The following is a 57671-nucleotide window of genomic DNA, read 5'->3' on the forward strand; positions in this document are numbered from 1 at the left end:
AGCACCACATAACACTGCCAAGACCGATAAAATGATTACTTCCAGTAAATTATGCTTCTTATTATTGCCCGTGCGTGGATCGGGTATCCATCTGAAATGATCGTGAAGGGATGTGGGCATATTCTTTTTTACAAAGAAAAAAACTTGAAAGCCTTTTTGACAACCGCAACCCTTAAACTTATCACCTCTTTATCAACATTTTGTTGGCAACACCTCCCGTTTTTAACGTTTCTTATGCGTCAGCCCTGCCTGAAAAGGTCATTGTTTTTGTCTTGTATGGTCATTGTCCTTTGCGCCGGGCTGTGCACATTACGACTCCAGGATATATTAATGCTTCTTATTAATAATGTTCCTCAACTTAAAGGGCTAAGCCTTTTCATAAAAACGGTGGAGAAGTTTCAGGCGTTTCTGAACGAATGCTGATTTCATCGGCTCAAATACCTGTACTTTTCCGGGTCGTTTTATGATAATGCGAAATGGTTGTTTATAAATCTCAGTAAGATGGTATATAGTCAGAAGTTCCGCCAGGTCTTCATGCCAGCTTGCTGTACTGTACAACGATACAAAAGGAGTTCTGACAAGTCCTGCATAAACCGGTGAAGCTTCTGTGTAGAGATAGCGGCGTCCGCCCGGCCGAAACCGGCTTTTAAAAACTAAGGAATCTTTGACAGGCCACTGAAGTATATTAATGTCGCTCCATATTCCTTTTGAAAACTCCCTGGTAAAATCATTCATATGTGGTTTACCGGCTACCGAGTCTAATGAAATCAGATGCATTGAACCGTCTACTACGTGTGTTCCTTCGTGAAGCAAAACATAGGTCAATGCTTTTAACAGGCCTGCCCGGATCGAAACTGAAATTGTGGAGTCGCCTCCTGAAAAACAGGTGGCCTCTTTTTCATTTACCCATTCAGTTATGTTTTGATGCAATATACCAGCCCTGAAAGTGATATGGTAAAGATTGACACTTCCATCTGTAGTGATCGTTGATGTTAGTGCCGTATTGGGCATATTATCTAAAAAGCTGATGCTTTTTAAATGTTGTTTCAAAACCCGCTGATGCAATGGCGGAAGCGCCGAAATTGCCGAAGCAACAATGATTTCTTCTTCATTGGTCAGTTGGTGTTCAGTTGGTGACATGCCTGCGTCACGGAACATTTTAATAACCTTATCTGGTGTCCTGGCAATACGTTTTAACAAAGGGCGGGAAGGATCGAGGTCATATTTTTTCTGCACTGCAAGCAAGGTCATTGAAGTGCCTTCTTTTATATTACGCTGAGCAAAACTGTTCAGGGAAACAAAAAAAACAAGATATTCAGGAAGCATAAATTAAGTACACGACGTTTTTTCATGAGGATAAAGATTAAAATAATTTTAAAACGTTTGATACCAAAGACCTCCTGCACAAATGGTTTATTTCACAACTGGTGCAGGAGGCTTTATTATTGTTTAGTCAATAGCGATGCCTTTAATATCCCTAACGACCGGTACCATATTCAAAGCTTCCCGGATCAATTTGATCTTACCGTTTTCGGCTACCACACGGCCCATATAGTGCTGGGCGTAATCTTTGCCATTTGATGCAATAACAGCAGTTGCCTCGTATTCTCCAAAAGCCTGATCAGGTGTATCAATATGGATCTGAATGTTCTTGAATTTGAATCCGGGGAAAGTTTTTGGCAGATTACCTAAGAACTTATATAGTACTTCACGGCCTTCCCAACGGGCCTGTATGCCAAGGCTGGCAAGGTATGGCAGTTCAAATACCGCATCGTCAGCAAATAATTCGATCTGAAAATCAGGGTTACCTACGTTTTCCAGATAGTCCAATAATAATTCTTTTGCAGTTTTCATGTCTTTATTTTTTTTAATATTTTATGTTGTTTTAACACTACAAAAATGGCTAGTACATTGGCCGCCTCCATTGACTTATCGTAAGAAATAAGATTGACTTAAATCAATTGTTTACAAATGACTTATGCAGGCCAATGTTATTCCTGCATCACAATCCTTTTTATAATAAAATTTCTTCATTATCTTTAATCGTTTACTCACCAAAAAAACAGATAGTGATCGAGGCATTTAAAACTTATTTACAAGGAAAAGGCAACTATACTGCCGAGGAACTGGAAACAGTTGCGGCGGCGGCGGTTATAAAAAAAGTCAGAAAACGACAGTATCTCAGCCAGGAAGGAGATGTTGTCAAAAACCACTCATTTGTCACCAAGGGATGCTTACGCACCTATACCGTTGATGAAAAAGGGGTTGAACATATTTTAAATTTTGCTATAGAGAATTGGTGGATTGGCGACCGCGAAAGCATTCAAACGGGGCAGCCATCAATCTATAATATTGATGCTATAGAAGATTCAGAAGTAGCCCTGATCAGCAAGGAAAAATTTGACAGGCTATGTACCGAGGTGCCCGCATTCAACAATATGATCAATGCCATATTACAAAAAAGCTTCCTCGTTGCTCAAAACAGGATCCATACCTTTATCAGCCTCAGCGCTGAAGATAAATATTTAAGTTTTCTGGAAAAATTTCCCCATCTCACTATGCGCGTTCCGCAGAGCATGATCGCCTCTTATTTAGGCATTACCGCGGAGACTTTAAGCCGGGTCAGAAAACAGATCGTTAAACGCTGATCTGACTTCCGCAATATTGATAGCACTTGACATTTATCAAGTGCTATTTTATTTTATATCAATTTTTTACTGGTTCCGATCTTTCAATTTTGTTTGCCGGAAAAGGCCGAGTGCAATCTTAACGCTGCGGCTGGCCAATCCCGGTTTAAATGAAGTTGAATATGAAAAAGACAAAAACGATAACCCGGATCTCGGTTAAAACGGGTACCGCCGATGGTGACCTGTTTAAAATATTGTTATCCGAAGGCCTTAAACTGAAGAAAATTCCGGTTCAGCCGGGATTAACAGTTTATAGCATGGATGATGGAACAATAATGGAGTTTTACGGACCCGGAGCTTGCTATCCGGAATACCTGTTTAAAAACACGAATGTGGTTGTAGGCTTTAAAGTTGACAATCTGCATGAAATGGTATCATTGATTCAAAATGCGGGAGCTGAACTTTTGGGTAACATCGAAACGGTATGTAATGCATTTATTTATTGTCATTTGCTGTTGAGCAATGAAACTGTAATTGGTTTGTACCAGGATCTGACCCCAGCAAACGAAAGTTGAATTACCTGATCACTGACGGCAATAGCGCCAATTGATATTTATCAATCAAATTTCTTGCCATACATCATTCGGGAGTTTTCCCTCCACCAGTAGGTTTGCTGTATGAAAACACCATCACTAAATCATAAAAATGCCGAAGATCTCAAGGAAATCTTTGAGCATAATACGATAGTTAATAATCTGGGTTCGACCATCGAGCCGTTTAGTTCTTTAGCTTCCCGATCAGGTGGGTTTGCCTACCGGGTATTTTTTGCAGCCATACTTATCGGCTTATTGGTCAATGTAGGTTACGCATTTGCCCAGGACCCGGTATTACCACCAACCAATCTTGGGTTGTCCAATGTATATGACGGCTTTGCCGGTAAACCGGGCTGGGTTTATCAGGGCTACCTACAGGCTTTTGAAACCAAACATTTTGCAGATGGATCAGGTCACAGGACTTTATCAGATCTAAAGATCAATTCGGTGGTTTCTCTAAACCAACTGATCTATCTGACGCCTGTGAAATTACTGGGCGGGAACCTGGGATTCACCGTAATTGTACCTGTAGTACAGATCAACTCATCCAACCTGAACGGGCCGGCACCAACTGTAAACCCTGGTGCCCTTGGGGATATCGTACAGGGAACAGCAATTCAATGGTCTGATAAAAAGTTGTTTGGAAAAACCTTATCCCATCGTGTTGAGTTTGATGTAACGCTTCCGACCGGATCATATGACAGCAGGTATAATATCAATTCGTCTTCACATCTTTACACCTTTGGGGCTTATCATGCTTTTACTTTATTCCTGAGCGATAAGCTTAGCTTAAGCTCACGAAACCAGTTCAATTATAATGCGCATATTATCGGCCAGCAAAATAAACCGGGGATCTACTATAATGGAAACTATTCTGTTGACTATACTTTAGCTAAAGGCTTTAAAGTTGAAGCGGCTGCGTACTTTTTAAACCAGCTAAACCAGGATAGTTATGCCGGGAACCATCATTACTATGCAGACCAATTTGGTATCGGAAGTACTAAAGAACGCGTCCTGGGCGTTGGCCCCGGACTGGCTTACTTTGCCCCGAACGGCGTACTGATCGAAGCGAAAATGTTCTTTGAAACCGGTGCCAGCAACCGTTTTGAAGGAAACAGGCCAACATTGCGTATCGCTATTCCACTATCAAAATAATAGTTCTCTTTCAAGGATCAAAAACAGCTTCCTATTCGGAGGCTTTTCGCCGTTCAGGCAATCAGGAAATACTGGAGGGATTGATCCCAAAATGTTTCTTGAACACAAATGAAAAATGAGACAGGTCTTCAAATCCTACTTCCGCATAGACATCAGTGGTTTTAAACTTTTCCTCTTTCAGCAAATAATAAGCTTCGTCTAACCTTTTCTGCTGTAGCCATTTTGCCGGTGTCATTGAAAACTCTCCTAAAAAATCACGTTTGAAGGTCGAAATGCTACGGCCGGTAAGATAGGCAAACCGCGCCAGGCTTAAATTAAAGCGGAAATTCCGCTCCATAAAAGCCTTAAGGTTGATCTTGCCCGGAGTTTGAAAGTTGAAAAGTATATCTTTTAATTCAGGCTGCACTTTAAGCAGAACGATCAAAGCCTCTTTTAACTTTATTTTCATCAGGTCGTTGTTTCCTTCACTGAAGTAGGGAAGCGACTGCTGCAGTGAATCCACAAAATTCTGAAGAAGCGGGTGCTTTTTGAGTTGGAACGAGGGTGGAACATAAGATGTCGCTTCAGCCGTCAGATGGTGCTCATGGGCAAACTCCCGCAGCGTTTCTTCGTCAAATTGCAGTGAAAGTGATTTAAAAGGGTCACTTTCACCAGGTTGTTTAACGAACTTGGCCAACCTGTTCCGTACGTTGAAGCGAAAGTCACCCGGTTCAAAGATCACTTTCTCGCGTCCGTCCTGTACAGTCAGGCTTCCGGTGATCTGATAAGCAAAAGCATGCCGATTAACGATATCCTCGCCATTTACAGATCTCTTGTAGTAACAGGAGATCAGTATTTGAGGGTTTTCATGCGCAGGTATCATATGATCAAATTTCGCAAATGAAATGTTAAAAGCCTATAATAAAAGGGAACTTATACGATCTTAAATTTGACCAGGCTTTCTGCCGTCTCTTTAATGGTCGTTTCTTTGGGTCGCGGGCTCCAGTTCAGAACAGATTTAGCTTTTGCGTTTGACAGCGTTTTCACCACACCCAACTGCGGGACAATAGATTTCAATTCCGGCTTAAACCATGAACTGACCCTTACCAGCCAGTTCGGCAGCACTTTAGACGGCACTTTGTCAACAGGTAAATTACTATCAGCTTTTAAAACTTTGGCAATTCCCGGAAATGAGATCATTCCGTCTGAAGTTGCCAGGAACCGCTGGCCGCTGGCTGCCGGATCTTTCATTGCTTTGATATGGATATCAGCTACATCACGGACATCCACGATGCCGAAAGAAAGTTGCGGTGTTCCGGGCATCTTTCCTGAAAGTAACTGTACGATCATGCCGATCGAACTGCTAAAAGTTTTTCCTAAAACCGGTCCGAATATTCCAACAGGATTAATGATAACCAATTCCATAGCACCAGCATTTTTTTCCATAAAATCCCATGCAGCACGTTCTGCGATCGTCTTGGATTTGATGTAGGCCGGTAATTTTACATTGGGGTCTGTCCAGTCGGCCTCTGTAAAAACATGGTTCTTAGGATCGATGGTATAGCCTATAGCTGCAAACGACGAGGTTAAAACCACACGTTTCACCTTTGCGGCTTGCGCTGCGCGCAAAACCCTTAAAGCGCCGTCTCTTGCCGGTATAATGACCTCATTCTCGTCTTTAGGCTCTCCGGCCGGAAAAGGGGAAGCCACATGAAGAACGTAATCACATCCTTCGACAGCCTGATCCCAATTCTCGTCACTCGTGAGGTTAGCTGCTATAAAGGTCAGATTCTGCATATTTTCAGCCTTGCCGGCTAAAAGTGTTTCTTTTAATGAATCTATTTTATCTAATGACCGGATCGTCGTTCTGACCGTATATCCTTCCTTTAGTAACTGTATAATGCAGTAACTGCCCACGAAGCCGGATCCGCCGGTAACCAATACTGTTTCTTTTTTCGATTGTTCCATTGCTGTTGTAATTAATTCAGCAAATCTCCGGCTAATTTATCTATTGGACTTTGTTGTGGTGTTCAATTTTTATTTGTTGTAACGTTCATAAGTAAACCTCGATTTGCTAAGCCAAGCATTTCCAATTGACATATATCAATGCTCCTTTTTATCATACATCAATGTGGGGCTAACCGCTTGTACGCAATTTTGAGTAATCAAAAACAAATAAAAATAAGATCATGGAAAAGATAATTTTCATTACAGGAACAAGTACAGGTTTTGGCAAATTAACCACAATTACTTTATCAAAAGCGGGTTATACCGTTATAGCAGGCATGCGTGACATCGCCGGCAAAAATGCAGGTCCGGCACAGGAACTTTCAGCACTACCTAAGGTAGATGTGGTTGAGATAGATGTAACCAATGACGATTCGGTTAAAAATGCCTTTGCCGGGGTGCTGGCTAAATACAGACGTGTAGATGTGCTGGTAAACAACGCCGCAGTTACAGGATTCGGTCTTTTGGAAGCTTACAGCATCGACCAGATCAAACAAATGTTCGAGGTTAATTTCTATGGCGTCATCAGGACATACCAGGAAGTGCTGCCCGCCATGCGCCGGGCTCAGAAAGGCCTGATCATCAACATTACTTCCGGTGCAAGTGGCCATACGCTGCCATTCATGGTTCCTTACCTGGCCTCTAAGTTCGGTGTTGAAACCATATCGGAAGGCTTGCAGGATGAATTGGCTGAATATAACATAGAGAACGTAACTATTCAGCCGGGTGTTTATCCTACAGAAATGACCAACGGATCAAAGACCGGCGTGCATTCGGATAAGCCGGAGATCACCGCTGCCTACGGCGACGCGGCGACAGAGAAATTCAATGCCATCGGTACAGCGCTTTTCGGTAAAATGGCACAGTATAACATGGATCCGCAAACTATTGCAGACGGTATCCTGAAACTGGTGAACATGCAGGACGGATCCCGCCCCTTACGTTTCCCACTAGATGCTATTGCCGAAGGAACCGACCAGGAGTTCATCGACGCAAGAGCCGCTACTAAGGCTAAATGGCTGGCAAAATACACAGCCTGATCAACCCGTCGGCCCCACTACCATTGGCAGCCGGGCCGCGTTTTTATCGACCTCTAAAAAAATCATTATGAAAAAGCTCATGATATTAACTACGTTATTAAATACATCAGCAGCTGTGTTATCAGCTCAAACTTCAGCCAGCAAGGCCGATTTTGCCCGGCCTGAATTAGTTAAACCTTTTCAAATTAAAGTTTCCCAGGCCCGTCTGGATTCTGTTATGGAACGGGTTAAAAATGCTCGGATTCCTAAACAAATGCCCGCCTCAGAAGGTGCGGAATCCAACTGGGAAACCGGTATGGATATGAAATGGCTTGCCGGGCTCCGGGACTACTGGATCAAGCAATATGACTGGCGCAAGCAGGAGAAACTGCTGAACAGCTACCCGCTATACAAAGCAATTGTAGAAGACATGGAGATACAGTTCTACTATATCAAAGGTGAAGGCAAGAATCCGCTGCCACTGGTCATCACCCACGGCTGGCCGGGTTCTACCTTTGAATTCTTTGATGTGATCGGCCCGCTTACCCATCCATCCAAATATGGCGGCAAGGCAGAAGACGCTTTCACGCTGATCATCCCTGCGTTGCCTGGCTTTGGATTTTCTTCCATGCCGAGTAAACCGGTTAACGGTATTACGACCGCCCGTTTATGGAATAAACTGGTAACCGAAGTGATCGGATACAAGAACTACTATGCCCAGGGCGGTGACTGGGGAGCAGGCGCTACTATTTTGTTGGGGTACAACTATCCGGAAAATGTAAAAGGTATCCATCTCAATTTTTTCCCGGGTGTACCTGTACCTGAAAAAGAACAAACAGCAGAGGAAAAGGTTTACTTCAAAGCAGGTGACGATTTCAGAACGGCCAGCATGGACTATTGGCGGATGCAGGCCCGTAAACCGATGATGCCGGCTGTGGCGCTCTATGATAGTCCGCTCGGAACAGCAGCATGGATCGCTGAAAAATTCTGGACCTGGTCAGATAATAAAGGTGATCTGGATGCAGTAATATCGAAAGACCGCCTGTTGACTGACATCATGCTTTATATCATCAATGAGAATGGCATTGACGGCAGCTTCTGGTATTATCGTGGTGCAATGACCGAAATGAAATCATCCTGGCCTGGCTATGTCAGCGTTCCTACAATGATCTCTAAATACCCTTACGACTTCGCCTTTACCCGCGCTCCCTTGCCAGTGGCCAGGCGTGGCTATAATGTAGTTCGCTTTAAGGAGATGCCAAAAGGCGGGCATTTCGCAGCTATGGAGCAACCGGAACTATACACTGATGACCTGAGAGAGGCATTCAGACCTTTTCGCAAAAATAATTAATAAGGTACTGACCGTGAATTTACTTAAGAACCGGCAGCGAGGTGGCAAATTTTACGTGCCTTCTTTAATCCTCAGATAAATTTCAGAAATAAAAAATCAAACAAGAACGCGATGAAAAACACAGAAAATGCAAGAATGGTTAAGATCGATAATCCTTCAGATGAGATGTTCACGACTTCCTGGGGAGAACAGGCAAGAACCATTGTTTCCAGTTCGGAAACATTAGGTAAGGTTATGTTGCAGGATTACAAAGCTCCCAGAAACTTTGGCCCACCTGTACATTTGCACCGCAATGAGGATGAAATTCTCATCCTAAAACAAGGAAACATAGTTGTGTGGACTCCGCTAAAATCCGGAGTTGCGAAAGTGGGGGATACAATTTTGTTACCCAAAAACGTACCCCATACCTGGAGGGCTTATGGTGATGAACCGGTTCACATGACTGTTATAACCGCCCGAGGTGAATTTGAGACGTTTATCAGTGATATTGCAAAAAACGATCTCACCATTAATGATACTGTTAAATTAATAGAAGTGGCCCACAAGGCCGGCATGGATATTTTAGGGCCACCGCTTACTGATGACCAGGTCGCAACCATCGTGAACGCAGACACATTAAACTTGTCACTAAAAGAAAACATCGTAAGTGAAATAAAGCTTGCTATCTCTTTACAGAAATAACCCAAATAAAAACGCTTAGCACTATTTTCGATAATGGCCGTAAAAAATCACGGCCATTGTTATTAGGTAATTTCCATGTCAGAGGGGCGCTGGTTCGGGCTCAATATCATTATCTTAAAAATCAATAACTTAGCACCATTCTGGCTAGTTTGGTATTTTTTACATATTTTTCACTTATTTTTGAATATTTGTATTTGCAGGTTTAGAAAGTATTCGTTCCGAACTGAGCTTTTTTTTAAGTAAAGTTCGTTGACCGCACGCTGTTTAGCCAGACTGGATAAACCTATAGCACTGACCACTCATCGCCAATTTTCTTTCTTTCGCCAAAAGCTTGAACTTAAGCACTAAAGGTGGTCATTTTGAATTGGTCAAACGGGGTCAATGAGGTGTGGTTTATCCATAGCTGATTATCCATTCGAAGCGATTACTTTCGAAGATAAGAACTGGTTAATTCATCCTTTCCGCGCTGAAGACTTTGACAGATTTGACCAAATGGCTCAACAGGTCTTTCAGCTACTTTCTGATGAAAAAACAATATGTTTTATCCCGGAAAAGAAGCTTTTGTCGTTAGAGGACGCGAATTTGTGGCTACAAAAAGCTGTGCTTAACTATTACACCGGTCGAAGCTACATTCATTTTATTACTGAAAAAAACACCGGTAAGTTGACCGGCATCATTGATATTTTGTCGCCTAAATTTACAAGAGAATACTACACGCTAAACGATTACCCCTATTTCATTGAATTTTACCTGGCAGGGAATGCTCAGGGCCGGTTATTAATGAGTAATTTATTACCTCAAGTTGTCGTTAGTCTGCGTAATCAGGGAATCTTTTTAATTGCAGCGGTCATAAACCGGAAAAACATCGCGTCAAAAAGAGTTCTAGAAAAAGCGGGGTTTCGGTTTAATAAAAGATTTGACTTTATACAGGATTTATATATGATCAGGTAGTTTGAGGTTGGGTTTACCGGAGAAGTTACCGAAACCGGGATTCCTGCCAAAAACGTCCGTCCCCGGCATTTATCAACCAGGAGATCTTCCGTATTTTCAGAAGAATGAGCAGCCGATGCCAAAGATTATTTTTCGGGGCTGATTAGCAGCAATTTGTAAACGTTACCCTGATCCTTGTTTACCATTTTTAAATAAACGCAGACCCGGGTAAAGGTTCGATAAATTCAGGACAGCGCGTTTCTGCGAGCGGCTTACCGGCAACGTTGCCCCGCCTATCCGGACCTGCTGCTGCTCAAAGGCGTCGATATGTCCAATCGCAACCAGGTAGGATTTATGGATGCGCAGAAAACGGGTCAGTCAGTTTACTATTGAGCTCTTCTTTTCTCATCAAAAGATATGTTCTTGTTGTTTCCGGAAACCTTTGATCTTCCGAATAAATAGGTGAGACTAAGACTGAAGGTTTTATAATGATAGTCCGTTCTTTCTGTCTGCACAAATTCGCTAAAACGTGCGTCATATTTGTTAACCGTACCCAGAAAGTAAGATGGGTTGATGATCAAATTATTGTTAAGCAATTTTAACCTGGCCCCCACCCTGAAATCACGTTGACTGTAGGTGTAAGTATTTCCACTGGTTGAGGGAAGGCTTTGGCTGTAGTTCAGATAGAAATTTAACAGTTTAGTTGCCTTGAAATTATTATTGACACTAAACGATGCAGAGGTTCCGTTTTGGATGGGGATCGCTTCTATTTTGGATTTTGAGGACGAATAAAAATAAGAGGCGGAGCTGCTACTTTCCCACCAATTAAAAAATGCCCGGTTAAAGGAAACATAGGCCCCCACGTTATCCCGTGTTAAAAAGTTGCCTCTACTTGAAACCACTAATGGCCCCTCAATCGTTGTAAGTAATGAATTTACATCATTGGCATGTTGTGTAAATACAGTAAAAGAAAACATGCTTTTATATAGGTAATTAAGTTCGAAATTGTTACTGTACGAAGGTAACAGCAGTGGATTCCCGGTAGAATAAGTATAAATGTTTGTATAATAGTCAAAGGGATTTAAGGAACTGAGGCCGGGGCGGTTGATCCGTCTCGAATAATTTAAAGAAAAAACATTGTTTCCGTCAGCTTTGTAAACGATATAGGTCGTAGGGAATAGCGCACCATAATTACGCCTGTTACGCTGGTCTAAAGTAGGCGAATAACCATCCGTCATCGTGTACTCATAACGCAATCCTGCCTTGACCGTCCATTTTTTTGACAGGTCAGCTTCCACACTGTAATACGCGGCCAGGTTTTTTTCGGTGTAATCAAAATCATCACTGCGCGTTTGATCCAGCAGGAGATTATCGAGGATATTATTATAATAGGCTACGCTGGCATTGTTATTATAATTAGCAAACTTAGCACCGGTTTCTATTTTAGCCCATTTATAAGGCAATATTAAATCTGATTGAATAGACCAGATATTGTATTTTGACAAGTTATTATTTTGAACTGAAGCGTAGGTGTTTGCAGATGCAGAAACAAAACTATTGCTTATTTCAGGCCTGTTCGTGAAAAAATTAACAGAACTACTTAATTTCTTTCCGGCCGAATCAATCTTTAAATCGTGATATACATTTAAGGTCTGTGCAAATAATGGCCTTGACATTTCGCCTTTGGTGTTCAAAGCCGAGTCGACAATATTGTTCCTGCCATAGCTATAATTATTAACATAGGTATCCTGCTCTTTGCTGTGTGAAATATGATAAATAAACCCGATATTATTGTGCATGTTTAACTCATAATCTATACTTAAACCGGCCTGCAAACCTGGTGTAATTGATATACGTTGCTCGTTACTGAGGATTTGATTGGGGTGCCCAATTATATTGAGCGAATCGTTCAGTATATTGTGATAACGTGATTGGTTAACTGTAAAAGAGCTGTTAACTTTTTTTGAGCGGAAAAAAAGAGCGAGATTGTTGTTATAGGAGGCATAGACGGCCTTCCGATAGGTCGAACTTAATGACCCGCTCCAGCCCAAAGATTCGTTTTTCTTTAAAACAATGTTAATCAGGCCGGCATTTCCCTGGGCCTCATATTTTGCCGGCGGGTTGGTAATGATCTCGATTTTTTCCACACTTTCAGATCTGAGCGTTTTCAGATAATTAACCAGGTCGGTTCCGCTTAAATAAATTATTTTCTCATTTACCATAACTCCCATACCGCCTTTGCCCACCATAGAAACGCCATTGTCGGATACCTTTAAAAAAGGCGCCACCTGCAAAGCCTCAAAGAGGGAAGAACCATTTGCCATTATAGTGTTGTTCAGGTTAAATATCCATCGGTCAACCTTTCTTTCAAGAACAGGGGATTTGCCGGTTATGGTAACTTGTTTGAGTTGCTTGATTGATGCATTTAGTATGATATCCGGTAATTGAACCGTCTTCATATCTCCTAAAGTTAGGGCGAGAGACAAACTGTCCTTACTTACTTCCGAAATTCCGATCAGATAATCCCCTTTTTCTGTTGCTGTGAGCCTGAAACGTCCCCCGGTATCGGTTTGTGCAGATTGGATTATTTTATCGGCAACGACCTGCTTTATAATCACGTTCGCAAAAGCAATTGATTTATGATTTACATCTACTACACGGCCTTTGATCTCATAGTTGGTTTGCACAGCATTACGTTCGATTAATATGTTATCTTCTACCTGTCGGTACGAAAGAAAAGTATTTTGTAATAGTTCCTGCAAGGTTTGTTCTATTGTTCTGTTCGCCAAAGCCAGGTTAAGTCCGATAAGTGCTTTAATTTCCGCCTTGCGGTAATAAAAGCGAAGCGAGCTCTGTTGCTCGATTTTTTTTAGACCACTGGCGAGCGTTTCATTCCGAAGGCCGATGGTTACCTTGTCGGTATGCATGTTTTGCCCCTGTGTAGAAGTGGCCAGTAATACCTGGAAAGTGGTTAATATGATTAATGTTACTACAACGCCTGCACGCATTAATTGACGGATAAATGATTTGTTCGCTACTATTGAACCGTTGAGGTAAGCACATAAGCCTCCCGGTTTCCGCATTTTTGCAGAAATATTCATACTTTTAAATGTTTTAAGTGACACCATTATTTAAAACCCCGGTTTTCCGGGATGCCTGTAAGCCGATGACCGTCGGTTTACAGGTTATTTTGACTTATCATCCTGCCTGGAGGACGAAAGCATTTACAAGGCTTAGCTGTTGTTCATCTTTTATTTTCTTTATTTTTTACTTGTTACACCCTGGCCCATCTATCACGATGCTGCCGTCCGGCTTGATCTGATAAATGGCCTTGTTAAAAGCGCACATTACGTTGAGTATTTTATCCAATTCTTCGCCATTTAAAGAAGTCCCTGTAAAACGGCAGTCTTTCAATTTTGCATTGCTGAAACTGATCTTCACATTGAAGTGTTGTTGCAATTGTGCAATAGCATCACCAAAGCTCACATCTTCAAAATGCAGGTCAGTTTGCTGCCAGGCAACTACCGCATTGGCATTAACAGTTGCCTGCATCACTTCCGCTTTTAAAGTATTAAAGCTGATCTGCTGGTTGGGGATGATTACACCTAATAATTTTCTGCCATTGGCAACGCTTACTTTGCCACGGGTGACCGTGACCTGAATGGTGTGGTTATTTTTATCCTCTTTGATATTAAATGCTGTACCCAGCACGGTGGTCAGCACGGTTCCTGTATGAATAATAAAAGGTTTGCCCGCGTCATGGCGGACATCAAAATAAGCTTCACCGGAAAGATAAACCTCTCTTGTTTTGCCATTGAATGTTTTAGGATATTTTAACTCCGACCCTTCATTGACCCATACCCGGCTGCCGTCAGCAAGTGTGATCTCCTTTTTCTGGTTAACGGGTACCTGGAGGGCTTTGAGCTGTACAGGATACAAATAGCTTTGCAATAAGGGCCATTCCAGGTACAAAGTAAAAGCGATCAGCAACATTGCTGCGGCTGCCGCAATACTTTGCCATAACCTACGCTTTCTTTGCGGAATCGACACTACTTTAGTCTCCGTTTCGTGAATTGTGTTTTTAATTTCGCTAAAAACAGCGGAAAACCATTGATCTTTTGCTGAACGATCTAGATCATGCCATCGGGCGTTAGCATCACTATGCTCTTCCAGCCAGCGTTCCACCAGCTCATTTTCTTCATTTGTGGTTTCGCCCTTGAGGTAACGATCCAGCAGGACGGCTATTTGACGACGGCTCATTTGTTATCCATTTCACCGTAGCCGTTTGAGATGCCATTTGGTACTATAAGGAAATTAAATATTTTTTTACAGACCTGAATTAGCTTCATTCTTTAGAAGAAGGGGCATGCAATGCCTGGTTTAGGACAGCCAAAACAATAAGGCAGCGATAGAAACCATTGCCAGTGAAGTTCGTAAATGTTTTAACGCAGTAGAAAGCTGGTTTTTTACAGTTTGTTCAGAAAGCTGCAATTTGTCTGCGATTTCTGTTATACTTAAATTTTCTTCCCGGCTTAACAAATAAATCTCTTTCACCCGTGGTGATAATTCATCCAGCGATGTTTCAATGGTTCGGGCTATTTCTTTTGCAGCTATTTTTTGCTCAATCGTCGCTTCGTAGCGAACAGCCAGCGAGTCTAGCATAGCTGCATACGCCCGGCGTGTAATATTCTTTCTAATTTCGTCCACCATCCGGTCACGTGTCAGCTTAAAGAGGTAAGCTTTTAGATTTCGGTCAACTTTCAATTGCATTCTTTCCTGCCAGAGCTTAACAAAAACATCATGGATAATATCCCTGCTATCTTCCGGCTCAAAAAATCGGGAACTTGCAAAACCTGCCAAGGAATCTGCATACCGGCTGTAAATTTCGGAAAAGGCGTTTTCATCATCTTTTTTTAAAAGATCGATCAGTTGCAGATCAGCTAAGACTAAATATGTTGCCATTGCTTGTTAAAACTAAGGTACTATGATAAAAGACATACGCTAAGCACAATTAGTTACATTTTATACTAACAGATATAAATTGGCACTCCATCCCCAGATGAGACTTATGATCAAATAGAATTATTTTTTTTATCAACTTGATTATATTTGTGAAAACGACACCAATTAATATCACTTATTGCAGCCTGGCGGGTTGCAAACGTATCTTTTCATCAAATCTTAAATTATGTTTAGGTTTAAAAGCTGTTATTTACTGGCATGCATAATCTTTTGGGGACTACCGGTTTGCACTCATGCCCAAACTGCTATAAACTTTACATCTGTTACGGTAAAAGAAGGCTTGTCTTCGAATACCGTTAATGCGGTTATAAAAGATCGTTTCGGGCTCATGTGGTTTGGTACCGCAAATGGTCTTAATAAGTTCGATGGCAGCGATTTCGTCACGTACCGGCACGCAGAATCAGGCGGCGGTATCCCTTCCAATGAAGTGCTGTCCCTGGTCGAAGATAAAAATGGGCGGGTATGGATTGGTACCAGCGGCGGCGGACTTTGTTATTACGACCGTAAGTCCGACCGCTTCGGGCGTTTCCGGGGGGATGGATCGTGGCCGCAAATTTCAGACGTATCTGTCAGGGCCATCTGCCAGGACCAATATGGAAAGTTATGGATAGGTACTTATGAGGATCTCCGGACTATTGACGTCAAAACCGGCCGGATTACGCGTATAAAAATTCCGCAGCCGGATAAAAAGGAAGCGGGCGCTTTCGTGGTCCTCTCGTTGTTCGAAGACAGCAGACAGCGGATGTGGATCGGTACCAACTACGGCTTATACCAGTATGAATGGTCATCAAATTCCTTCAAAAGATTTTCGCATGACCGGCAAGGAACGTATGCATTAAGCAACAATACGGTTAAAGCGATTGTTGAAGATAAGAAAGGCGGCCTGTGGTTTGGCACGTATGACGGGCTGAACAAGTGGATGGATGACGGGCGATTTGAGATCTTCCGTCATCATGATCAAATGTCCCAAACCCTCAGCAACAATGCCATTTTCGCGATGAGCGTGGCTAAAGACGGCAGGATTTGGATCGGGACGGAGGGTGGTGTCAATGTTTTCGATCCTGTACCGGGAATTTTTCAGCGGTTGACCGCGGATCCCAGAAATAGTGGCAGCCTGAAAAGCAATTCGATACGGAGTATATTTATTGACTCCGGGGATATCTATTGGATTGGAACTTTTACCGGGGGAATCGAAAAATACGACCGGAATCTCGCACTTTTCAATCAGAAGAAAAGCAACCCCTTCGACCCTGACGGTTTAAAATCGCCATTGGTGACCGCTTTCGCGGAATGCAGCAACGGCAATATATTTGTGGGTACTGATGCCGGAATAGCTTTGTTAGACAGAAAGGCGGGACTTTTACATGCCTATGAGCTGCAAAGCAGGTTAAAAGCCCCGGGGAACCCGCTGTCCATAACATCATTGCATATCGACAGGAAAGGCAGGTTGTGGGCGGGAACCTACCATGACGGGCTTTTTCGAATCGATCTGGCTACCCGTAACACCGTTCAGTATACGGCAGACGGTACTGACGGGGGAATTTACAGCAATGATATTTCCTGTATCAGCGCGGACCGCAGCGGGAAAATATGGGTGGGAACGCTGGGTCGGGGAATAGCGGTTTATGATGACAAAAGTAATTCATTTTCACATTTCGCATCCCATCATGGTACCGCCGGGCAAGGAAGGGACTTACCGCTTAACGGCTTTATTTCATCCATAATTCCGGCGCCGGATGGCAAAATGTGGATTGCATCTATTGGAACCGGCATTGTCGCATTTGACATCGAACAGCAGAAATGGGCACATTATACAAAAAAAAACGCAGCGTTGGCCGACGATATCGTGACCAATCTTTTTGTTGCCGGTAACGGCAATGTCTGGGCCGGTACCAACCAGGGACTGTGCCGTTTCGACAATGACCTGGAAAAGTTCATTTCCTATGGCGAGGGGCAGGGTCTGGCTAATTCCTCTATCAAAACAATTTTGCAGGACGATCTTGGTTTACTTTGGCTGAGCACCGACCGGGGTATAAGTTCCTTTGATTACCGGAAAAAAGTATTCCGTAATTTCACGGCTGAAAACGGCGTCCAGCAAGGCGCGTTTCTTACCGGATCGGGTATAAAAACGAGGGACGGCGATCTTTATTTTGGAGGTCAGGACGGTTTCAATTTTTTTAGCCCGTCAAGATTACCGGTCGGATCCCGTCCGGGGAAGGTACTGCTTAGCGGTTTGACCGTAAATAACGCTGCCGTTAATCCCGGAAATCAGTCCCCCATTTATGAGCAAATCGGTACTGCACAGGAAATTACGTTGAAATACGGTCAAAATTTTGCCCTCAGTTACGTCGCGCTCGATTACACATCGCCTAAACAAAATCAATATGCTTACCGGCTGAAAGGCTTTGATAAAGCCTGGAACTATGTTCACCATACGCGGACAGCGGGTTATACCAATATTGATCCGGGCACTTACACTTTCGAGGTGATGGCCAGTAAGGATGAGCGTTTCTGGAACAACCCGGCAACCACCATCAGGGTGACTATCCTACCGCCATTCTGGCGGACGTATTATGCCTATGCAGCTTATCTTCTTATTGCAGGCTCGGCTTTGTTCCTGGTAAGGAGGCGGGGCATACAAAAGATCCGGAGGCAATTTGAACAGGTGCAGGAAAAGCTTCAGGTCAGCCAGCTCATCGAGCAGGAAAGGCGGGAGGCTGAACGTTTACATGAACTGGATTTGCTGAAAATAAAGTTCCTTACAGATCTTAGCCACGAGTTCCGCACCCCGGTATCATTGATCCTCGCTCCCGTCGAAAAACTGCTTGGAAAATCCGTTCCCGGCGATGACATGGAAGACCTGAAAATGATCAACAGAAACGGGCGCAGGCTACTCAACCTCGTTAGCCAATTACTGGACTTTCGCAAAATGGAAGAACAAAAAGTGAAGCTCAACCTTTTGCCGGGAGAAATCATGTGTTTTATCGTCGAGGCGTGCGCAGCGTTTCAGGACCTGGCTTTAAAAAAGCAGGTTGCACTGCATGTCGACGTACAACAGGAAGAATTCAACACCTACTTTGACCCGGATAAGCTGGAGCGGATCATTTTCAACCTGTTGTCCAATGCATTTAAATTCACGCCGGGGGGCGGTGTAGTTGCTGTCCGTGCCCTGATTGAAAAGGGCCCCTCGTTGAATACGCAGCTTTTGCTCCGGGTTACGGATACCGGAACCGGTATCCGTAGTGATGAAATCGAAAAAATTTTTGAACGTTTTTATCAATCACATCAAAGCCGTGCGATCATCAACCAGGGAACAGGAATAGGCCTTGCGATCACCAAAGAATTTGTAGAACTGCACGGCGGCATTGTCCGCGCGGAAAGTATACCGGGCCAGGGATCAACTTTTATCGTGCGCATCCCCCTCAACGATATTGGGGAATCACGGCTGGATCCGGTCATTCTGAACATTGAGGACGCCCCCGCTATCCGTGAAACCATTTTACAAATGCCAACGATATTATTAGTAGAAGACAACGACGAATTCCGTTCTTATCTGTCGGATCATCTTAAAAAATACTATCATATCATCGAAGCGGCCAATGGTAAAGAAGGGTGGCAAAAAACGCTCGGTGCCCATGTCAGCCTGGTTGTCAGTGATATCAGTATGCCGTACATGGATGGCATTGAACTGAGTAAAAAAATTAAAGGGGATAAACGCACCTCCCATACCCCGGTAATTTTATTAACAGCAATGACCGGCGAGGAAGAACAGTTAAAAGGCCTTAAAACGGGCGCCAGTGATTACCTGACGAAACCTTTCAATTTCCAGATCCTGCAAACCAAGATCAATAATCTACTTGACCTGAACAAAAATCTTAAGGACACCTATTCCCGGCAAATACAGATGATCAGCCCAAAGGTTGAAATGGAATCAGCCGATGTGAAACTTTTAAATTCGATCAAGAAATATATAGAAGATCAGTTGAGTGAGCCGGGCCTGTCAGTCGAAGAACTAAGCAGGCATGTGGGTATGAGCCGGAGTTCGCTTTATTACAAGGTACTGGAAATATCCGGACTGACGCCCGTGGAATATATCCGTAACGTTAAACTTGATAAAGCAGCCGAACTGCTGGAGCTCAGTGATTATAATGTGGCTCAGATTGCTTATACCACGGGCTTCGGCACGCCGAGCTATTTTTCGCGGACTTTTAAAACACGCTTCGGGATGTTGCCGTCTGAGTACCTGGTAATCAAAAGGAGTCCGGCAAAAAGCAAGGCCACCACGGTAAGTTAGCAGCGAAATAGCCGGGCCTCATTACTTTCAATGCAAAGGTGACGTCATCGATCCACCAGCCTGCGGCCGGGTGCTATATCTCCTGTCCAATATTCAGCTTCAAGAACAGATAGTACCTTTTGTTACCTCATTTAGTTAAAATATTGATAATTAATGATTTAACATTTTATAAAGATTTTATTTTTTCGCTCAATGAACAAAAGTATCATGAATTTGGTGATTTGTCATAGCCGAACTTCCGTAAAGCGATGACCTTCGGCTTATCTATGAGGGCATCTCGTCGCCATAGACGATTTATAAACCAAAAACGCATTTTGATTTTTTTGATATCGTCCCGGATCATGGTCCGGCAATGAATCGCATTCAACTTCACAATCGATTGCGTGATCTTAAACAATAAAATCAATCAGTGTCCAAAATTTGACCAATTATAAAAATGAAAAATGTGATAAGAGGCCCGGACAGTATCCATATTAAGCGCTAACCAGGGCGTATCGTTCCATGGCAAAAAAATTTAATCTTTCAAACCTGAATTATGAAAAAATCACTACAACTTATTAAAAAAAGGCCTCTCCTGCTCTTGCTGGCGGTGTTGCTAACCGGTCTTACAGCATTCGGACAGGGCAGGAAAATAACCGGGACCGTAGCCGATGAAAAAGGCCTGCCGCTACCGGGGGCTTCCGTAAGGGCGAAAACCGCGAAGGCTACATCGGTATGCGATGCCGGCGGCAATTTTACCATAACAGTCCCTCCTACCGAAAACATCCTTATTGTAACCTTTATCGGCTATGCCGATCAGGAAATTCAGATCAGCGGGCAAAACCATCTGTCCATTCGTCTTAACCAAAGCAATAACAGCCTGAACGACGTGATCGTCATCGGGTACGGCAGCCAAAGACGGGAAGCGGTGACAGGTTCGGTAGCATCAATCAGCGGCGAACGGATCCGGGACATTCCCGCACCTAACATCAGCCAGGCGATACAGGGAAGATTACCCGGTGTGGAAGTATCTCAGACTTCCACCAAACCAGGTGCCACCATGCAGATCCTGATCCGGGGCCAACGCTCGCTCACGGCCAGCAATGACCCTTTGATCGTACTTGACGGCATACCATTTACCGGATCTCTTGGTGATATCAACCCCAATGACGTTAAAAGCATCGATATTCTTAAGGACGCTTCTGCTACTGCTATCTACGGTTCGCGGGGCGCTAACGGAGTCATCCTCATAACTACCAACAGGGGACAGATGGGAGGAGCTGCGAAGATTACCTACAATAGCTATTACGGTGAACAAAAGCTTTTCGCCAGGTATCCGATGATGACAGGTCCTGAATTTTTAAAATTAAGAAAGGCGGCAGGCCTGTACACCAACGCCGTAGATGAGGCCGACGATGTCAACACTGACTGGCAAAAGCTTTTTTATAGAACAGGCATGGTCTTCAGCAATGATGTCGGCGTCTCGGGCGGAAGCCAGACGGGTACCTATAATTTCGGAGGCGGCTATTACAAAAATCAGGGACTGATCCCCACACAACAATATACCCGCTACTCCATGAGAGGATCGGTTGACCAGAACGTCGGCAAATACTTCAAAGTGGGCTTCACGACCAATAATAACTACAACCTGACGGAAGGGAGCCAGGTTGGCGTCGRCAGCGTCCTGGGCATTTCGCCACTGGCCAATCCCTACAATGCTGACGGCAGTTTGAAGAGAACAGTAAAAACCCCCCTGTCGGAAAGTTTTGTGCTGACCAAAGGCATTATCAATAATCTTCACAACCAATGGCTCAATGAGACGAGGAATTATGCCACTTACAACTCCGTTTACGGGGAAGTAAAAATCCCATGGATAGCAGGCCTGAAATACAGGGTAAATCTTGGCCTCGATTATGTACAAAGCAATAATGGCAACTATACCGGGGTTGGGATCGGCAGCTCCACCCCGACAACATCGTCAACCGCCGGCGTCAGCAACTCCGCGCAATATCACTGGGCCGTCGAAAACTTGCTGACCTATGACCGCACCTTTGCTAAAAAGCATAATATAAACGTGGTAGCCCTGTATTCCACCGAGCAGACCCGGTACAATTATTCCACCATGTCCGCCAAAGACATTCCTGCAGACGCCTTCCAGTTTTATAACCTGGGTGCAGCCACCGGCGAGATCACCATCGGGAACGGCAACTATAGCCAGAGCGGGCTGATGTCTTACATGGGGCGTGTGATGTATTCCTACGATGACCGCTTCCTTTTGTCTGCTACCGTTCGCTCGGATGCGTCCTCCCGCTTAGCTCCCGGGCATAAATGGCACACCTACCCTGCCGTTTCAGCCGGCTGGAATATCATGAACGAGTCTTTCATGAAAGGCATTTCGGTTATAGATAACCTGAAACTACGTGCAGGCTTTGGCCAAACCTCGAACCAGGCCGTAAATGCTTACCAGACATTAGGCACTTTAGGTACGCGCCAGTATAATTTCGGGGATACAAACTATGCTACAGGATATTATGTAACCCAGCTTCCAAGCCCGACGTTAGGCTGGGAATATTCCAAGACCTGGAACTATGGAATAGATTTTTCGCTGTTTCAACATCGTTTGTCCGGTACAGTCGAATATTATGTTACGAATACAAACGATATCTTACTAAGCGTTGGCCTGCCGCCTACCGCCGGGGTTGGAAGCTATACCGCAAACGTCGGGCGGACTCAAAACAAAGGTCTCGAGTTAAGCTTAAACGGTACACTCATCAATAAAAACGGGTTTACCTGGGACCTGGGTATCAATGTATATGGCAACAGGAATAAGCTTGTGGCACTGGCTTCGGGTCAGACGCGGGATGAAGGAAACGCCTGGTTCGTCGGTCATAACATCAACGCCATCTACGATTATCAGAAAATAGGGTTGTGGCAGGCGGGAGATCCCAACCTGAACATCCTCGAACCAGGCGGAAACGTGGGCATGATCAAGGTACTATATACAGGAACATATGATGCCAACGGCCGGCCGGCAAGGGCTATCGGGGCGGCCGACCGACAGATCATCGATGTGGATCCTAAGTTCGAAGGTGGCTTTAATACGCGCGTGGCATACAAAGGATTTGATTTCAGTGTAGTAGGGGCCTTCAAAAAAGGCGGGACGATCATCAGTAGCCTGTATGGGTCCGGGGGTTATCTGAACCTGATGACCGGGCGTAGTAACAATGTTCAGGTAGACTACTGGACGCCCGAAAATACGGGAGCAACATATCCGAAACCTGGGGGCATCCTGAGTGGTGATAACCCGAAATACGGCAGTACGCTTGGTTATTTTGATGCGTCGTACCTGAAAATCCGCACAATGACGCTTGGTTATGACTTCAGCAAGCTGCTGTCCAGGCACACGAACATGCGCCTGCGCAGTTACTTCACTGTGCAAAATCCATTTGTATTCTTCTCGCCCTACCACAAAGCATCCGGAATGGATCCTGAACCAAACTCTTACGGTAATGAAAACGCTGCGGTGCCACTGTCTAACAGCCTGAGACGGTTCCTGACAGTAGGCAGCAACGCGCCTTCGACCACGAACTACGTGCTTGGATTGAATTTGACATTTTAACATCATCAACATGAAAACTTTAAAGATAAAAAGCATCATCAAATCCACGCTGTTGTTAACGATCCTGTCTACGGGATGTAAAAAGGTGCTTGATGAACAACCGCGTTCCTCATTTACTCCGGAATATTTTAAAACCGTACAGGGAGTTAACGGGGGATTGACAGCCATGTACGCCCACCTGCGCAATATCTACGGGCAGGCTTATTACTATAATTCCGGGGTTACCGGTACGGATGAAGCTACCTGGGGTCAGAGTGCAGACGGAAATTTCAAGGATTTGGATTGCTCAGGGGTCGGCACCATATCGTCCACCAGCTATCCTACCAGTATCATATGGGGAGAGTCATATACCGACATCAATACCGCCAGCGGCGTAATCGAAAACGCCAGCGCGGTAGGCATTTCCGGCGCCCTGATTGCGGAGGCGCGCTTCTTCAGGGCTTTTGATTATTTTCTGCTGGTACAATCCTACGGTGGCGTACCGCTGGACCTGGGTTCAGGAGTGCTGAAATTTAATATTACACCATCGAGGACATCGGTCCGTAATACGGTACCGGATGTATATACGAAGGCGATATTCCCGGACCTCCTGCAGGCAATCAATGACCTGCCGGAAACCGGCAGGGTAACAGGCGGATTGACCAAAACAGCGGCGCGCCTTTTCCTGTCGAAGGCCTATTTAACTTATGCCTGGTGGCTGCAAAACCCCAACGGCATTCCAACTTATCCCGCAAGCGACCGCACAGACCCCGACAAGCACGATGCCGCCTGGTATTTTCAAAATGCTTATGATATCGCAACCACTGCCATAGATAACCCCGGTTCCTTTAAACTGCAACCGACTTTCTACGACGTGAATGTTGGATCAAACGACCGGAACAGCGAAATGGTACTCTATGCCGACCATACGCAAAGCAGCGAGAAATATAACGGATCGAGCCTGACCTATGGAAGCGGTGGCGCTCCCGACAACTTTGCCGGCTGGATGATGACCTGGAACTATCCGAACATCATCAGCGGCGGCGTAAATTCTGTTCTTCGTGAAGCAGAACAACATTTGGGCCGCCCGTGGGTTCGTATGGCACCTACTATCGAAGTGCTCAAAAACACTTTCGCTGATAAAGTGAACGATTCCCGGTATGACGGAACATTCACAACAGTATACCGTGGAAACTGGCAAAAAGGGGGTAATACCGCCCAGACCTTAGCTAACGCCAACGGCCTGCCTGTTCCCCAGGGCGGCGCCATACTGACCTTCCTGGATAACGACGATCCCAACGTCGTGTATGCCAATACAAACGGGAATGTCGGTGCCGGCCTGCTGCCGGGCAGATCAGATTGGGTGATCACCCCCGGCAGTATCAGCCGTATAATTTTTCCGGGCCTTTGGAAGCTGGGACCTTATCGCACAGACAACGGCACTGGCCTGGGGCAGCCCAATGCGGGCAGTACGCGTCCTTACCCGATCGCGAAATTTTCAGAACTATACCTGATCGCAGCCGAAGCAGCAGTCAAGGGCGCAACGGTCAAATCAGGGAAATCCGCCAGGGAACTCGTTAACGTATTGCGCGCACGGGCTGGAAAATGGCGTTTCAATAACAATGGCAATATAGTGAAGGTCGAAGACGACAGCCAGGCGATGACGGCCGCTACACCTGCAGTCATCGATATAAATTATGTATTGGCGGAGCGGTCCCGGGAATTTTATGCCGAAGGCGGCCGTTGGTTCGATCTGGTCAGGACCCAAAAGTGGGCGGAGCTTGCGGCTTCATTTACCATAGCAGGAACAATTTTCGGAGATCACACACCGGTTAAGGTCACCCGTTCTATCGACGCACACCTTTATCTGCGTCCTATTCCCCAGGGCCAGATTGATGCATTGGTTATGAGCACAGCCGATAAGGCGGCTTATCAAAATCCGGGATATTAAACCCGGATATGTTCATTTGCATAGAGAGGCTGTCACCATGACGGCCTCTTTTCATTTTGATCAAAGTGAAAGTGCGGTTTCCGTTTTCCTGCATTATCAGGGTATTGCCCCCATTTTAATTTTTCGGCGGCATCGTATCAATTTTAATGGTCTTCATATTTTGGCCGTCCGATGCTCCCCCATTGCCATAAGGCTCATCCGTGATTAAACCACGAAAAGTCGCTTCCTGCCGGGGGGCGGAGGGCATAAATCAGGAATGAGGTCTAAATTGACCCGTTCATTCATTGACCGTTCGACAATGTAGTGCGCCCATGGTGAAACCGCTTTACCGTGATAAATACCTTTCAATTGGATTTGGGGCGCGGCCGGCTTTATTTTGCGCAAAAGCACTTTTTTACGCGGTTAAAAACAAAAAAGTCAATATGGCATTAAATCCCCCATATTAGTATATCTTATTATGCGGGCCTGAAACTATGATGCATCTTTTAAACGTAAATAAATTGTTTTTTTGAAGCTCAAGCAACGGCGAAGAAAATGCCATTCTCTCCCATTTCTTTTGCGTTATTACGCCGGATAAAAGATATAAAACCCCATGAAGCATACAAATGTGTTATGATATTTAACAAATGTGATACCGCACGTCTTTTCGTAAGGTTACCTTTGACGAATATCCGCTTACTTGCATCATAGCTGTGCGACCGGCTGGAGCGTTGCCCGTACAGCCCAACAAACCTTATATTTAAGCCGCGGGACCACGCATCGGGTCGCTGCGCCGAAGAAATTTTTAGAAATGGAAATTAACATGCCTGTTATGAACAGTAAACCGGTTAAAACTGCTTTCTCCCACAAACCATGCAGGCAGGTCTTACCCAAAGTCGCGGTTCACCGAAATCTGCCTGCTACGGCCCAATCCGTTATGCAGCAATATTCCAATGCGTGTTTTCCATTTAAGACCGCGCAAAAATTTTCAAAATACCTTATCGTTATGCTGGTCTTACTTTCTGCAATAGTTTGCAGGGGTCAAAATCCGATCGTACAAACCAAGTTTACAGCCGCCCCTACTCCTTTAGTTTATTATGATAACGTATTTCTTTATACAGGGCATGACGAAGACGAAGCTAAAAATTTCAAGATGGCGGATTGGCTATTGTATACATCCACTGATATGGTAAACTGGACAGACCGGGGTGCCGTCGCCTCACTTCAGAATTTCAGCTGGGCACCCAAAAAAAATGGAGCCTGGGCGGCGCAGGTTATTGAGCGGAACGGAAAGTTCTATATGTATTGCCCCATACATTTAAAGGGAATAGGCGTACTGGTTTCGGACAGTCCATACGGGCCCTTTAAAGACCCTTTGGCAAAGCCACTGATTTCAAAAAGTATCGACGGTATAGACCCAACCGTTTACATTGACAATGACGGACAGGCCTATCTGTTCTTGGGTAACCCTAATTGCCGGTACGTTAAACTGAATCCTGATATGACCTCCTATTCCGGAGATATGGTGCAGATTGATTCTAAGCCGGCAAACTACCAGGAGGGGCCCTGGTTTTATAAGCGGAACGGGCACTCCTATCTTGCCTATGCTTCCACCGGCTGCCCTGAAGGCATCGGGTACGCGATGAGCGACAAACCAACAGGACCGTGGATTTATAAGGGCATGATTATGGACGGGAATCCTTTATCCTCGGGCAATTATCCCGGGATTATTGACTATAAAGGAAATTCGTATGTGTTTGGATTTAATTACACGCTGAATTACGCACTTACCAAAGTGCACAACGAACGACGCTCGGTTTGTTTGGAAAAGATCATGTTGCTTTGCATTCCGCTAACCAGACCGATAGTATACCTATGAGAAGAAATATCATTGAAATCATTAAACTCTCCGTAATCTTACTGTTGCCTGCATCGTTTCTCCATGCACAGCAAAGCAACATGCAGTTGTTTAAATTAAACGACGTACGGTTATCGGAGAGCCTGTTTAAACAGGCCGAACAGGTCGACATCGCTTACATGCTCAAAATTAAGCCCGACAGGCTACTGGCCCCATTCCTGCGGGAAGCCGGCTTAAAGCCTAAAGACAAAAACTACGGCAATTGGGAAAACTCTGGTTTGGACGGCCATACCGCAGGACATTACCTAACCGCCCTTGCACAGATCTACGCGGCTGAAGGCAACTTAACGTTTAAACACCGGATGGATTATATGGTGGATGAACTGGCCCGTTGTCAGGCGTACAATAAAACCGGTTACGTGGGAGGTGTTCCGGGCGGTAACGCAATGTGGACCCGGTTAAAAACCGGTGATTTTGATGATTTTAATAAAAAATGGGTCCCCTGGTACAATCTGCATAAACTATATGCCGGCTTAAGAGATGCCTACCTACTGGGTGGCAATGAAAAGGCCAAAGATGTTTTTATTAAATTATGTGATTGGGCTGATGCTGAGGTCTCCGGTTTGAGCGACAGCCAGATGCAGCGCATGCTGGGAACCGAACATGGCGGCATGAATGAAGTTATTGCCGATGCCTATGCCCTTACCGGCAATAAAAAATACCTGGCACTGGCGGAGAAATTTTCACACCGGGCCTTGTTGTTACCACTGGAGCGGCACGAGGACAAACTTAGTGGCCTCCATGCAAATACCCAGATACCCAAAGTTATCGGATTTGAGCGTATAGCCGAACTGACTAACGATACGGGCTACAGATCAGCGGCCAGATTCTTTTGGAACACCGTGGTCAATAACCGCACCATATCCATCGGAGGGAACAGCGTACGCGAGCACTTCAACCCGGCTGACAATTTCGCAACCATGCTGGAATCGGAACAGGGGCCGGAAACCTGTAACAGCAATAATATGCTTAAGCTAAGCAAAATGCTTTTCCTTGATAATACGCGGCTTACTTATATCGATTTTTACGAACGCCTGCTGTACAACCACATCCTTTCATCTCAGCATCCCGTAACCGGCGGCTTTGTATATTTCACACCTATACATCCGCAACATTACCGTGTCTATTCTACAGCCGATCAAAGCTTCTGGTGTTGCGTGGGTACGGGCATGGAGAACCACGGTAAATATGGTGAACTGATCTATTCCCATAAAGGCGAAGACCTCTATATTAACCTTTTTGTCCCATCTGTACTAAACTGGAAAGCACACGGAATAACGGTGACCCAGCGCACCCGATTTCCGGAGGCTGAAAATACAGTCCTGTCACTTAAGGTAAGGGATCAGCGTAAATTTGCCATCTACATACGAAAACCGGGATGGCTGAAACCGGGCGGCTTCAGCGTTACGGTCAACGGGCGATCTGTTGCATTCACGGAGAACGCCGAAGGTTATATAAGCCTGGTGCGTACATGGAAGTCACACGACCGTATTGCGGTTTCCCTGCCAATGAGAACCTATGTAGAATATCTTCCGGATAATTCAGCATGGGTATCTTTCCTGCACGGGCCGATAGTACTGGCGGCACCAACAGATACTGCCCGGCTTACCGGCTTGTACGCTGGCGACAGCCGTTGGGGCCATATCGCAGGAGGACCGTTATACCCGCTTCCCGCCGCACCGTTGCTGGCGAGTAATAGTAAAGACCTGGGTACCATGATCAGGAATGTGAACGGCGCCCGGCCCATGACCTATACGATCAGCGATATCATTGTCCAACCCAATTTCAAGAACCTTAAGCTGGTACCTTTTTATAAAGTACATGATTCGCGCTATATGCTTTACTGGCCGGTAGCTAAAAGGGACAGTATAAAGGAGAAAGAACAGGAACTCGCCCTGCTTGATGAGCGCTATGTTAAATTCGCAGCCCGTACGATTGACGCCGTATCTCCCGGCGAACAGCAGCCGGAAAACGATCATGGAATCATATCAGCGCAATCGGAAACCGGAGTTTTCAGGAACGTACATTGGCGCAGTTCGGCAGATTTCTTCAGTTACCGTATGCGCATCAACGATAAGGTAAAAACGCTCGCCATAACCTGTTACGGCAAGGAAAGCGGCAGGGATTTTGATATTTACCTGAATGATCTTAAGCTGACGCACGTATCACTTGATGGCAGCGGCCCGGATACTTTCATAACTAAAGAATATATGATTCCTGCAAATGCAGCGGCCGRGGCAAATACCATAGCAGTAAGATTTGTTGCAAGCCCCGGCAGTAAGACCGCGGCTATTTATGATGTCCGTATGATGCGCTGAAACCCTGGTACGCAAACCTCAATTTAGTCGTATCCATTGTACCCCCGGCGTATTGGGCAGTTAAAAACCTGGAAATATCGGGGGAAATAAAACAGGTGGATACCATCTGTTTCGTATTAAGGCTAATGATCCCGCGGCAATATTGGGATTGTAAGGGCTAACTATGAAAAAGAATCATCTCTCATAATGTTGGCTGAAGCAGTCTGTTACCATGGCTTATAAACGCAAAGAGGTGGCATCGAATGGCTTTGCAAGCATCCATCAGGCTTGCTGATGACTTTAAAAACTTGTCGCTAATGAAGACGATTTTACTTTTATCAATGGCTGGCTCGATTGATAAATGGTGCCAAAAAAACAAGGATGCTAACGGTATAACAAAGTTAAAATTGGCTGGATTCCATCCTATGGTCTGCGGGATATGGCGACCTGCCGATAATAATTTAACTGGCTGCTAAGTATTTTGTTCGGCATGGCGGTGATTATCCCTTATCTTTAAAATATGCCGTGAAGCCGGTAGCAGCGCCCCGGCTTATAATTGCCGGTCCCCGCTCAGCATTGGTTAAGGCCTGAAGGTAAAAAATTTGTTACGATGTCGTTCGGGGCGATATAAGGCCGGCAGAACCGGTGCCAATAAAGCATTGAACCCCTATATTTGATCTTCATTGCAGGCATCTGCCTGTAATTGTGATAAGGTTTAGGTTTAAATCCCCGGGCAGCGAGTGCGTGGGGATTTTATTAAAAATAATCCCGGTAAAAAAAAGGTTCACCCGGAAGCGATAGACAACTGACGGCTGATTTGAAACTCCCGTGGTTTCGATCTTTAATTCGAGGCGGATGTTGCCCACTATTGGCTATTCAGCCTTTCCCTTGCCTCAACCTGCTGACCATACCAAAACTTTTGCGTCATAGGGCCAATCCCGCTCCGCCTGCCTTTTTATCGGGCCATCGGGAATCGCCAGCGTATATTGATAATCCTCCAGCTCCCGGTTGATCCAGTATTCCTGGGTGGTATAATCATTGGGCCAGTCTTGTTCTGTCTTCGCAGGATCTTCGGCGACTACCGAAGTAGCAGCTGTACCGGAATCTATTTTAATAACAGTGTCCGCTGTCGTATTTGGCAAGCTGTTTGAATGTAAAGCGGCCTCTTTAGTAGCGGGAAATAAGAAAAAAACAAAAACTGCCAATATCCCGCCATAAATGACTGTTGACAACGCGGTGGTCCTTTCCCTGCTGTACCAGAAGAGACTGGCCTGGGGCTTAAAAAAGCCAATATCAAAAAAACGGTTGCAATAAAAATCAGAAAAGCCATCATAATTAAATTGAATCTAAATCATCGTTAGAAAAACCTAGGCCACCTTCGCCTTCTCCAGCCTGCCGATAACGCCCAGCAAAGCCTCCCCATGTTTGTAGATCTCATCCAGGGACAGTATCTCGTGCCGGATCTCCTTTTTGGCTTCATCCAGCACGGCGAGGTATTTTCTGGTTCCGTCGAGGTACAAACGGCAGATCGTCCTCCTGTTATTATCGTCCAGGAGGATGGCGAAATAAGAGAGGGCATCGCGGTAAGTAACACGCCTGGCATCGACGTGTTGGCGAAGCATAGACTTCACGATGTAAAAGCCCTCCAGTTCTTCCTCTGTGGTTACGATACCGGATCCGGGTTCTGTAACGGTCGCTTCCTCCAGCTTACCCGCTTCGGCGACTTCCAGCTGCTTTTCCTGGTTGAGCGCGGACTTCAGCCGTTCGTTGATGGCGTCACTGATCAGCAGGCCGAATGAGCGCTTAATGATCGGGCCGAACTGCTCTTTTACTTTGGCGGTCAGCACACCGGTATAGATCTGCTTGGTGAAAAACGAAATAAAATTCTCAGAGGGTGCGAGCATCTCCCGGTTCAGCAAAGTCTTCAGCTCATTCAGGTATTTGAGTTCACTGGCCGTATTGGTAATGCTCTCTACGTCAAAATAAGACTTATGAAACTTCTTCAGCTCCACGATCTCCGTTTCCTTGATCTCCGTAATATTGAACTCGAAGAAAGGCGTCCCGTCCATCTTGTTCTTTTCGTCCAGGTCGGTATAAAAACGATAGGTCAATCCGTTGGTCAGTAAACCGAACTTCGCCTTGGTCGTATGAAAATACCGGAAGAGCTGTGAGTTATGCGGGTCCAGTTTTTCCAGGTGGTGCTTGCATTCCACGAGGATGGTCGGCTCGCCTTCCTTCATGATGGCGTAATCCACCTTCTCCCCTTTCTTGATGCCGATGTCAGCTATAAACTCCGGGTTCACCTCAAAAGGATTAAACACGTCATAACCCAATACCTGTATAAAAGGCATGATGAGCGCGTTCTTGGTCGCTTCCTCGGTTTTCAGCTGTGGCAGCAGTTTTTCGACACGTGCGGCTAATTGTAATATCTGGTCTTTAAAATCCATCGTGCTATTCATGAATGATTTAAGGTGTACTTATCGCAGGTAACTTGCGGGTAAGCCATATTTATTATTCGGCAAAGTTTATAACAATGTATCGGAGATTATCCCGTTTTGCTGGCATCAAAATTAGCTGGCAGCAATCCCCTTTTATTATGGGAAACCGTAAAACAGGAGAATTATCGCTAAATAATCTCCCTTTTTATAAAGTCCGGAAGGATGTCATCGGTCCGTAGGCTGTGCCTGCCGCATTGGTAGCATACGCCCTAATATAATAAGTAACTCCGGATACCAGATTGTTTAACGATGCTGACATGGTACCGGTGCCGGATCCGTTCAGTGTATAATTGCTGTAAGGAATTGTCGGGTAGGCTGCGGTGCTCCAGCATATCCCCCTGTTGGTAATAGTACCGCCCCCGTCTGCAGAGGCGCTGGCGGATACAATCACCGAAGTTCTGGAAATACTGCTTACCGTTACCGATGTTAAAGTCGCCGGATGAATGCTCGCGCTTACAAAACTATACTGGTATCCGTACGCTGTACCCGCCTCGTTTGTAGCATATGCCCGGACATAGTACATGGTACCCGGGGAAAGACCATTTAAGGTGCTGGTAAAGCTTCCCAAACCCCTTCCGTCGGTCGTATGGGCGTTTACTATTGTTGGCCCCTGGTAAGTTGCCCAGCAGATGCCTTTGGCAGTTACATTTCCGCCCCCCTGTGCACTCACACTGCCTCCGCTGGATGCGGCTGTCAGCGAGATATTCGTTACGCTGGTGGTGGACAGCGAAGCTAATTGATAGCTCAAGGTTCGGAATTGTACCTGTTCCCCATAAATGGTTTCATTGACTGTTTTTGCGTAAGCACGTACGTAATAAGTGGTTGCGGGAGCCAATCCGCTGAGACTTAATGACGCGAAGCCGGTACCAGCCCCACCGGAAACTTTGGCCTGGAAAATGGTTGGATCATAATTTGTTCCCCAGCAAATTCCTTTTTCAATAACATCGCTGCTGAAGCTCCCGGATACTTGTACCCCTCCCGTTGCGATGGTCTGCCCGATTGCAGTAACCGACTGCGTAACCGGGATCAGCTCGCTGGAGAGATAGCCAGGTTGTGCCGGATCTTTGGAGCATCCGTTGAAAAAAACTATTATTAAAAAAACACTGCATAATCGCCTGATATTTCTTTCCATCTTTAAAAACTTAAACCGATCCCTAAATTATAATCCGTGTATTTTCCCGCTATGTTGCTCACCCCGCCCATTAGGTTGAGGAAACCTGTTTTTAGTATTAACCCGCCTTCGGTCTCTGCTCCGGAGTAACTATAAGTCGTATTTTTAACCCAGGAGGACTGGGAAGAAAAAGTCTGGTCATAAGTATTCTGGTTGATTCCATAAAGCAATTCCCGGGTCCCGTAACCGCCCCCGAGATAAACGGCCCAATATCTTCCTCCAAGGTAAATCCCCCCGGTGTAGCCCGTCCGTTTACTGACCACCTGGTTGTTATATTGATAGTAGCCGGCGCGGTTATAATTCAGAATCTGCATACCGGTACTTTCATAATCAGCCTTCGACTGGTCGCCGCTGATTTTCCCACGCACGAACCAGCCAATATTCCTGCCCCCGCCAATCGTGGCAACGTAATTTTTAATTCCTTTAAGCTGGCTGGGGTCATTGGTCACTGCACCCCCATTGATAAAAACCGATAGCGGCTTTTTACCCAAAGCATTATTTTCAGGTGTAAAGCCTTCCTGCTTTTTGCTATCGGATACCCGTACTAACCTGGTCAAAAATTCAGTGTTGTAACAAGCACCTTCTGCCCTGACGTAATAGGTGTCGTCGGCGATGCCGGCAGGGATGGTGCAGGAAATGCCCCTGCATAATTCACGCTTATGATCAATGTCACCCGCGTACCATACCCATTTAGCCTCCGGGGAGAGTTCGCCTCCCTGTACGGTTAGGGTAAAGGCTTCCCCGAAGGCAACTTTTACCGGCCCATCGATCGAAACCGGTTTCCTAGATTTTGTTGCCGGTACAACCTCAATATGCCGGCATTCGGTCTCGCCCCCCGGCCCCTCCGCCCGGACGTAGTAGGTAGTGGTTTCTTCAGGTGACACCCATAGGGTTTCGCCTGTCCCCATAGCTGTACCGCCACAATGGTCCTTGTACCAGACCCACCGGGCATCATCCGCGAGTCTGCCACCAACAACGGTTAAGGGCATATTTTTTTCACCTTCACAAAGCAGGGTTTTACCGTTTATCGAAGCGGGTGCTTGACTCAAGTTCAACACGGTGACGACTGTCTTGATACAGGGTGTGGGATATTGCCCCTCCCCCCGCAGCACATAAGTTGTCGTCTTTAAGGGCTTTACGGTAATTTTGTCGCCCGTTCCGATCACGGGTCCCTCGCAATCGCCTTCATGCCATTTCCAGGCCGTGTGGCCAGCCAGGTAACCGCCCAGGAATGCCAGTGTGGCCTGTCCGCCTTTATCGATGGCCAATGTTCCGGTAATCACTTTCGGTTCCAGTGAAACCGATGAAATAGGCTCATAGGCTGTCACTTCCGGCAAACTCCCGGATTTAACCACAGTGTTGACCGTATTCACAAGTTTTAGCGCCGGAAACTGGTTGTCAGGCGGGGTAAAATACCCTATGTGGGTGCTTTGGGTGATCAGCAGGCTGTTGGCATGGGTTTTTAACTGGTGATCACAATTGAAATAATCAAAACGCCAATTGATATAGAACCGACCCGGTGCCCTTAGACGGGTGATCTTGTACCTATATTGTGAAAGGGTCACCCCAGGTGTACAAGGGTCACTTCCTGTAGCATATTCAATTTCTACGGAAATGAATTTGTCTTCGTAAAGCGGCCCTTTTGATTTCCAGTTTGGTTGGGCGCGGGCCAATTCAAAAGAGAACAGGCCGGCCAGGATCAGGAAGTATTTAAGCATATGAATAAGCTGTTGGTTTTAGTCTTTTTATATTTGAGATATCACTGGTCCGCGTCAAAATCCGGGCAGATGTAATTTTCAGTTATTCAATACGTATCAATTACTAACGGCCCGTCACAAAGTTGCCTTGTGTAGGGGTTTTGAGCGGAACGGCTCATCACGGATTTAATTTCGTAGTAATACTGGATACCATTAGCCAGTACAGGCCCATCGTCGGTTAGCGAGAATTGCCCCTGCTGTGGTATAAACTTTGATTTCCACGAACTCCATGGGCCATCCTGGCGACCTGCGGTACGGTAATAAACGTTCACACTGTCCGTACGGGCATTGACACTGATGTTTGCCTGCTGATTTGAACACGCGACAGGAGGGGTTGCTTCTTTCGCAGTATCCACCGGCGCAACTTCTTTGAGGACTTTGTGCCTGTGCCGTTTCGGTATAACCGGGATAGATTCGGGTACCTTTACACGTGCAGAATCCACGGCGGCTGCCAGTGGACTCGGCTCAATGGCTTGTAAGGGATCGCTCAGCACCTGTAAAAAAAACAGCATCACTAAAAACGGCGCTATGGTAACCAGGCACCATTGAAATTTGATACGGTATTTCCGCCAGATCACGATACTTCCGATCATGGCTCCCGGAAACAGGCCGGCCAACGCCCACATGAAGACAGGTGAACGGCCCTGGTCAGCGCCGAGCAAATGATCTCCCCAAACAAAAAAATTTAGGCCCGCCGCCGCCATGATTCGGAAAGCAAAACAGAACATGATGATTAAGAAAATAAAGATGAGCACCCAGACCTGGCTTAATCCCGAAGCGTTAGGCTGCCCTTTGTCAGCAGTTGGGTATTCGGCAACTTTTTCAGGCAAAACCACCTTTCTCAGGACGCGGTTTGAAGATGGATTCAGCCTTTTGATGGACATCACGGCCCAATAAATAATACCGACCGTCAGTGCAAAATCGATCAGGTTACCCAAAGCTGTTGTACCAAAAACATGCAGACTGTTCAGCAGCACGATGGCTATCCCTGCGATCATTATAATCCAGACCTTCCTGCTCATAATTGTTCTGTTTTTCTGATTAAAAAATAAGAACCGATCAAACCGGTTATGAAGACAAGAAATACCCAGAAGAAGACCGGCCAGTTATCCGGCAGTGACCGGACAACCTCGCCGGTGATGATCCGGGGAGGCAGGCCGCCGGGCAGGTCAGTCCCGGCGCTGATCAGCCAGCGCAGTACCCCCAGGAAAAGCCCGCCAAATAAAGCGTACTTGGCCAGGTAAAGAAGATAAGTACGCAAAGGAAAGACAGCTTTCAGCGATATCGGGATTGTCAATGTTTCGTAATCTGTTACCATCCGCAAATCGGACTCGTACATTGCATTTTTTGTGATTTGTTGCGGGTCAATGTGAAGAGTCACGGTCACCTGACGCTGATCAGACAGGTCGAACAGGTTAATATCGGTAGTATCCAGCCAAATGCCTTCAAACGGCGAAGACAGGTCGACCCGGACCCGGACAAATCCTTTGGTTTTCAGCCTGAGCGTCACCGGAACCTCAACCGGTCGGGCGGCCTGAAGTTCCGGCAACTCAATTTTCATTTCGCTCAATTCGATCAGCGGGCGACTGGTTTCCGGGTCTATAATCAGGAGCAGTTTTTGAACCAACGATAGGTCCCGGTCGTCCTGCAGTACCGTTTTATTCAATTCCAGCTTTTCGGCTGCCTTCTGATACTTACCGCGCCATTCGGGGTGACCCAAAGCATCGAACCAGACAAATAACTGACCGTTATCAGCCCGGGTAATGAGCTTCTTCCAAAAGGACAGGTCCACCTCCGCCCTTTGAACCAGTTCGGCGGGGGAATGAAATAAAACTGCGCCGATATAAAACGGATACTGACCGTCGATTCCATAGATCAGGGACAAAAATGACAGGACCGTCGGAGATTCAGGAACCGGAAAATATTTTTCGGGTTCCCGTGCAGCCAGCCATACATGAAGCTTTCCCTCGCAATAATGCCGGTAAATATGGTCCATCAGGGGCCTGCTCCTGAAACCAGCAGCGAACAAATCTTTGAGGCTGGCGAATAATTCGCCCCCGATCCGGTAAGGAAGTGCAGGATTGAGCTGGTAGCATACTTTCAGGTACCTGCTTTCCGGGTCTCTTTCTGATTGGTAAAGCAAGGTGTACGCTATCGACCGGTCTGCGTCCTCCAGGTGGTCTACGTGCGCTTTGAGAAAGGTTACATCATCAAAATAAATCTTTGCGCGATCTGCATCTTCAAACAACACCGCGCCTAACCGTTGGAGGCTGTGCAGGGTTTCGCCGAATATTTTGACAAACGTTCCTTTCCGGTTCGGTGGATCCGGGTCTTCTTCCGGTGCAGGCGCGGCTTCCTTAAAAGCCTGTTTTAAAACTTGTTTATAAAAGTCTTCTTCTGAAATTTCATATTGGTTACACTGTGCGAGGAAATGATTGTAAATGAATTCCCGCGCGCGGTCCTTAACCGGTAGTCCTTTCAGGTGATCACGAACCTGATCGATCAATAAACTCCTGGTCGTTGTTTCCACTTACTTAAATTCAATTTTTGCTTTTTGCTGAATGATCCAGTTGCCCGACGTGTTTACCAGTATGCCCTCTTTTTGCAGGGCGATGTAGCAACCCTTAAAGGGCTGATTCAACAGGTCGCAAGCTTTACCCAATGTAAAAGCTGACTCCGCCAGGGCATATTTCTGTGCACTGGGGTTGCTGGATATTCGATAAACAGCAGTATCCCCGTTCGTTTGGATCTCGTAAACCTGTTCGCCGTTTTGTACGGTTGAAAGGATACCTGAGCTGAAGCCGTCTTCTAGGTCAGCGAGCTTGGCGAACCATACTTCGGCACCTTGCTCCGCCTGCGCAGATTCCTGGGATAAACTTCCGCACGCGTCAGCTTCGGGGCTAACAGGGCTCTTTGCAAAACCGGTCCACTCGATTTCACGAACAGGACGCTCAAGCTGATTTATCTTTTCCTCCAGCACGTTTACCTTTTCCACCAGGCTGTTCAGCTCTATACGACCGATGCGACTATTTAAATCGGCCCTCAGCCTGGTGAATTCCAGTTGTATATCACTGAATACACCTGAATTTAAAGAGCCGTCCCTTGGTTTTGAGGATTTGCGGGGAATAAGCTGCAACCCGAGGGCTATTGCACTGATCAACAGCGCGGCATAAATCATCCATGTCGCGTGGCTGGGTAGATTCTGACTAAGATTTTCTCCGTCACCTTCATTATCCCGGAGATGGGCCAATGCCAGAAGCGGTAGAGAACTGATGAATAAAACGCAGGCTACTTTTTTCATATCTTAAATTTGAGCGGTTTTGGCTATTTCTTTAGAGAGTTCGATCAGGGCGTAATTCAATGGGAAAAAGAAGGGAGAATCGTCTACTTTATCAGCCGGGTTCAATGCTTTGATGGTCGCTTTAAAACTGTCTCTCAGTACCCCGGTCAGGAAGATATCGCCGTGGGCAGGAACAAAGAATCGCTTATACTGGCCGAAATTGGTGATCTCCAGCTTTTTATTGATGATGTCCACTAAACCCCGGTCATCAAATAACAGGTTGAAAAAGTCAAGGTGGTTACTGATGATATCCCGGTAGAACACATCACTGTCGATCAATTCGGCATAACTCATCTGCTGATCTTCATAGGCAAGTGTCTTGAAGCCTTTGTAAATCACATTTTCTTTAAGCAGTTTTTTATCATTCGAGTGCTGATCCGGGCGAGATTCGTTTCCCCAATCATTACTATCATCGTCTTTAACATCCTCCACCGCATAATAAACCGCTCCTCTGGCTGTGATCATTTTTGGTTCTGCGCTCTTTTCAATAATAAAGTCGCCGCGGGTGGGCTTACCGGAAAAGATAGACAGCATTCTTTGGGTAAATCCTTTCAGGTCGCTGTTATTATTATTTCCGGCCGATGGAAACAGGAGGTTGATATACTCGCTACCCTTGCCAGAAAAACTAACGGTACGGGGGAGCTCGATATTCTTCCACTCCGAAAGCTTACTGATATAAAAAAGGATGGCCGCGTAATGAATGAGCGGAACAACACGAAAGGCCGGTTTTTCAGCGAAAATATCCTTAAACTTATAATGGAAACTGCTGAACAACAGACCTACAATGTCTTCTGTTTTAATGCTATTGCCATTGAGCAACCGTGCCAGATTACTGGAGTTCTCATTTTCAACCTGTACCTGGGGCAAAAAATGTTTGTAGTAGGCAACAAACCCGTTATCGCTGCTGTTGTATTCGTTGATGCCACTGCTCCAAAGCTGGCGGCCGGCGAACCGGAATGAGGAGCAAAAGCACTGGAGCTGATTAGCGTTGCCGGAATCCTCTGTTTTGGTCAGTACGATATCTGTGGTCCCACCCCCAATATCAATATTACAAAAGTTGTCATTCTGAATATTGACATTTTTAGCCTTCAATTCGTAATATGGCGCGATCGACTCAGTGACCGGCTGTGCCAGTGGCAGAGATGACGGGCCCAGTATTTCCAATCTCTGCTGCTCGAAGATCCCGATGAGCCGGACTTTCAAGGTCTCGCCCATACTGATCGGAAAGGCGAGAATGATCTTCAGTCTTTTCAAGTTGCCATGTACATCTTCCAACAGCACCTTGCTGCGAATCATCAGCATCAGTTCCCTGGCAAACAAGGAGACCCTGTTGATATGGAAGGGATCATTACTCGCTTTTTGCAGCAGCCATTTGAGATCCGTTTTGTAGACGGCCATGTCAGTCATTTGGTCTTCATCAATGTTAAAGCCAATGTTCGCGTCTATAAAAAGCCTGTTATTATTTGCATTATTGATAAAACTATTGCTTTCGCAGGTTGCCGTACGAAAGGGAAATTTAACGGAGGCACTTTTTTGCGATCCTACCTGAAAAGGCACGAATTCACGCAGGGTAACCTGCCTGGCTTTGTCAATTTTATAGCCCGTGCTTCGTTCATAATCCAGATAACTTTCCCCGTCATTGGGTTCTACAGGATTTGGTTTATTCAACAGGAACATTTGCATTTTTTGCTCTTCGATTGAAAACGGCAAAGCCTTTTTAACCCGCTTATCGACAACCATCCCGTACTCTACATGGGTATTGGATGTGCCAAAATCAATGGCGTAAATGTATTCCGCTTCCCCATTCTGAACTTCCTGGAACTTAGGCAGGATAATCCCGCCAACTTTGACATTGTTTAATTTAAAATTCAGCTGTATCATATCAAACGACCGGTTAACCTGGTAATAGGTAGTCTTTGTGTTGATTTCGGTGTAATTGGCCCTGGGGTTGGGTGGGCAGGGAATAGGTTCAAGCGCGTCGTTCCGGAAAAACTTTACAGATTCCAGGACATGAACAGCATTGGTCTTTTCAAAAGAGGCTACGGTATATTGATTGATAAACAACAGCGCCTCCTCTTTTGCCCTGGTGAATGGAAAAACCCCMAGTATTCCTTCATAACTAACCGTGTTCTGATCCGTAAAAGTCTTGCTGCAGGTGATTATCCGGGCGCCTTTTGTCGGGCCGAATACAGGTATCGCCAGCGTAAATTTAATTTGGTTATTGATCTCTTCAACGGTTATGTAATCTTTGATCCTGTGAATAGGGAACATATGGAAGAAAAGGGGTTTTATCGGATAGATAAAAGCCTGGTCTTCTTTGAGGATCAGGAACCGCTGGTCATTTAAAAGGTAACCGGGAAGTCTAATGAGTGCAGGCTCGAAAAAATCAAAGGAGGAAAAAAAAGGATATTTGATTCCTGACAACCCCGGCAATTCCCGGTCATTCATGATTTCCAGTATTGTATTCTCGGGGTATTCCAACTCTGAAATCTCATTGGCAGACGACCATAAATTAGATGACGACGAATATTGACCGTCCATTCCCATTTTATGGAGAAGGAACAGGGGTTTAAGTATTCCTTTGTAATGGGTGTCCTTTGGTAAATCCATCTTAAAATCGCTGCTTTCATTGATTTTCTCTTTAAAATCGGCAGCGCTGACCTGCCGGAGATGGATATTTTCCACCATCAGCGCGGTATCGCCGAACTTAATGTCAGTCATAGAAGTGGCTGTACCATCAAACTGCCTTTCATACCGTTTGAAAGTATTGGACACATATTCTGCTATTCCCTTAAAAGAATCACCAATTCCGGGTGTATTGGTTAAAATTTCTAAATATTTGATAAATGAGCGGTCCCGTTCATGGAGTTGCAGATATGCCGAATCAAAAAGTATATCATCAGAAACCAGCCCTTTAATGGCCTTAAAACCCCGCTCGCGCATTTTCCGCTTAAAATTCGGGGATGTAAAAACGAAGGTAAAAGGCGAGGTCCCGCCAATCAGGACTTCTTTTCCACCTTCTTTATAATAGATCAGGGTCAGATCAATCTTTTTATTGAAAGGGTACTGGCTGGCTGCCTGCTTAAACGAGGTTGCCAATAGTTTATGCCCGACCCTGTCGCCGAAATGGCTGATCGCTTCATCCTTACTATCGAAGGTCCAGCGCTGATAGCGAAACCTGCTGGCATCCGACCCATTTTTATATAGCAGCTCCAACAAGTCAATGGTCTCGGAAACCAGGCCGGCATATATGCTATCCGGCTCCACCGTATTTTTCCTGACCTGCGCGGCCATGATCTCAAATGCCGTTTTAAATAAAAAAAGACGAGCTAAAGGCGTTGGGATGGATGTCCCGGCGGACGATGAAAGCACATTGGTTTTCTCGTTGATGTCTTGCAAATGCCCGGAATTGATCCGGTCAGATATCTTCCAATCATAAATATTATTGTTGGTTCCTTTGTGAAACCTGAAAATATAAGGCATATGTTTTAAATTAGGTTTATGGTAACTGGCCCAGTTCGAGCAGGCATTCCTGCGCGGTTTTATAGAGCGTATTCATATATTTTTCGGGAACCCTTAAATCTTTAGGTTCACCGACCTCCATCCTGGTTAATATCCCGCCAACCCTTTTTTGGGTCAACCCGGAGTTGAACAACCCCGTTTTGATTGGTTTGCCATGAACAAGATGATTAAGGTCTTTTTCCTGGTTGAAGTAAAATGAATTGAATGCACGCCCGTTATCTTTGCTGCTCATTTCTCTGCCGCTCCAATTTTTAAACTCTTCAAAAAAACCGATCATTTTCCTGTATTCTGAGGGTGCATCCAGCATCCCGTCAATATTTAGTTCTTTCGGACCGTAAAAAGTCTCGCTTTTTAATTCAGGTATAAAGTCCGTAGCAATCTTGGCGGCATATGCGAAGGCCGTAAGTGGCTTAAGGTATCGTTGCTTGGTATCACTGCTAAAATTTGAGATACTAAAGGGATTTTCTCCACTCTCTGCGCCAAATTCGAAGCATTGCGGGTCGGTTAACTCTTCATCTTTCTTTTGGATAAAGTCGGCGATAGCGGTTGCAGCAATCAGTTCTACAAGGTGACCGTTGTTAACCTGATCAGCCCCTCCTTCAACGTTTGGCAAAGTTCCAGACTGATTGGGGTCGGCGATATAATACAGGGCTTCGACCGTTTTTATTTTTTCATCCTCTGCGTAAAATGCCAGTGCAGCTTTTGTTTTGGTATCGAAGATCGCCGAATTGATGGCACTTTTATCGTCGGCCTCAACATTGAAATAGGGCATCACGGTTATGGCCCCCATTTTTGTTCTGGACAGGTTCACATTTGATGTAGATTCCCGGATCAGCTTAACCAGGGTTGGGAATCCCGATGCCCCCGTTCCTCCAAATATGGAACTGATGATAAATATCCGGTCATTTTGCGTATAACTACTTTCCAGGTTTTTGAATTGCGGAGAGTCTTTCATCTCGTTAAAAACTACACTGCCGATATTAGGGTTCCCTTTAAAACCGACATTCAGGTTCAAATGCAGCTCTGGGTGATCATCTAAGGAATCGCTGTATAACAATTCGACCAGGTCTTTGTCTAGCTGGCTCAGACCGTTAAAGTTGATAAAATTAGCAAAGGTATTATCCTGGTTCTGAAAATTGAACTGGACATCCAGGTCCGCCGCATCTGATATCGTCGCGTCAAGCCGGTTAAATGACCGTATCTGGGTATTGAAGAAAATATCATTTTTCGCAGATGCGTTCTTGTCGACAAACGTTTTACGGATAGTATAGTAACTTCTTAGCAAATCGCGTGTCCGTGCCGTATCGCCGTTTTGCGCATCGGTATCGATGATGATCGGAACAATCGTCAGATCGGGGTGTTGGAATTTAACACCACTGGCGAGCAACATGGTTAATGAGCGGAGAACCCGGGAACCGGTACCCCCAATTCCGAAAATAAATACTCTCATATAATTAAAATGGGGTTCTTTTTGAATAAATGGAAAACCTTTTGAACAGGAACGACAGCAGGATAAAGTAAACCGAAAGCAGCACCGCGTTGATCAACGAAAACTGGATCAAATAAGCATCAGAACTCCCGATAATTCCTTTAGCGAGGCCAAACGCCAGTCCGAAGCCCGCAGTGGCCGCAAAAAGAATCGTCATGACCCAATGCTTGCGTTTATGCCAGATATTTCGCCACCGGCCAAGTGCCAGGTAAAACAATAAACCCAAGGCTATTGCTGTCATAACGGTAAGTAAACCTACGCTTCCATATATGCGTTCACGGTAATCCGAAATATTTTGGTTCTTGCCGCAGAGAGATTCATACAGCATTGTAAATAAGGTTTGCATTTATTTAGTTAATAAAAGTGAAAAATCAATATAATTACTGTTAGGTGTTTCGTAAGCTTCTTTGACACCGTTGATCAGATGTTCCAGGGCAAAAGTTTTTCCGGTTTCAAATTGATTGCCTTTATCATTCATGGTTGACCAATCCTTATACCAGGTATCGTACTTTAAAGGCAAGTTGAAATGGATCTCTGACTGTGAAAGCGACATATCTGAGATGGTAAGTATCAGTGCGTGAGTCGCATTCTCAAAGGCCGTTACCTGGCTTTCTGCCTTTAACCTGGACCTATCAACCGCATCTTTAGGTTTAATGATAAACCCTGCTTTACAACTGGCTGCTTTAACCGCCAGGTTAGACTGTAGATAACTAATACTTTTTGCATACGCTGGCAGATTTTCAAGATTCAGGACCAACCCTACCTGAATGGATCGGCCTTTGGGTAATTCTACGTCACTAATGCCCGAAGGACTTTTTACCCAATCTCCGACACGTTCCATTTCAGGCAAAATGGTGTAATTGGTTACCGGCTGACTGAGAAGTCCAAAGTGTAAAGCATGCTCAGGCTTAAAACTGGAGATGCTATCCAGGCCGGCGTTAAAGAGCAGCAATATGGGCCGTTTTGCGATTACCCAGATGTAAAAGGGACGTAAGGCTCCAACCAGTTTGGTCTTTTGGTTCTGGTAATCATAGTAAGTGCCAAAAAATTTAGACCTGAATCCGTAGATACTCGCTGCAAAACCTCTTTTTTTCAGGTCGATAAACGTCGTGTAAATATTATTTTTGAGTGTACTTGACGCATTTTGGACATTTACTTCCGGGTTGGCCTTGATATCGTCATCCGGGAAAGACAGGATGCAATCAGATACCAGTAAAGAAACATCATGATCGCCGCAATGATCCGTTACGTCCTTAATCATCCGCTGCAATTCTGAACTTTTCTGAACAGCCATTGACGTCGTCGCCAAATCTTTAGTAAATTCGGTAATATTTTTACTATAGGCTATGGTATTGTGGGCAATAAATGAAATGTCAACCGGCTTGATCTGCCTGTCCATCTTAACCGCCAGGTCAGCAATGATGTTTTTATATTCGGTTAAATCCTTGTAATATCCTTCCATACTGGCCGAATTATCCAGGTACAAATGAATTTTTTTTACTTGAGGAATAACAGGACAGCCGCTATTTATTTTAGGACCGGCTATTGTCAGGCATCTATCGGCGTCATCCGGCACCCCGTCATTGTCCGTATCGTCCGGGACGCAACCAGTCCAGGAGCACATCATCGCGGCAGCAGTGAATAGTAACGCCAATTTATAAAGGTTTCCCATATCGAATTTCAGTTAGTCGACAATTAGTTTATTAAATGACAGCGGAAGCGCCTACGCCCCCTGCCACATATTTAGTGTAAAAAATATTGTGTAAGGTTTAGGTTAAAGTATCTATCGACGGTTCGGCCCGCGGGCATCTTATTTAATTTTTGGAAGCTTTACCAGGTACCTGATTTTAATATTATCGTTGCCCTTAGTTGATCTTCCAAATCATTTCTCCCATTTACATAATGTCTTCCCCTCCCGCTTCGCCTCTTCCAGCGTAATTTTCAGCACCCGGTAAGAGCAATTGCGCAATCCCCGGCAATTTTCCTTTAAATGGTACCGCACCGCGTTACTGCTGTCACAGACGTACACCGTCTGAACCGCACAGCGCGCATTGGCCAGCAAAAGCAACAGCAGCAAAACCGGTTTCATCCTAGGTGTCTTTCAGCAGGTCGACGTGATTAACAAACCGCTCCGCGATCTCCTCCTCCCCAAGCAGCAAACCGCCAGGCAAAATCAGCCGCCTGCGCCCGTCCGCCGGGTCATCGAACACATGAAAACCAGCCCGGCAATTCCGGAAACGGAACCTGAGCGCCAGCAGGCCTTTCCATAACCCTTCCCGCTCGGCCACCCCGTATACGTACCGCGAACAGCTCATCCGGAAAATACAGCGACGCCTGCTGCCCGCCGGGACAAGCGTCCAGTAGAGCTTAATGGCCAGCAGCAGGAAGCGCTTCATCTTTCGCTTTACTAAAAACAACCATCTGGTAAGCGGCCATATGGCCGGGTTTCGCCCCCAGCCCGAAACAGCCTGCATCGGGCTGCACATAGGTCGAAACACTTTCGAGCCTGATATAAGCCCAGCCCTGGATCGCATGCCGCTTAATCAGTCCTTCCAGTTGTTCGGCAACCACACCGGTTGTTTCTTTCTTTTGATCTAACGTAGCCGTAAACGGCACTACTTTATATTCCATCTGATGTTGCTTAACGGGTATGACAATCCGGTGAACAGTAAGCGCAGCCATCAGCCGTTGGATAGGTCTTTTTAGCCTCGGCTACCGCATCTTTACAATTGGAAAAATTGCCCAAATACAACCGGTTATGCACATTGGGTAAAAAAGAGCAGGTCTCGGTGTGTACCTCGTGGTCCCCGTTGCTCTGCGCATTCCTGTTTACATAATACTTTTTCATTGTTATTCATTTGTTTTGATTACCATTCAAAAGTATACAGCCGCCAACAGGGATTTTTACGGGAAACCGTAAACCCATTAACTATTTACCGGCATTCGAAGCTTTTTTTTGCAAAACATGTCATACATGCCAAATAGCATATATCAAACTAAAATAAAACCCGCCCGGAAAAACAGGGATCAGATAATCCCCATATCCTTACAAAAAACCACCAGCTGCTCGTTCTTCGTAAACTCCAAGGCCTGCCTGATCTGGTTGAGTCGTTTTTCGACGCTGCTCAGGCTTGCGGGGCTGATCTCTTTTTCCTGCAGATAGGCCGGGATGTCTTTCTGGCTCATGCCGCCGGCGAGCAGTTTGATGAGCCGGACATCGTACTCGGTAAAAGCGTAGGTATTCTTCTGGCTGACCGCCAGCCGCAGGTGTGCCGGGAAATGGACCCTGTTTTTAACGATGGTCTCCACCGCCTGTTTAAGCTCCTGGGCGTCCCGCCGGGCTTTGCGCACGTAACCGTCTATCTGCAGTTCTTTAAAAAGCGGCTCGATCACTGCCGCTTTTTGCTCCGCCGAAAATACCAGCACCTTTAAACCTGGCTGCAGGCCGCGCGCAGCCCTGATCAGGGCAGGCCCGTCCGGCAGTGCCTGCGCACGTCCGTCCTCCTCGAACGAAAGGTCTGTGATCAGCAGCTCATAAGGCTCCTCCAACTGTATTGCCTTCCTGATCCGCAGCAAAGCATCATCACAGTAATAGGCATAGTCCACGCCGGCTATCTGCAGCTCCTGCAATGTTTTCTGCACCGAAATGTTTGCGCTTTCGTGGTCTTCCGCTATCAAAACTCTTTTAAACATAATTTTCCTGTTTAGTTCAGCGGGAAAGTGATCCGGACCTCAAGTCCCTTACCCGCGTGGCTGTCAAAATTAATCTCCCCGCGGATCGCATTTATACGGTTTCCCGTATTCGTCAGCCCGTTCTTATAGTTTAGACCCGCGGGCATGCCCTTGCCGTCATCCGCGTAATTGACCGTAATCCGGTTATCAGCCCGCTCAAACAGCACGGCGACATTCTTCGCACCGCTGTGTTTCTTCATATTGACCATCAGCTCCTGCAGGATGTAATACAGTTCCTGCCTGGCCGGCGGCGCCATACCGGCCCACAACGCTTCCGTGTTTCCTACCAGTGCCACCCGCAGGTCCGCCCCGGCAAAAGCCGTCAGTAAATCCGAAAGCACCGTTTGAAAGTCCCCGCCGGCCAGGTCCGGTTCATCGTAGGAAATATCGCGTGTCCGTTCGTACAGGTGCTCGAGGTCATCCAGCAGAACCTCCTTCTCCAGGCCCGCTTCGTTCTCTACCGAAGACATCAGGCGGTAAAGGCCGTTCGCCAGTACGTCATGCACTTTTTTGGCCGTTTTCAGCCGGTCTCCCCGGATCTCGTTTTGTTTTTCGAGCTCCATCCGCTGTTTTCTCTTCCGGTACCAGAACACACCGGACCCGGTTCCACCCGCCAATACCAAAATGGCAAAGCCGAGCAGGATCTGCTGGTAGGTGATCTGGTAACGTTTTTCGGCGTTCTCCTGCTGGAGAATCAGGTTTTCCGACTTTTGCTTCTCCACGTTATACCGGACAAGCGCAAACTGGTTTTTCGCCGCGTTGCGGGCGGTCTGCAGGCTGTCACCAAGCTGGCGGTACATGGCGAAATAAAGCTGGTGGTCGGGGCTCAGGCCCACGAGTTTTTCCAGCGCTTCCAGCCGGTCGTCCGCACTGTTGAGCCGGCGGGAAAGGGCGAACATGGCTTTGGCGTAAAACAAAGCGGAATCGGGGCGGGTGTTGTAATAATAATCCGCCAGGTGCGCATAGCTGGAGTTCTGTCCCCAAAGGTCGCTTTCCCGTTTCCTGATCTCCAGGGCCTTTAACAGTTCAGGGGCGGCGTCATACCGGGGATCCCTGAGCCATTGGGTGATGACCTTATTGGTTATGGTGCGGGTGTAATCAGCCCCCTTTGTCCCTTTATATTGCAAAACTTTGGTGTACAGCGGCAGGGCGCCTGCATAATCCTTTTTATCCCGCAGCGCATTGGCCTTGTTATTGATCATGACCAGTTTGCCGGGCAGGTCGTCCGTGAACGCGATCGCGCGGTCGTAAAATGTGATGGCCGCGGCATAGTCCTTCAAAGCGGAGCTGGTCATGCCCAGCTCATTATAATCGTTGCCAAGACAGGTACGGTGGGCTGGGTTTTGTTCATCAAGCGATTTCAGCGACAACGACAGGCTTTCCTGCGCGCCGAAATAATCTCCCGCGTCGGCCTGGATCACGGCCATATTGTTATAGGCCATGGCCACAGCGAGACCGTTGCGGGAATTAGAGGCAGCCTTGTTAAAGTAATAATACACGGAATCTTTTCCCTGGCGCTGCAGTTCGTAAGCTTTCCGGTAATCCTTCCACTGGTCAACGACCGCTTTCGGCTTCGCCTTGCGGCAGGCCAACAGCATGAGGGAAAGGACGAGGAACAACAACGGCTTTTTCAAGGTAAATATTTTCACCTAAAATAATAAAAAGCACAACACTCCGCCAACTGACTTCAGGCAACAAAAAAAGGCAAGCCAAAGCTTGCCTTAATTGCGGTCTAACTGCCCGGGGGCGGTGGTGGAGGCGGCGGAAGCGGGACGTGCCCGTTATCGCCGCCGGTGTCGGCGCTGGCGGCCGTTACAGTTACCTGGCCGGTTCGGCCGTTATGATGCGCAGGGCATGCGAATGCCATGAAAATAGCAAAGAATAAATTGAACATTGGTCAAAAAATTAAAAAGGTGAATACACACTGCAGCGCCGCCGGCCCGTGTGGGGACAGCACTGCAAACCGCGTAAGAAGCGCTTCTTACATTTTTTGGGAAGTGTTTTCGGGCATTGATCGCGGAAGCTTTTTACCTGCTTCCCAGGCCGGGTATCGGCTCCCGCTTTCGCTGCTCCTGTTGAAATCTGCGAAGGCCTCCGCTGATTTCGAAAACAAATGTAGGGGGCACTAAACCACTTAAGGCAACGGATTCCGGCAATTCCGGTCATTCCGGTCTAATTCCGCAAAAGCCTTGATGAATCCGGAAATTCCGTTAGATTTACCTCAAAATTATTTGGAATGTTTGCTGAATACCAAAGGCAAGTCCTGCTGACCTATCACCAAAAGAAAACGGAGAACACGCTTTCCTTCAACCTCGTTCACTCCACCCCTGCCAAACTGCGGGCGGAATGCCTGGATGTGTTCATCGCGCGCAGTGGTAAAAAAGATCAGCAGATCCTCCGGTCATTTTTTGGCGTTCATGACGATGAAGCCGCCTATGTCCATAACATCCGAAAATTCGACATCGATAAGTTCAGGCCGCTGGATAAATTCCTGAAAAACAACGACCTCCGCACGGACGAAAAGAACGTCGAGCTCCTGGCCTGGCTGATCGACTTCCAACCCCGGCCATGGCAATGGGATTACGATTACGCAGCGGCAGGGATCAGCCTGGCTGAAGCTATCCCGAAAGACCTGCCTGCCGGCGAACTGCCGGAAAAGCCGGAAGAAAAAGACGTAGAAATCCTGGTGGTGCCGGACAAGGAACCGGCCCGGGGTCTATCCCGCCGCACCGTGATCACGGCTTTTATCGTACTGGCACTTTCGGGCGCCGGCTTCTATTGGGCGTTAGTCACCATACCTTCACGCCAACAATGCATGTGCTGGACTGGAGATCATTACCGTCGCGTATCCTGTAAACAACAGCAGGGGGAAAAACCGGTATACGCGCTGGACAGCCTGAAGCTGGAAAAATTCAAAAAGATAACTACTCCCGATACACTGACCGCAAACGCGGTCGGGCGGGTATGGTATTCCAAGATCGACGGAAAAATAGAATATTTTACAGCGGACGGCTTCCACCCCGTCCATACGGAAAAACGGTTACATCCGCTGACCGTCTATATATTGAACAAATATCACTGATAAAACAAGGGGATCCGGCACCTTTACTTCTTGCAAACCCCGCAGGTCAGTCCATCTTTTGCGCAACGCTTACAGTATTTACAATTCTTGCAGGCCTTACAGGGGTTGTCACCTTTACAGGTCGCGTAAGTTTTAGCCGATGGCATTAGTCTGCCCGTGCTGAGCAATACGCCGGCAACGACAATAAGGAGGAGGATGTACTTTTTCATGATGGGTTTGATTGGTGACGTAAATGTATTGATTTACAATAACATCATTGCCAATCATCTAATTTCCCCGGGAATGGTTCCATCTTTTTCGGATCAGCGTGTTCACCAACATAACAGGTACGCCAGCAGCCGACTGCTGAAACCTTATTGCGCATAACCATGATGGCCTTTTTTACAGAAGCTGTGATCAATTCCTCCTTACCTTCCGACGGGTAAAACGTGGCAAAATAGTACGCCTTATCAAAACGGGCCCATTTCTTTTGTGGAACTCAAACAGGAAACTGAGGTCATGGCTGCTGATCCTGCTCTTTAGTTCATGAAGTGTTTCTACAGAATAATCGATCATACTTTGATCGCCTGGTTTGTAAATTTGCTAAATAACTTAGTAAAAAATTAAATAAATATTTCAACCATTGAATTGCTTTCATACTTTTGTCACATGAGAAAACAATTGACGATTGTGGCCGTAATCGGCCTGTCATTAGGTTTGATGTCCTGGGGTTTTAAAGGACACAGGGCCGTTGCGGCCATTGCCCAAAAACACCTGACTGCGAACACGGCCAGGTTGGTACAAGCTTACCTCAGCGGGGAAACCCTCACCGGCGTGAGTACCTGGGCCGACGAAAACAGGGATAAAACGACCGCGTCCTGGCATTACCTTAATTTACCTTTAGGTTTAAATCATGAACAGTTTGCTGATGCGGTAAGTAAGCAGGGGAATGACAACGTTTATTCTGCAATTCTGAAAGTTGAAGCGATCCTAAAAGATAAAACCTCAACACCCGGTCAAAAGAAAGAGGCATTGAAATACCTCGTTCACCTGGTTGGCGACGCGCACCAGCCCATGCACGTAAGCCGCGCGGCAGATAAAGGCGGCAATACGATCCAACTGCAGTTTGACGGCAAGGGTACTAACCTGCACAGCCTTTGGGACAGTAAATTAATAGACCATGAGGGTTTAAGTGAGGCTGATATCGCTAAGCAATATGATTGGGCGAACAATGCGCAGATTAAGAAATGGCAGGCGGACAGCCCGATGGAATGGCTTTGGGAGAGCTACCAGATCAGCAGCGAGCTGTATGACGATATTCAGCCGGGGCAAGCTGTAGAAGAGGCCTACTATAAGAAGTACATTAAAACTATCCGCTTGAGAATTGACCAGGCGGGTATCCGCTTAGCCGGCGAACTCAATAAGTTCTTCAATGATGAGCAGGTTAAAATAACGAGTGTTCAACTGCTTCCACCTCCTAACGCGCATTTTTGGGGAGCGCATTATCAAAAAGTCGGTATCAAAGAAGTACAAAAGCACCTGGGCGACACGGTTAAAGTAACGGATGTAGTATATGGCTTAAAAGATATCGGGAGCATGACGCTGATCAATCTCGGCGCAGCTTATCCCAATCAGCTGCTGACCGTTGTATTAAAAGATGGCGCGAAGGAATACCTGGAAGTGCAGGAGCAGCAGGGGTCGAAACCGGTAGTCGGTAAACCGTTAACCGCTATCGGTGTGGTTACTATGTATAAAGGTAAACCCCAGATCGTGATCGCTGATCCTGATAAATTTAACGTCGGCCGGAGATAAATCCGTTACGGCCTGTGGCTTAAAAAAGCGGGCGAAAGGAAAAAATGTCCGGGTAAAGCAAATTCATGCACGCCCTACCCCTAACGTTGATTCGCCGTTGTCCTTTATTTAACTTGATCTGGCGGTTGTCTTATAAGCCGGTAAACGGCTGAACCAGGAATGGTGGAAAATCTCCTGGCTTGGATCTCTTGCTATAATCGCCAGGTAATAGTTCTTTTTTGATGCGATTAAGAGCCGAACCCTCCGGATATTCCAATATTTAGAGCAACAGCAATGCGGCGGTTTTCTTTCAGATAGGCAATCTTATCGTGAATGATGTGCCCCTGCCTAATTCGCTATGCACTTGTATAGTGCCGGATAAAGCTTCAACCTGGTTCTTGACCATATACAACCCCAGGCCCCGTCCTTCCACGGTTTGATCAAAACGCTGGTAAAGGCCGAAAAGCATTTTTTTATTTCGGTTCAGATCAATGCCCTTGCCATTGTCAGCAACAATGAGTTTTAAATATTTATTGTCTTCCGTCTGCGTGCTGATGCTGATAATCGGGAAAACTTCCTCCCGTCTGTATTTGATACTATTTAAAACCAGGTTGTATAAAATACTGTATATATAAACCCGAACAGTCGAGATATGCTCCATTTCCCTAAAATCACATTCCAGGGAAACGTTTTCTTTTTCCATAATATGATTGAAGCTGATTTTTAAAGCTTCAACAAGCTGTTGGAAATATACTATTTCTTTTTTTTCGCCGGCCTTTTGTCTTGATTGAAAAATATTGTTGAGATCATTGATAATAAGATCTATCTTCTTTACCGATTGGTCCAACCCATTTAAAACCATTGCTTTTGATTCCTGATCAACATCGTCATTGACCAGCATTTCGGTTAAACTTAAGACATTGGTGACGGGTGCGCGCAGGTTATGAGAAATGGTATAGGCAAATTGTTCCAGGTCATCATTTCTACGGATCAGGTCAGCCAAAATTTTTTCTTTTTCCTCTTTTGCAATCCGATGTTCGGTGATATCCCAGTTGCTGCCGATCATTTTTAGTAATTTGCCTGTTTTATTGTCTATTACAGTTAACGCTTTGGAACGTATATATCGATTCGGTTGATCGGGAGCCCCTAAAATCCTGAATTCGATATCCAGCTTGTGCATCCCGGCCATGGTGCCATCACGTGCTTTTAAAACCATTTGTAAATCATCCGGATGTATGCAACTCAGCCAGTTCATGCAATTGATCGTGTCTTTTTCAGGATCAAGGCCATAAAGTCTGTACATGGCGTCATCCCATTCTAAATCATGGGTAACAGGGTCCCATTCCCAGATACAAACATTGGCGGCTTCAGTAGCAATACGTAACCTGTCGTTCAAGCGTTGAATATTATCTTCGGCTTTTTTGCGCTCGCTGACATTCCTTAAGTTAACCACGATGGCATTAACACTTGCATTGTGCACCAGGTTATTGGCAATTCCTTCAAGCCATAAGTAATGCCCTTCGCTGTGTTTTGCCCGTACACTGATGGGCATCGGTTTGCCGGGGTTTTCAATGACGATTTGCTGAAATGCTTTAATACCAGCCAAATCATCCGGATGGGCCAGCTCCAGGTAACTCCGGCCAATACGTTCTTCGTCCGTAAAACCCATGATCCGGAATGTTGCCGGGCTCCGGTAAATTGTCCTTAGGTTTTTGTCCAGCAATAAGATCACGTCATTATTATTTTCAACCAGTTCCCGAAAGCGTTCTTCGCTGGAGATGACGTTTGCCTCGGCAAGCTTTCTTTGCGTTATATCTGTTATCATCGCCATTACGCCACCATAAAGACCATCCTTAAAAATGGGCGTGGCAGCGACGATCGCCCAGACCTTTGTTCCGTCTTTTTTTAAGAAAACAAAGTCATGCTGTTCCGTAACACCATTCTTCCGCTTTTCAATATTACTTCCCGAGATTTTACAGCCTTCATCGTCCATAAAGTCGAAAAGTTCCTTGCCGATCATTTCCTCCCGTTCGTAACCCAGCATGCCGGCCATGGCGTCATTTGTAAAAGCCGTCTTATTGTCTTCATCGATTACCCAGATACCCTCCTGAGATAACTCGACAATCTGTTTATATTTTTCTTCAGATTCCCGAATTTTTTGTTCTGCTAAAATCTTTTCTGTTTTATCGCGGATGATGATGATGGCACGTAATTCACCTTTATCTGTAGTAAATATCCTGTTACTGATTTCAGCGATAAGCTTGGTGCCATCCCTTCGCACCAGGGTGAGATCACCCCTCACTGCGCCGGATTGCTCCCGTTCAATTTTTAATTTTTCGAAATTAGCATCACCTTGATCGAAAAGCATTGAACGGCTTGAGCTGCAAATTTCAGCTTCGCTCCTACCGAAAATCTCACATGCAGCAGGATTGGCAGCTAAAACATTCCCATCCGGGATAGTTAAGAGTATCCCATCAAGGCTGTGCTCATAGCACATCTGATAAATAAGTTCGTCCGTATGCCTATGATTATTTCCCGGATTGCCCATAACGATTACTATTAAAAATTTTAATCAATTTATTGTTATATCATTCTAAAGGCACAATCAATTATGCATTTTAGTATTAAAAGTTATTTGAAATAACGCTGCCGATTAACCGTTCGCCTAACGTGAATTTCCATCGCCATCAATCAAAATCCCGGTTTATCCGCTCCTGGAAGGCCCCGCACCAGCTGTGCTTCTCGTCAATGAGAAAATGATGCCCGGGAACCAGCGGCGCATATCCCTGCCCGCGCCTGTAGAAGCGTGGATAGACGAGCGGCGCTACTCTGCCAGCTTTTATGTTTTCCCGCCGTTTCAATAAACTGTTCAAGATCAATTTAGGGTTGAGATTTTATTTTTGGTGTGCAAATCAGAAGTAGGTTATTGCGCTCCCGAGAAATTTGGTTCACGGCCAGGGCGATCGGCAGGCTGCGTGCCTTTCTGCCTTTTCAAAATGACTTTACGGTAAACAATGCGGTAAAGGTGTAGCTAATGGATTGGGTGTCGATGCGACAGATTATCATAAGGCGGGTAATCGAATGGTGTTTCGGTGCAAATTATTTACTTGTCATCCGCGGTAATATTAAATATTGCAACGGTTCACTGAACGCTGACAGGACTGCATCCATGTTAAAATGAGCGATTTGGTCCTTCATTACGTTATGAGTTTAACGGCGCAAAGGTACCTTATGTGGTTGAGGTGTTTTGCCCGTATATTGTCAAATGATGGCCAATTATTGTCCTGCGCTATTTAAAAGACACCGGCGTATCCGAACTGTTCATAGTTGAAAATACCCATAGTGGGTGGCAGGGATGTTCTCACAGGAAAGCACCACCGGGAAAAACAAATGCCCAAAGGGAGAACAGATTGTTTAATGTCACCAACTTGTCCCACCCTCATCAGTGCTGCCTTGCAACAACCCAGCTCACGCGTCACCAAGTAACTGGTACCGAGGTTATATGGCATATTATACGTACGAAATTCACGGATATATACAAACAACGCCATAAGCAACTGATCCGGCCGTGAAACGCCGATTTCCGAACTTATTACCGGACGAAACGCTTTTGATGACCGACTTTTCTGGATGATGGACTTTAGAATAAAACTTGAGGTCCAGTTCTTTTTTCATTAGGCGGGAGATCAGGAAACCTACACGCCAGGTGAAAACCATACTGTTCGGTGTCACACCCACCCCTACTTTCGGCCAGTCCGCTACTTCGGTACCAGTTCAGGCGAACCTCCTTCAAATAAGCTGTCCAGACTGACTCGCACGTAATAATGCCGGTATTCCGCCCTGCGGGCAATTCCCGATCACATTTTCGGACAGGTCCGGCTCATGGCAATAAAACCATCCGCCGGCGGACTTAACTGACTTTGTAGCGAAAGCAGGTCCCTCTTGATGCGCTTATTGACTTTTAGCGGTTTATGCAACTGCGTACACGCACAGCTCTTACCCTTGAATTGTACGTCGATATCAGTATCCATATAGTCAGAAAATCCCAGTTAAAAATTGAAATCTTACAACCGTAACAAATAAACGCCAGACTTGCCGAAAACAGTAGTGTATTTCTTCAACCACAATAATCGCCACCTCTTACCGCCGGCCAGCCGAAACGACGGATATAATTTTCAGTAACCTCATTTCCATGTTGAAAAATACATTTTCGTAGACTTCCAGCAACTTTAATGGCCTAAACCGTTTTGTCCAATAGGAACCCATACGTTCAAAGTGTTTTCGCAGCCTTTCTTTGAGCCGCCTGGTAAAACCAATATAATAATGACCGCCTTCAAGTTCCAGAACGTAAACGGTGCCTCTCCGGTTAACATTGCATAATGTTTCCTGCACTTGCTTTGATCTTTTCACTTCAATGATAAAATCATCCATATTTCCCTGTTTTCCGCAAACGAGGCACTCGTAAATTTAATACCGGGTATAACGATGAGCATGCGCTTACTATCAGCATGAAAAGGACAACAACCTCTAAAGCCCTCAATTAAGGGATCAAGCGAGACATGTCTACCAATAACATTTTCAATTTCCATTTCAAATCATTTTAAAACGTTCCGGCCCGACGGCCATTAGTCCTTCACAGATGATGCCCAGGGCGGCGCTGGCAGCTTGGAGTTCGCCGAGGTACCTGCTTTCGGTGTTGCTGAAGGCGGGCCAGCCGTTGCGGCCTAAAAGGATGCGTGCGGCACCGGCTTTGCAGGCCAGTCTCATGATCCAGCCGATGTCCGGCAGGACACTGCCTGCTTCGCAGAAGGCCAGCAGTTCCCGTCCGCTGGAAATCAGCAGGAGGATATATTGTAATTGGTCTGCTTCGTTTAGGATGGGACGCAGTACGCCATAACAGGCTTGTACGTCTTTCAGCAATTGGCGGTTGAGTTGCGTTCTCCGGCAAAACTCGGTCACGGCCAGCAGGATGGTCGCTTTGGCCGGACCGATACCCTTGAATCCGCAAAGCGTTTTCATATCCATTTCCGCGATGGCCGACATTTGATAGTCGCCCAGCAGGTTGGCGCAAATTTGGTTCAACGGTACTTTCGGCGTACCCGAACCCAGCAAAATCGCCAGCAATTCTTCATCACTCAGCGCATTCACGCCCTGGTATTGCAGCTTTTCGCGCGGCCGCTCCATCAGCGGCAGTGTTTTAATATTTTCCATCAGGCGGGCCTCCCTTCACCATGACTGTACCGCCGCAACACCATCGCCACCGCCTCCGCGAAGAACTCGAAATCACGCTCAAACAAAATGACCGATGAGCGTTCATATTTTTCCTTCGCCTTGTAATCCGTCCGGGTGATCTGTAAATAAGGCTTATGATTCTTCGCCTGCATCAGGTCCACAAAGTACAACCTGCCTTCTTCGCCGAACATTTCGGAGTCCAGCCGTCTTTTAACTATCGTTTCCATATCGCATTGATTAACGGCACAAAATTCTGCCAAACAAAAATCAAATTCATTGTTTTATCCATAAATAGCCGTTTCTAAACGTTTATGCCATGGATGAAAAACTCTGCCTGAATTGCGGGGAGCCGGTCGGTTCCGGTCGTAAAGACAAAAAATATTGCAGCGATGCCTGCAAGACCGATTATAATAACAACAAAGACGAAACTGCTACGCCCGAAATGAGCCTGGCCGCCTACATGAAGCGGGTGCAGCAAATTTTGGTAAAGAACCGGCAAATACTGGATCAGTGCTTAGGCAACAAGGACATCATTTCTATGGATAAGCAAGATCTGGACGGCCGCGGCTTTACCTTCAAATATTTTACCAGCCGCACCCGCACCAAAAAGACCGGGGAAATTTATTGCTTCAATTTTGAATTGGGTTATAAAGAAATGGAGGACGAAACCGTCCTGATCGTCCGCCGACAACGCGAGA

The 57671-nt window shown here is 46.0% G+C and carries 45 protein-coding genes (1 of these 45 running past the window's edge); 15 read left to right on the top strand and 30 right to left on the bottom strand.

The window, feature by feature from the left end; translation table 11 throughout:
- The 3 genes from AC1DV1_RS23490 to AC1DV1_RS23500 all read right to left on the bottom strand — a co-directional run.
- The coding region (locus AC1DV1_RS23490) for a transposase family protein (protein ID WP_477355482.1) at window positions 1-120 on the bottom strand (120 nt) is incomplete at its 3' end.
- Between the two features lie 246 nt (window positions 121-366).
- Window positions 367-1326 (bottom strand): hypothetical protein, encoded by a 960-nt coding sequence (locus AC1DV1_RS23495; RefSeq protein ID WP_477364353.1) that lies wholly within the window; start codon window positions 1324-1326, stop codon window positions 367-369.
- A 123-nt stretch (window positions 1327-1449) separates the two neighbouring features.
- On the bottom strand, window positions 1450-1854 hold the full coding sequence (locus tag AC1DV1_RS23500) for a nuclear transport factor 2 family protein (RefSeq protein ID WP_477364356.1): 405 nt from the start codon (window positions 1852-1854) through the stop codon (window positions 1450-1452).
- Window positions 1855-2069: 215 nt separating this feature from the next.
- On the opposite strand from AC1DV1_RS23500, the gene AC1DV1_RS23505 reads away from it, so the two are divergent.
- The 3 genes from AC1DV1_RS23505 (at window position 2070) to AC1DV1_RS23515 (ending at window position 4375) form a co-directional block, all read left to right on the top strand.
- On the top strand, window positions 2070-2648 hold the full coding sequence (locus AC1DV1_RS23505) for a Crp/Fnr family transcriptional regulator (RefSeq protein ID WP_477364359.1): 579 nt from the start codon (window positions 2070-2072) through the stop codon (window positions 2646-2648).
- Between the two features lie 161 nt (window positions 2649-2809).
- A complete protein-coding gene (locus tag AC1DV1_RS23510; protein WP_477364362.1) occupies window positions 2810-3202 on the top strand; it encodes a hypothetical protein in 393 nt (130 codons plus the stop codon).
- Between the two features lie 102 nt (window positions 3203-3304).
- Window positions 3305-4375 carry a SphA family protein gene (locus tag AC1DV1_RS23515; protein WP_477364365.1) on the top strand — a complete coding sequence of 357 codons (1071 nt, stop codon included), beginning with the start codon at window positions 3305-3307 and terminating at the stop codon, window positions 4373-4375.
- 61 nt (window positions 4376-4436) lie between these two features.
- Here the strand turns inward: AC1DV1_RS23515 and AC1DV1_RS23520 are convergent, their stop codons facing one another.
- Both AC1DV1_RS23520 and AC1DV1_RS23525 read right to left on the bottom strand, forming a co-directional pair.
- On the bottom strand, window positions 4437-5237 hold the full coding sequence (locus AC1DV1_RS23520) for a helix-turn-helix domain-containing protein (RefSeq protein WP_477364368.1): 801 nt from the start codon (window positions 5235-5237) through the stop codon (window positions 4437-4439).
- A gap of 50 nt (window positions 5238-5287) precedes the next feature.
- Complete coding sequence (locus AC1DV1_RS23525; protein WP_477364371.1) at window positions 5288-6322, bottom strand: SDR family oxidoreductase; 1035 nt, start codon at window positions 6320-6322, stop codon at window positions 5288-5290.
- A gap of 221 nt (window positions 6323-6543) precedes the next feature.
- Here AC1DV1_RS23525 and AC1DV1_RS23530 point away from each other — a divergent pair, with 221 nt between their 5' ends.
- The 4 genes from AC1DV1_RS23530 (at window position 6544) to AC1DV1_RS23545 (ending at window position 10363) form a co-directional block, all read left to right on the top strand.
- A complete protein-coding gene (locus AC1DV1_RS23530) occupies window positions 6544-7401 on the top strand; it encodes an SDR family oxidoreductase (RefSeq protein ID WP_477364374.1) in 858 nt (285 codons plus the stop codon).
- 67 nt (window positions 7402-7468) lie between these two features.
- On the top strand, window positions 7469-8731 hold the full coding sequence (locus AC1DV1_RS23535) for an epoxide hydrolase family protein (protein WP_477364377.1): 1263 nt from the start codon (window positions 7469-7471) through the stop codon (window positions 8729-8731).
- A 111-nt stretch (window positions 8732-8842) separates the two neighbouring features.
- Window positions 8843-9412: a cupin domain-containing protein gene (locus tag AC1DV1_RS23540; protein ID WP_477364380.1), complete on the top strand. Its 570-nt coding sequence runs from the start codon at window positions 8843-8845 to the stop codon at window positions 9410-9412.
- Window positions 9413-9793: 381 nt separating this feature from the next.
- Window positions 9794-10363 (top strand): GNAT family N-acetyltransferase, encoded by a 570-nt coding sequence (locus tag AC1DV1_RS23545; RefSeq protein ID WP_477364383.1) that lies wholly within the window; start codon window positions 9794-9796, stop codon window positions 10361-10363.
- A gap of 162 nt (window positions 10364-10525) precedes the next feature.
- Here AC1DV1_RS23545 and AC1DV1_RS23550 read toward each other — a convergent pair whose 3' ends face one another.
- The 4 genes from AC1DV1_RS23550 to AC1DV1_RS23565 all read right to left on the bottom strand — a co-directional run bounded on the left by AC1DV1_RS23550 (window position 10526) and on the right by AC1DV1_RS23565 (window position 15304).
- Window positions 10526-10720, bottom strand: coding sequence for a LytTR family transcriptional regulator DNA-binding domain-containing protein (locus AC1DV1_RS23550; protein ID WP_477364608.1), 195 nt, complete (start codon window positions 10718-10720; stop codon window positions 10526-10528).
- Window positions 10721-10728: 8 nt separating this feature from the next.
- Window positions 10729-13443 (bottom strand): outer membrane beta-barrel family protein, encoded by a 2715-nt coding sequence (locus tag AC1DV1_RS23555; protein WP_477364387.1) that lies wholly within the window; start codon window positions 13441-13443, stop codon window positions 10729-10731.
- Between the two features lie 166 nt (window positions 13444-13609).
- The gene (locus AC1DV1_RS23560; RefSeq protein WP_477364390.1) at window positions 13610-14602 is read right to left on the bottom strand and encodes a FecR domain-containing protein; all 993 of its coding nucleotides are present in this window, start codon (window positions 14600-14602) and stop codon (window positions 13610-13612) included.
- A gap of 120 nt (window positions 14603-14722) precedes the next feature.
- Window positions 14723-15304 (bottom strand): RNA polymerase sigma-70 factor, encoded by a 582-nt coding sequence (locus AC1DV1_RS23565; RefSeq protein ID WP_477364393.1) that lies wholly within the window; start codon window positions 15302-15304, stop codon window positions 14723-14725.
- A gap of 226 nt (window positions 15305-15530) precedes the next feature.
- On the opposite strand from AC1DV1_RS23565, the gene AC1DV1_RS23570 reads away from it, so the two are divergent.
- The 5 genes from AC1DV1_RS23570 to AC1DV1_RS23590 all read left to right on the top strand — a co-directional run bounded on the left by AC1DV1_RS23570 (window position 15531) and on the right by AC1DV1_RS23590 (window position 29401).
- The gene (locus AC1DV1_RS23570) at window positions 15531-19658 is read left to right on the top strand and encodes a hybrid sensor histidine kinase/response regulator transcription factor (protein ID WP_477364396.1); all 4128 of its coding nucleotides are present in this window, start codon (window positions 15531-15533) and stop codon (window positions 19656-19658) included.
- A 535-nt stretch (window positions 19659-20193) separates the two neighbouring features.
- Entirely contained in the window at window positions 20194-23256 is a 3063-nt protein-coding gene (locus AC1DV1_RS23575) for a SusC/RagA family TonB-linked outer membrane protein (RefSeq protein ID WP_477364399.1), read from the top strand.
- A gap of 10 nt (window positions 23257-23266) precedes the next feature.
- Entirely contained in the window at window positions 23267-25186 is a 1920-nt protein-coding gene (locus AC1DV1_RS23580; RefSeq protein WP_477364402.1) for a RagB/SusD family nutrient uptake outer membrane protein, read from the top strand.
- 985 nt (window positions 25187-26171) lie between these two features.
- Window positions 26172-27044 carry a family 43 glycosylhydrolase gene (locus AC1DV1_RS23585; protein WP_477364406.1) on the top strand — a complete coding sequence of 291 codons (873 nt, stop codon included), beginning with the start codon at window positions 26172-26174 and terminating at the stop codon, window positions 27042-27044.
- Entirely contained in the window at window positions 27041-29401 is a 2361-nt protein-coding gene (locus tag AC1DV1_RS23590; RefSeq protein WP_477364409.1) for a beta-L-arabinofuranosidase domain-containing protein, read from the top strand. The genes AC1DV1_RS23585 and AC1DV1_RS23590 overlap by 4 nt, the downstream gene beginning before the upstream one ends.
- 872 nt (window positions 29402-30273) lie before the next feature.
- Here the strand turns inward: AC1DV1_RS23590 and AC1DV1_RS23595 are convergent.
- The 17 genes from AC1DV1_RS23595 to AC1DV1_RS23675 all read right to left on the bottom strand — a co-directional run bounded on the left by AC1DV1_RS23595 (window position 30274) and on the right by AC1DV1_RS23675 (window position 48783).
- Window positions 30274-30522, bottom strand: a complete 249-nt coding sequence (locus tag AC1DV1_RS23595) for a hypothetical protein (protein ID WP_477364412.1) — start codon at window positions 30520-30522, stop codon at window positions 30274-30276.
- A gap of 225 nt (window positions 30523-30747) precedes the next feature.
- Window positions 30748-31827, bottom strand: a complete 1080-nt coding sequence (locus AC1DV1_RS23600) for a type I restriction endonuclease (RefSeq protein ID WP_477364415.1) — start codon at window positions 31825-31827, stop codon at window positions 30748-30750.
- A gap of 196 nt (window positions 31828-32023) precedes the next feature.
- Entirely contained in the window at window positions 32024-33010 is a 987-nt protein-coding gene (locus tag AC1DV1_RS23605; protein ID WP_477364418.1) for a fibronectin type III domain-containing protein, read from the bottom strand.
- Between the two features lie 2 nt (window positions 33011-33012).
- On the bottom strand, window positions 33013-34767 hold the full coding sequence (locus tag AC1DV1_RS23610; protein WP_477364421.1) for an immunoglobulin domain-containing protein: 1755 nt from the start codon (window positions 34765-34767) through the stop codon (window positions 33013-33015).
- A gap of 86 nt (window positions 34768-34853) precedes the next feature.
- Complete coding sequence (locus tag AC1DV1_RS23615; RefSeq protein WP_477364424.1) at window positions 34854-35828, bottom strand: hypothetical protein; 975 nt, start codon at window positions 35826-35828, stop codon at window positions 34854-34856.
- Window positions 35825-37336, bottom strand: a complete 1512-nt coding sequence (locus AC1DV1_RS23620; protein WP_477364427.1) for a hypothetical protein — start codon at window positions 37334-37336, stop codon at window positions 35825-35827. The genes AC1DV1_RS23615 and AC1DV1_RS23620 overlap by 4 nt, the downstream gene beginning before the upstream one ends.
- Window positions 37337-38107, bottom strand: coding sequence for a hypothetical protein (locus AC1DV1_RS23625; RefSeq protein WP_477364430.1), 771 nt, complete (start codon window positions 38105-38107; stop codon window positions 37337-37339).
- Between the two features lie 3 nt (window positions 38108-38110).
- The gene (locus tag AC1DV1_RS23630) at window positions 38111-41629 is read right to left on the bottom strand and encodes a hypothetical protein (RefSeq protein ID WP_477364433.1); all 3519 of its coding nucleotides are present in this window, start codon (window positions 41627-41629) and stop codon (window positions 38111-38113) included.
- Window positions 41630-41645: 16 nt separating this feature from the next.
- Window positions 41646-43118, bottom strand: coding sequence for a hypothetical protein (locus AC1DV1_RS23635; protein ID WP_477364436.1), 1473 nt, complete (start codon window positions 43116-43118; stop codon window positions 41646-41648).
- Window positions 43119-43122: 4 nt separating this feature from the next.
- Window positions 43123-43485, bottom strand: a complete 363-nt coding sequence (locus tag AC1DV1_RS23640) for a hypothetical protein (protein WP_477364439.1) — start codon at window positions 43483-43485, stop codon at window positions 43123-43125.
- Between the two features lie 18 nt (window positions 43486-43503).
- The gene (locus AC1DV1_RS23645; protein ID WP_477364442.1) at window positions 43504-44829 is read right to left on the bottom strand and encodes a hypothetical protein; all 1326 of its coding nucleotides are present in this window, start codon (window positions 44827-44829) and stop codon (window positions 43504-43506) included.
- A 418-nt stretch (window positions 44830-45247) separates the two neighbouring features.
- Window positions 45248-45553 (bottom strand): membrane protein insertion efficiency factor YidD, encoded by a 306-nt coding sequence (gene yidD, locus AC1DV1_RS23650; RefSeq protein WP_477364445.1) that lies wholly within the window; start codon window positions 45551-45553, stop codon window positions 45248-45250.
- The gene (locus AC1DV1_RS23655; protein ID WP_477364448.1) at window positions 45525-45788 is read right to left on the bottom strand and encodes a hypothetical protein; all 264 of its coding nucleotides are present in this window, start codon (window positions 45786-45788) and stop codon (window positions 45525-45527) included. The genes yidD and AC1DV1_RS23655 overlap by 29 nt, the downstream gene beginning before the upstream one ends.
- 10 nt (window positions 45789-45798) lie before the next feature.
- Window positions 45799-46005: a hypothetical protein gene (locus AC1DV1_RS23660; protein ID WP_477364451.1), complete on the bottom strand. Its 207-nt coding sequence runs from the start codon at window positions 46003-46005 to the stop codon at window positions 45799-45801.
- A gap of 179 nt (window positions 46006-46184) precedes the next feature.
- On the bottom strand, window positions 46185-46850 hold the full coding sequence (locus tag AC1DV1_RS23665) for a response regulator (RefSeq protein WP_477364454.1): 666 nt from the start codon (window positions 46848-46850) through the stop codon (window positions 46185-46187).
- 11 nt (window positions 46851-46861) lie between these two features.
- Window positions 46862-48538, bottom strand: coding sequence for a tetratricopeptide repeat-containing sensor histidine kinase (locus AC1DV1_RS23670; RefSeq protein ID WP_477364457.1), 1677 nt, complete (start codon window positions 48536-48538; stop codon window positions 46862-46864).
- 83 nt (window positions 48539-48621) lie between these two features.
- A complete protein-coding gene (locus AC1DV1_RS23675) occupies window positions 48622-48783 on the bottom strand; it encodes a hypothetical protein (RefSeq protein ID WP_477364460.1) in 162 nt (53 codons plus the stop codon).
- Between the two features lie 342 nt (window positions 48784-49125).
- Between AC1DV1_RS23675 and AC1DV1_RS23680 the strand changes: the two genes are divergently transcribed.
- Window positions 49126-49971, top strand: a complete 846-nt coding sequence (locus tag AC1DV1_RS23680; protein ID WP_477364463.1) for a hypothetical protein — start codon at window positions 49126-49128, stop codon at window positions 49969-49971.
- A gap of 648 nt (window positions 49972-50619) precedes the next feature.
- Entirely contained in the window at window positions 50620-51762 is a 1143-nt protein-coding gene (locus AC1DV1_RS23685; RefSeq protein WP_477364466.1) for a S1/P1 nuclease, read from the top strand.
- Between the two features lie 289 nt (window positions 51763-52051).
- Here AC1DV1_RS23685 and AC1DV1_RS23690 read toward each other — a convergent pair whose 3' ends face one another.
- The 4 genes from AC1DV1_RS23690 to AC1DV1_RS23705 form a co-directional block, all read right to left on the bottom strand.
- A complete protein-coding gene (locus tag AC1DV1_RS23690) occupies window positions 52052-54289 on the bottom strand; it encodes a PAS domain S-box protein (protein ID WP_477364469.1) in 2238 nt (745 codons plus the stop codon).
- A gap of 1592 nt (window positions 54290-55881) precedes the next feature.
- Window positions 55882-56172 (bottom strand): GIY-YIG nuclease family protein, encoded by a 291-nt coding sequence (locus tag AC1DV1_RS23695; protein ID WP_477364472.1) that lies wholly within the window; start codon window positions 56170-56172, stop codon window positions 55882-55884.
- 159 nt (window positions 56173-56331) lie between these two features.
- On the bottom strand, window positions 56332-56952 hold the full coding sequence (locus tag AC1DV1_RS23700) for a UPF0758 domain-containing protein (RefSeq protein ID WP_477364475.1): 621 nt from the start codon (window positions 56950-56952) through the stop codon (window positions 56332-56334).
- The gene (locus AC1DV1_RS23705) at window positions 56952-57200 is read right to left on the bottom strand and encodes a hypothetical protein (protein WP_477364479.1); all 249 of its coding nucleotides are present in this window, start codon (window positions 57198-57200) and stop codon (window positions 56952-56954) included. Before AC1DV1_RS23705 ends, AC1DV1_RS23700 begins: the two co-directional genes overlap by 1 nt.
- 89 nt (window positions 57201-57289) lie before the next feature.
- Here AC1DV1_RS23705 and AC1DV1_RS23710 point away from each other — a divergent pair, with 89 nt between their 5' ends.
- Window positions 57290-57671, top strand: the 5' portion of a protein-coding gene (locus tag AC1DV1_RS23710; protein ID WP_477364482.1) for a hypothetical protein. 11 nt of this gene lie beyond the right edge of the window; 382 of the gene's 393 nt are visible here — the first part of the coding sequence; it begins with the start codon at window positions 57290-57292; the stop codon falls past the right edge of the window.

The organism is Mucilaginibacter sp. P4_D1, from assembly GCF_056401935.1.

What these genes read in the sequence shown, in the direction of transcription:
- AC1DV1_RS23700 (WP_477364475.1), bottom strand. Translation starts at nt 56,952, where the DNA reads ATGGAAAATATTAAAACACTGCCGCTGATGGAGCGGCCGCGCGAAAAG.
- AC1DV1_RS23570 (WP_477364396.1), top strand. Translation starts at nt 15,531, where the DNA reads ATGTTTAGGTTTAAAAGCTGTTATTTACTGGCATGCATAATCTTTTGG.
- AC1DV1_RS23540 (WP_477364380.1), top strand. Translation starts at nt 8,843, where the DNA reads ATGAAAAACACAGAAAATGCAAGAATGGTTAAGATCGATAATCCTTCA.
- AC1DV1_RS23520 (WP_477364368.1), bottom strand. Translation starts at nt 5,237, where the DNA reads ATGATACCTGCGCATGAAAACCCTCAAATACTGATCTCCTGTTACTAC.
- AC1DV1_RS23580 (WP_477364402.1), top strand. Translation starts at nt 23,267, where the DNA reads ATGAAAACTTTAAAGATAAAAAGCATCATCAAATCCACGCTGTTGTTA.
- AC1DV1_RS23615 (WP_477364424.1), bottom strand. Translation starts at nt 35,828, where the DNA reads ATGAGCAGGAAGGTCTGGATTATAATGATCGCAGGGATAGCCATCGTG.
- AC1DV1_RS23645 (WP_477364442.1), bottom strand. Translation starts at nt 44,829, where the DNA reads ATGGGAAACCTTTATAAATTGGCGTTACTATTCACTGCTGCCGCGATG.
- AC1DV1_RS23495 (WP_477364353.1), bottom strand. Translation starts at nt 1,326, where the DNA reads ATGCTTCCTGAATATCTTGTTTTTTTTGTTTCCCTGAACAGTTTTGCT.
- AC1DV1_RS23640 (WP_477364439.1), bottom strand. Translation starts at nt 43,485, where the DNA reads ATGCTGTATGAATCTCTCTGCGGCAAGAACCAAAATATTTCGGATTAC.
- AC1DV1_RS23655 (WP_477364448.1), bottom strand. Translation starts at nt 45,788, where the DNA reads ATGGAATATAAAGTAGTGCCGTTTACGGCTACGTTAGATCAAAAGAAA.
- AC1DV1_RS23530 (WP_477364374.1), top strand. Translation starts at nt 6,544, where the DNA reads ATGGAAAAGATAATTTTCATTACAGGAACAAGTACAGGTTTTGGCAAA.
- AC1DV1_RS23545 (WP_477364383.1), top strand. Translation starts at nt 9,794, where the DNA reads ATGAGGTGTGGTTTATCCATAGCTGATTATCCATTCGAAGCGATTACT.
- AC1DV1_RS23625 (WP_477364430.1), bottom strand. Translation starts at nt 38,107, where the DNA reads ATGAAAAAAGTAGCCTGCGTTTTATTCATCAGTTCTCTACCGCTTCTG.
- AC1DV1_RS23555 (WP_477364387.1), bottom strand. Translation starts at nt 13,443, where the DNA reads ATGAATATTTCTGCAAAAATGCGGAAACCGGGAGGCTTATGTGCTTAC.
- yidD (WP_477364445.1), bottom strand. Translation starts at nt 45,553, where the DNA reads ATGAAGCGCTTCCTGCTGCTGGCCATTAAGCTCTACTGGACGCTTGTC.
- AC1DV1_RS23660 (WP_477364451.1), bottom strand. Translation starts at nt 46,005, where the DNA reads ATGAAAAAGTATTATGTAAACAGGAATGCGCAGAGCAACGGGGACCAC.
- AC1DV1_RS23695 (WP_477364472.1), bottom strand. Translation starts at nt 56,172, where the DNA reads ATGGATGATTTTATCATTGAAGTGAAAAGATCAAAGCAAGTGCAGGAA.
- AC1DV1_RS23610 (WP_477364421.1), bottom strand. Translation starts at nt 34,767, where the DNA reads ATGCTTAAATACTTCCTGATCCTGGCCGGCCTGTTCTCTTTTGAATTG.
- AC1DV1_RS23675 (WP_477364460.1), bottom strand. Translation starts at nt 48,783, where the DNA reads ATGTTCAATTTATTCTTTGCTATTTTCATGGCATTCGCATGCCCTGCG.
- AC1DV1_RS23525 (WP_477364371.1), bottom strand. Translation starts at nt 6,322, where the DNA reads ATGGAACAATCGAAAAAAGAAACAGTATTGGTTACCGGCGGATCCGGC.
- AC1DV1_RS23605 (WP_477364418.1), bottom strand. Translation starts at nt 33,010, where the DNA reads ATGGAAAGAAATATCAGGCGATTATGCAGTGTTTTTTTAATAATAGTT.
- AC1DV1_RS23685 (WP_477364466.1), top strand. Translation starts at nt 50,620, where the DNA reads ATGAGAAAACAATTGACGATTGTGGCCGTAATCGGCCTGTCATTAGGT.
- AC1DV1_RS23635 (WP_477364436.1), bottom strand. Translation starts at nt 43,118, where the DNA reads ATGAGAGTATTTATTTTCGGAATTGGGGGTACCGGTTCCCGGGTTCTC.
- AC1DV1_RS23585 (WP_477364406.1), top strand. Translation starts at nt 26,172, where the DNA reads ATGCTGGTCTTACTTTCTGCAATAGTTTGCAGGGGTCAAAATCCGATC.
- AC1DV1_RS23665 (WP_477364454.1), bottom strand. Translation starts at nt 46,850, where the DNA reads ATGTTTAAAAGAGTTTTGATAGCGGAAGACCACGAAAGCGCAAACATT.
- AC1DV1_RS23680 (WP_477364463.1), top strand. Translation starts at nt 49,126, where the DNA reads ATGTTTGCTGAATACCAAAGGCAAGTCCTGCTGACCTATCACCAAAAG.
- AC1DV1_RS23560 (WP_477364390.1), bottom strand. Translation starts at nt 14,602, where the DNA reads ATGAGCCGTCGTCAAATAGCCGTCCTGCTGGATCGTTACCTCAAGGGC.
- AC1DV1_RS23510 (WP_477364362.1), top strand. Translation starts at nt 2,810, where the DNA reads ATGAAAAAGACAAAAACGATAACCCGGATCTCGGTTAAAACGGGTACC.
- AC1DV1_RS23535 (WP_477364377.1), top strand. Translation starts at nt 7,469, where the DNA reads ATGAAAAAGCTCATGATATTAACTACGTTATTAAATACATCAGCAGCT.
- AC1DV1_RS23565 (WP_477364393.1), bottom strand. Translation starts at nt 15,304, where the DNA reads ATGGCAACATATTTAGTCTTAGCTGATCTGCAACTGATCGATCTTTTA.
- AC1DV1_RS23515 (WP_477364365.1), top strand. Translation starts at nt 3,305, where the DNA reads ATGAAAACACCATCACTAAATCATAAAAATGCCGAAGATCTCAAGGAA.
- AC1DV1_RS23690 (WP_477364469.1), bottom strand. Translation starts at nt 54,289, where the DNA reads ATGGGCAATCCGGGAAATAATCATAGGCATACGGACGAACTTATTTAT.
- AC1DV1_RS23600 (WP_477364415.1), bottom strand. Translation starts at nt 31,827, where the DNA reads ATGGATTTTAAAGACCAGATATTACAATTAGCCGCACGTGTCGAAAAA.
- AC1DV1_RS23500 (WP_477364356.1), bottom strand. Translation starts at nt 1,854, where the DNA reads ATGAAAACTGCAAAAGAATTATTATTGGACTATCTGGAAAACGTAGGT.
- AC1DV1_RS23705 (WP_477364479.1), bottom strand. Translation starts at nt 57,200, where the DNA reads ATGGAAACGATAGTTAAAAGACGGCTGGACTCCGAAATGTTCGGCGAA.